This window comes from Pseudomonas sp. Irchel 3A18, from assembly GCF_900187465.1.
GTDB classification, from domain to species: Bacteria; Pseudomonadota; Gammaproteobacteria; order Pseudomonadales; family Pseudomonadaceae; genus Aquipseudomonas; species Aquipseudomonas cichorii.
On the sequence record NZ_FYDI01000010.1, the window covers coordinates 1 to 57,671 of the forward strand.

Genomic DNA, 57,671 nt, shown 5'->3' on the forward strand with positions numbered 1-57,671 from the left:
CTGATAATCTGTTGACTTCAGTCTTACACCACAAGCACCCACACGAATTGCTTGATTCAGTTGTTAAAGAGCGGTGGGTTGAGCCTTTCGTCTCAACCGAGGCGCGCATTCTACAGCACCCTCTGTACCTGTCAAGCGGTTATTTCAATAAGTTTCAAAGTTTCCTTTGCAACTTCAACCACTTGCGCTTCGATCAACCTCAGGTTACTCGTCAGCGGGAGGCGAATTCTACAGGACCCGAAGGCTGTGTCAAACGCTTTCTCACACCGCTGTCGATCCAACCATGATCGAAGCACTTCCAGCTCGACTCCAGAACCGCTAAACACTTGCAAACTATTGATTTACAAGGCTTTTTCAGTTCCGTCTGCGCCGGAAGTGGGGCGAATTATAGAGACATTAAATCGCCCGTCAACACTTAATTTCACCTTTTTATGGAACTAGCTGCCTTGCGGGTAGCAATCCGGGGGATTCGCCTGGCAATCATTGGGATTCGCAAGATAAGCAATACCGAACCAATGACTGCATATAAAGCCCACTCCTTCAGGTCAGCCCTGACAATCCACAGCATATGCAGCAAACCCAACCCCAGAATCACGTAAACCAGCCGATGCAACTTCTTCCAGCGCGCGCCCAATCGACGCTGGCTATATCGATTGGATGTCACCGCCAAGGCCAGTAACCCGAGAAAGCCAAGGCTGCCGACAATGATATAGGGCCGCTTGACCAGCTCGACACCCAACTGCCCCCAGTCCAGCCCGAGGATAAACAGCGCATACATCGTCATATGCAGGACCACATAGGCAAAACACCACAGCCCCACCTGCCTGCGAACTGCGATCCACCCTGCCCAACCTGTCATTCGCTGCAAAGGCGTCAGCGCCAGGGTAATCAGCAGCAGGATCAACGCCCCCAAACCGAACCGTTCAACCAGCACCTTTCCAGGATCAGGCCCCAACGCAAATATCCAGGCCTGATAGAACCAGAGGACAGGAGCAACGCAGGCAGCCAGAAAAACGCCAACACGCCAGAACGGATATCGCATCAATAGTCCTTCCTCAGATCCATGCCGGCATACAAGGAAGCGACCTCTTCGGCATAGCCGTTGAACATTTCGGTCTGGCGAAGGTTGGGACTGAACAACCCGCTCGGCAAGCGACGCTCGCGGGCCTGAGTCCATCGCGGGTGATCAACCGTAGGGTTCACGTTGGCATAGAAGCCATATTCATTGGCCGCGATGCTTTGCCAGGTGGTTTTCGGTTGCTCGGCGACGAGGCTGATCCGCACGATGGATTTCACGCTTTTGAAACCGTACTTCCACGGAACGACCAGTCGCAGCGGCGCACCGTTCTGGTTAGGCAATTCCCGCCCGTACATACCGACCGCAAGGATGGCCAGTGGATTCATGGCCTCATCGAGTCGCAGCCCTTCTACATAAGGCCAGTCGATCAGGGCAAAATCGGATCGTTGCCCAGGCATGGACTGAGGATCCTGCAGCGTTTCAAAACGGATGTATCTGGCCTTCGAAGTCGGCTCCACCTGCTTGAGCAATGCAGAGATAGGGAAACCGATCCAGGGAATCACCATCGACCAGGCCTCCACACAGCGAAGCCGGTAGATACGCTCTTCCAACTGGTAGGGTTTCATGAAGTCTTCCAGGGCATAGCGACCCGGCTTGGCCACCTCGCCATCAATGACCACACTCCACGGCTCGGTCTTCAATGAACCGGCATTACGAGCCGGATCACCTTTATCAGTCCCGAACTCATAGAAGTTGTTGTAGTGGGTCGCATCCTTGAAGGGCGTTATCGCCTCATCCTTGACGTTGACGGCCTGCCACCGGGTACCCGGCAGTTTTTCGGAAAACCAGGCGGGCGCCTTCCCCACCTCGACATCGGCGTATCGCGACGGGTCCTGTGCACTCACCAGACGCGGCATGGCCGTAACGGCCAGACCAGCCAGTGAGCTTGCCAACAGCGTGCGACGTGAAAGATAGATTTTCTCAGGTGTAACGTCCGACTCTCTGGAGTCGGACGTCGAAGGTAACTTGATCAGCATGATGACTCCGTAAACCTGGTGAGCTTATGCACCTACAGTCTACGAAGTATGAGGGATATCCGATCAGTCGGCGGACTTGTGGCGACGAAGATGTAACAGGTATTGAACAGGCCCCGATAGCGCATAACCGAGGAAAATCAGCAGCAAAATGCGCGGCGGATCACTGAACACTACAGCGAATACCAATACGACCACCAGAATCGCAACAAACGGGACGCGACCTCTCAGATCCAGCTCCTTGAAGCTGTTGTACTTGATATTACTGACCATCAACATGCCTGCCGCGGCGACCAGCAAGGCCACCAGAAAAGACAGTTTCGACCCCTGGATACCGAAGTCGCTGAAAGCCCAGACCGTACCGGCAACCACACCCGCCGCAGCCGGGCTGGCAAGACCGATGAAGTAGCGTTTGTCAGCCTTGCCCACCTGGGTATTGAAACGGGCCAGTCGCAATGCTGCGCCAGCGACATAGATGAAGGCGACCATCCAGCCGACCTTGCCCATATCTCCCAGTGCCCAGCCGAATGCCAGCAATGCCGGGGCAACGCCAAAGGCAACCATGTCGGACAACGAGTCGTACTCGGCGCCAAAAGCACTCTGGGTATTGGTCATGCGCGCAACACGACCATCAAGACCGTCGAGGACCATTGCGATAAAGATCGCGATGGCAGCAAAAGCAAAGTACTTGCTCGCGGCGACCGAATCACCTGCGCTCAAGGCACTCTGGGCGCTCATGGAACTGATGATGGAGTAGAAACCTGCGAACAGGTTCGCAGTGGTGAACAGGTTTGGCAGGAGATAGATCCCGCGATGACGGACCTTGCGCCCTTCGGCGTCGTGGCCTTCCTCAACATGTTCATCGATAGGTAGCAGACTTTCGGCGTCAGAGGCCTTGTTCGGCTCTTCAGGACGTTCGCTCATGGACATTACCTTGCAGCGGTTTGAAAAGGTTCGACAGGTGTCTGCGACGAACATTCGCCAGCAAACGATGCAGCTTTATACCAGACACTGGCCTCATAACGAAAAAACGCGGCCAATTGGCCGCGTCCTTTGAGAACAGAAGAACTTAGTTCTTGTTCTTGTCGACGATCTTGTTCGCCGCGATCCAAGGCATCATGGAGCGCAGTTTTTCGCCGATGACTTCGATACCGTGCGCAGCGTTGTTACGACGCTTGGCGGTCATCGATGGGTAGCCGGTAGCACCTTCGCTGATGAACATCTTCGCGTATTCACCATCCTGGATGCGCTTCAGAGCGTTGCGCATGGCCTGACGGGATTCAGCGTTGATGACTTCAGGACCAGTCACGTACTCGCCGTATTCGGCGTTGTTGGAGATCGAGTAGTTCATGTTGGCGATACCGCCTTCGTACATGAGGTCAACGATCAGTTTCAGTTCGTGCAGGCACTCGAAGTAAGCCATTTCAGGAGCGTAGCCAGCTTCAACCAGCGTTTCGAAGCCAGCCTTGACCAGTTCAACGGTACCGCCGCACAGAACGGCTTGTTCGCCGAACAGGTCGGTTTCGGTTTCGTCCTTGAACGTGGTTTCGATGATACCGGTACGGCCACCTCCAACGCCCGAAGCGTAGGACAAAGCAACGTTCTTGGCGTTGCCCGAAGCATCCTGGTAAACAGCGATCAGGTCAGGGATACCGCCGCCTTTGACGAATTCGGTACGAACGGTGTGGCCTGGTGCCTTTGGCGCGATCATGATCACGTCCAGGTCAGCGCGTGGCACGACCTGATTGTAGTGAATCGCGAAGCCGTGGGAGAAAGCCAGGGTTGCGCCCTTCTTCAGGTTAGGCTCGACTTCATTCTTGTACAGCTGAGCCTGGAATTCGTCCGGGGTCAGGATCATGACCAGGTCGGCAGCAGCAACGGCGGAAGCAACGTCAGTCACTTTCAGGCCATGAGCTTCAGCTTTGGCGACAGTAGCCGAACCTTTACGCAGGCCAACAGTGACATCAACGCCGGAGTCTTTCAGGTTGCACGCTTGAGCGTGGCCTTGAGAGCCGTAACCGATGATGGCGACTTTTTTGCCCTGGATGATCGAAAGGTCACAGTCTTTGTCGTAAAAAACTTTCATGGAATTCCCCTGTTATCTATCTAGGCCTTCAGGCCATTTGCTAATTGAGTTAATTAAATGCTCAGCACTTTGTCGCCACGGGCAATACCCGTCACGCCACTGCGTACTGTTTCCAGGATAGCGGCAGTGCCGATGGCCTGAATGAAGCTGTCCAGTTTGTCGCTTGTGCCACTCAACTGTACGGTGTAGACGCTGGCAGTCACGTCCACGATCTGCCCACGGAAAATATCCGTGGTGCGCTTGATCTCGGCACGCTGAGCGCCAGTAGCCTTGACCTTGACCAGCATCAGTTCACGCTCGATGTGAGCGCTCTCGGACAGATCGACCAGCTTGACCACTTCGACCAGCTTGTTGAGGTTCTTGGTGATCTGCTCGATCACTTCATCGTGCCCCACTGTGGTCAGCGTCAGACGCGACAGGGTCGGGTCTTCGGTTGGCGCCACAGTCAGGCTTTCGATGTTGTAGTTACGCTGCGAGAAGAGCCCGACGACACGAGACAACGCACCCGGTTCGTTTTCCAGCAATAGGGAAATGATGTGCCGCATGATTATGTACGCTCCGTCTTGCTCAACCACATATCGCGCATGGAGCCGTCCTTGATCTGCATCGGATAGACGTGCTCGGTTACATCGACCTGAATGTCGATGAATACCAGGCGATCCTTCATGGCAAAGGCCTCTTCCATTTTCGGCTTCAAATCTTTCAGATCAGTGACCCGAATGCCGACATGACCGTAGGCTTCGACCAGCTTCACGAAGTCAGGCAGCGACTCCATGTAGGAATGGGAGTGACGAGCACCGTAGCTCATGTCCTGCCACTGACGGACCATGCCAAGCACGCCGTTGTTGAGCAGGATGATCTTCACCGGCAGACCGTACTGCAGGCAGGTCGACAGCTCCTGAATGTTCATCTGGATACTGCCTTCGCCGGTCACGCAGGCGACGTCAGCATCCGGGAAGCTCATCTTGACGCCCATGGCGGCCGGGAAACCGAAGCCCATGGTGCCCAGACCACCGGAGTTGATCCAGCGATTAGGCTTGTTGAAGCGGTAGTACTGAGCCGCGAACATCTGGTGCTGACCCACGTCGGAAGAAACGTAGGCTTCGCCCTTGGTCACTTCACACAGGGTTTCGATGACCGTCTGCGGCTTGATGACACTGCCATCGCCACGGTTGTAAGGGAACAGGTCGCCACCGGCACGCCACTCATCGATTTGCTTCCACCAGGCGGCAACGGACTCCTTGTTCGGGGTCTCGCCGATGTCCTTGAGGGTCGCGACCATTTCGGTCAGCACGCTCTCTACAGGACCCACGATAGGCACGTCGGCCTTGATGGTCTTGGAGATCGAAGCCGGGTCGATATCGATGTGGATGATCTTGGCGTTCGGGCTGAACTTGCTCGCGCCATTGATGACGCGGTCATCGAAGCGTGCGCCTACAGCCAGGATCACATCGGTGTGGTGCATGGCCAGGTTCGCGGTGTAACTGCCATGCATGCCGAGCATGCCCACGAACTGGCGGTCGGTGCCCGGATAGCAGCCAAGACCCATCAGGGTATTGGTGACCGGAGCGTTGAGCTGTTTAGCCAGCTCAGTTAGCGGCTCGGAACCGTTGCCCATGACCACGCCGCCACCGGCATAGATGATCGGACGCTTGGCGGCCAGGAGCATTTCGACGGCCTTGCGGATCTGGCCCGAGTGACCGCGGACAGCCGGGCTGTAGGAGCGCAGCTTGGCTTTTTTCGGGAATACGTATTCGTATTTCTCGGCCGGGTTGGTCATGTCTTTCGGAATATCGACGACCACAGGACCCGGACGACCGGACTGCGCCAGGTAGAAGGCCTTCTTCAGGACTTCCGGGATTTCCGAAGGATGCTTGATCATGAAGCTGTGTTTCACGATCGGACGGGAGATACCGATCATGTCGGTCTCCTGGAACGCATCGGTACCCACCAGGGTGCTGGCAACCTGACCGGACAGCACCACCATTGGAATGGAGTCCATGTAGGCAGTGGCAATACCGGTGATGGCGTTGGTTGCACCCGGACCGGATGTCACCAGAACCACACCAGCCTTGCCGGTGGCGCGCGCATAACCATCAGCCATGTGAGTGGCGGCCTGTTCGTGACGAACAAGAATATGATTTACAGCCGGTTCTTTGAAGAGCGCGTCGTAGACATGCAGAAGGGCGCCACCCGGGTACCCGTAAATGTACTTAACGCCTTCGTCACGCAAAAAGCGGACGACCATTTCAGCGCCAGATAAAAGCTCCACGTTGTTCACCTCTAAAACGCCAGAATACCGTCCACTACGGAACGGGTCTTATTAGGTTTTACTGCCAAGCAGAGCATGAGCGACGGTGGTCGCCGACTACGTCAGCACTGACTGAGCAAGTATTGGGATGTCCCTGAGTGTTGCGGAACATTCCCACCCAGCGCGAGGTAACGCGTTGCGGGTGTTACAGGTCGGCGCGGGTGTGCGCCTCATGATCTACCGAGACGGTCTGCTTCTGGCAGTCCTTCTACAGCGAACTTTGAATTGTTGTGATTCGCCCCCCGCAAGTCAAGTAATCCGTGAGCTTTCTTCCAGGCAGCGGCTTATAAGGGGGACAGACCCGGACTCCAGAGCACTGTATATGGTAGCTTTGCGACGCACAGAATTTTCAAGGAAGTACCATGCGCTGGATGATCCTCGCGGCTGCACTCTCGATGGCGGTAAGTACAACCAGCCAGGCCGCACCAATCTACAAATGGGTCGATGCACAAGGGGTCACGCATTTCGATGCGCAACCGCCTGCCGGGCAGCAGGTAGAAGAAATCAATGTGCAAAAGCCACCAACCGCCCCTGCCGCATCAACGGCCAGCGAGCCGGATCCTCAACAGCAGGATATCGATGCCAAGGTCAAGAAACAGGTGAGGGCTCAGGAAGCCAGAATGGCCGACAATTGCGAAGTCTTGCGCACCAACCTTGCGCAACTGCAGAACAATCCGAGAGTGCGTGAGCAGACCGAGGGGGGAACAAAGCGCCTCACGGATGATGAACGCAAGGCGCGTGTTGCAGAAACGCAAAGGACGATTGCCGAATACTGCCGTTAAGACTGGCTGATCAGCTGGTCAAACTGCGCCAGAAGCTCCTGCAGTTTGCGTGCTTCACTCTGACGACTGGCGTAGACCATTTCGGCCATTTCCAGAATCCCCGACGAGTTGGGCAATGGAAGATCCCGCTCCAGGATGATTTTCATCCTCGGCAGGAAAACCCATTGCAGCCACTGCTCGAACTCCAGGGTATCGACGCTGAACGGCTCGGTGCTGGAAAGCGCTTCCTCACTGGGCGGCGTATCGCTCCACCAGCCCAGGACCCTCAGTTCACGCTCGATCAGCAACAGTTGCTCAGCCACTTCAGGCAGACGCTGATCCATCAGAGATTGACCCGGGCTTTTTGACGCGCCAGCGCTGCGCCAGCCGCATCACCCTGCTTTTCACGAGACTGGGCGATCAGCTCCCAGAGGCTCGCCTGCAGGCTTGCACGACCATTGGCATAGGTCAGGGCGCGACGGGCCAGTTGTTCTGCCTGGGCTGGATCACCCTGGGCCAGACGCACCTGAGCCAGACGATAAAGCACTTGCGGCTCGCGCGGTGCCACTCGCTGGGCACGCTCAAGGCTCGACGAAGCACCGTTGAGGTCACCGCTGCCTTGCTGCTGCTGAGCCGTGGTCAACAGAGCCAGTACCGGGCCATCCAGTTGCTCGTCAGCCGACAGGCCGGACGAACCGGACGGAATACCGGTCGGTGCCGACGACGCCGGCATGCTGTAGTTGCTCACCGGAGCCGAATTGACTGGCTGCTGAGCAACCGGAGGCGTGTCGATGGTGAACGAGGACTGGGATGAAGGCGCAGAGAAGCTCTGGCCGGCACCTGCGGCACCACCACTGCCCGGAACCATCACGACCACACCGGAATCCTGCGGCACAGCCTGGGCCTGCGGAGCCTGGGCAGTATTGGCTCGATAAGCTGTATTGCGCGAAGCCGAAACACGCTCGCTGTTAGAAACCCTGGAGCCCGAATCCACGACCGGGATCGAGCCACGCTGCACGCTGGAACAACCACTGAGCAACGCCAGGGTCGTTACAGCCGGAATCAACCATTTATTCACGTCACACCCTCATTGCTTAATTCAACCAACCCTTGACCCAGTCCAGCACTTCAGCGGCGGGTGCCGGGCTACCGCTACAGGAGGCACCGGGCTGAGGTTCACTGCCGCGAATATACGGCATCTGTACGGCATTCGGGCAATTGGCATCCGACCCCTGACCGGTCTGGGCATTGACCCAGGCCTGGACCACGTTATCCGGCATTGCCATGTCCAGCGGCAGCGGGTCGGCCTTGCGCATGAAACTGGTCCAGACCTGCAAGGCTCCACTGGCTCCGGTGAACGGCGTCTTGCCGTTATCGTCACGCCCCATCCACACCACTGCCAGCAGATCCTGACTGAAACCTGCAAACCAGCTGTCGCGCGAATCGTTACTGGTGCCGGTCTTGCCCGCCAGATTCAAGGTCGATGGCAAGACGCTGTAAACCGACTTGGCGGTCCCTTCACGCATCACCCGCTGCATTGCGTTCTGCACCAGATAAATGGCGCCCGGATCGAAACGCTGCTCGATCTGGAACGGATAACGCTTGAGCGGTTCACCCTCGGCAGTCAAGACGCTGCGAATACCACGCATCGGGGTATTGAAGCCGCCGCTGGCAATCGTCTGGTACATGGTGGCGATTTCCATCGGACTCAAGCCGCCAGCCCCCAGCAGCATCGAAGGATACGCTGGCCATTCGCGTGTCACGCCCAGCTTGGCGAGGGTCTTGAATACATTGGGCACGCCCAGCTCAAGACCCAGCTTGGCTGTCGATAGGTTGTAGGAATGCGCCAGCCCCTGATACAGGAAAATATTCCCGTGGGCCTTGCGATCGTAGTTCTGTGGTTTCCAGACCTGGCCGTCCGCACCCTTGACCTGAAACGGCTCGTCGGCCACCCAACTGGTCAGGGTGTACTGGCTCGGGCGCTCAAGCGCGGTGAGATAGATCGCCGGCTTGACCAGCGAGCCGATAGGCCGCACGGCATCGATGGCACGGTTGAACCCGGCGAATCCGGCCTGACGACTGCCCAGCAAGGCTTGCACTTCGCCAGTCTCGGGATTGGTCACGACCATGGCCGCTTCCACTTCGTCCGACCCTTTGCGCCCGGCCAGTCGCTTGAACGTATCGTCCATGGCCGCCTGGGACTTCATCTGCAGGATCGGATCGAAACTGGTGAAAATTCGCAGCCCTTCTTCGGTCAAGTCTTCGTCGCGATAGTCTTCACGCAACTGACGCTTGACCAGATCAAGGAAGGCCGGGAACGAGCTGTCCGCAAGGCTGCCGGTCTTGGTCACGCCCAGAGGCATCTTCTTGGCCGCCTCGACCACTTGCGCAGTAGCAACGCCCTGTTGCTCAAGCAGGTCGAGAACCAGATTGCGACGCTCCAGAGCACGCTCGGGATTGCGACGCGGGTTGTAATAGGAAGGCCCCTTGACCAGACCGACCAGCAACGCCACCTGATGAATCTTCAGCTCCGACAATGGCTGGCTGAAGAAGTACTGGCTGGCCAGACCGAAACCATGCACCGCACGCTGACCGTCCTGGCCGACGAACACCTCATTGAGGTAAGCCTCGAGAATTTCCTGCTTGCTGTAATGCAGCTCCAGCAACACCGACATCATGGCTTCGGTCAGTTTGCGCGTGAGGCTGCGCTCGTTGGTCAGGTAGAAGTTCTTGACCAACTGCTGGGTCAGCGTACTGCCGCCCTGACGCATCTGCCCTTGCGAGGTATTGACCCAGATGGCACGGGCAATGGACTTGGGTGAAACCCCAAGATGACTATAGAAGTCACGGTCTTCGACGGTCACCAGGGCATCGAGCAGATACGGCGGTGCCTGATCGAGCTTGATCAGGATCCGGTCTTCCAGGTTTTTCGGATACAGGCCGCCGATCATCAGCGGTTCGAGACGGGCTACCGCCAGTTTTGCACCGGTGCTGCCGGAGGTCAGGTCCGCAACATAGTCGCCGGAAAAACGCACGCGAACCTGCTGGGCAGGATCGGTGCCTTCGTAGAACTGGAAGCCACGAGTATTGAGGTCGACTGTATTGCCGTTGACTGCAGCCGCGCCCGGGCCGTTGGCCACGCTTTCGCGACGATAGCCCAGCGCGTCGAGTTCGATGAGAAAGTCATCGCGGCTCAGTTTCTGGCCGACGAACAATTCCAGAGGCCGGGCGTAGACCTTGGCCGGAATGGTCCAGCGCTTGCCGGAAAACTTCTCCTGGACCACCGCGTCCAGGTAAACGGCAACGCAAGCCAGCGCCACAAAACCGACGATACTGAGCTTCAGCACCCAGCCCAACCACTTGGGAAGGCCACGGGGAGCTGGTTTTTTGGAAGTACGAGAAGTGCGAGATCGAGTCATGGCCGCGGATTATACGCACTTTGCCAACGACCGACAGACACCTGCACCAGCGGTTTGCAGCCTCGCGCCGAGCGGCCATAATGGCCGCCATGAGCACTTACATTCCGAATCAACTCTTGAAGGATCGTCCGTGAGCCAGTCACTGATTGCAGCCCTGCAGAATCCCGCCCTCTTTCCCCATCCGGTGGAGAACTTCCGGGTTATCGAGACGCACATTTCATGGGTCCTGCTCACCGGCAGCTATGCCTACAAATTCAAGAAACCGGTCAATTTCGGCTTTCTGGATTTCACCACACTTGCCGCTCGTGAACACTTCTGCAATGAAGAGCTGCGTCTGAACCAGCGCCTGACCGAAGGCCTCTACCTGGAAGTCATCCCGGTCACCGGCTCCGTAGAAGCGCCGCAACTGGGCGGCAGCGGTGAAGTCATCGAGTACGCCCTCAAGATGCGCCAGTTCTCGCAGGAAGGTTTGCTCAGTTCCCTGCAAGCCAAAGGCGAACTGACAGTCGGACATATCGACGAATTGGCCAAACAGATTGCCGACGCCCACCTCAGCGTGCCGACAGTCACCACCGAAAATGAGCTGGGTTCTCCTGACAGCGTCATGGCGCCGGTCCTGCAGAACTTCGAGCAGATTCGCCCGTTCCTCAGCGAAAAAGCCGATCTGTTGCAAGTTGACTCCCTGCAAGCCTGGGCCGAGTCCAGCTTCGAGCGCCTCAAGCCGCTGCTTGCCCAGCGCAAGGCAGACGGCTTCATCCGCGAATGCCATGGCGACATTCATCTGGGCAATGCCACGGTCATCGACGGTAAAGTCGTGATCTTCGACTGCATCGAATTCAACGAGCCATTCCGCATGACCGACGTCTACGCAGACATCGGCTTCCTGGCCATGGACCTTGAAGACCGAGGCCTGAAATCCCTGTCGCGTCGCCTCATCAGCCAGTACCTGGAACAGACCGGCGACTATGCGGGCCTGGAACTGCTCAACTTCTACAAAGCCTATCGCGCTCTGGTGCGGGCCAAGGTCGCGCTGTTCAGCCAGCCTGCCGACGCCGATGAGGCCCAACGTGCCGCCACGCTGAGCAAATATCGCAGCTACGCCAACCTGGCCGAAAACTACAGCGCCATTCCATCCAGTTTCCTGGCCATTACCCATGGCGTCTCTGCCGTGGGCAAGAGCCATGTGGCGATGCGTCTGGTGGAATCGCTGGGCGCCATACGCCTGCGTTCGGATGTCGAGCGCAAGCGCCTCTTCGCAGAGAGCGCCGAGCTTTATGGTGCCGAAACCAGCAAGGCAACCTATGACCGTCTGCATGCTCTGGCAGAAACCATTCTGCGTGCTGGCTTCTCGGTGGTCATTGATGCCACTTATCTCAAGCGCGAACAACGTAATGCTGCGGCCAAAGCTGCCGAAACAACGGGTGTGCCTTTTCTGATTCTGGATTGCGAAGCGCCTCAGGCCGTCATTGCCGGCTGGCTCAAACAACGCCAGGAACAGGGCAGCGACCCTTCGGACGCCACTCTGGAGGTGATCGAGGCTCAGCAGGCCAGTCGCGAGCCACTTGAGGCGGACGAAATCCTGCGCAGCAAGCACGTTGAAACCAGCAACAGCAGTGATCTGGAAGAACTGGTCGAGAACCTTCGCCAGCGCTTGCCAGGACTGTGAAATGAACGTCGAGCCGTTGGGCAGCTAGTGCTTCACGGCTCGACAATGATGGCGATATAATGGCGCCATAATTCCAACGAACCACAGAGGCACCCATGAGCCAGCCCAAGCAGCTCGATTCGCCGCTTTACATGCTGTTGCGTAGAGATGATGTCGAAGGCTTCAATCAGGAGAAGCCCAAAACGGGCACGATCGATATGGTCGGTGGGGATTTCCGTGGCCTGGACTTGCGTGCTCTTGATCCGAGCGGCATCGATTTTACCGACGCCTACTTTCGCTCTGCCGACCTTCGCGGCCTGGACTTGCGCCATACCCCGATGGAAGGCGCAAGCATCGCGCATGCACAAATCTCTGGCGCGTTCTTCCCGCCAGAGCTATCGGCGGACGAGATCCGCATGTCGGTGACCTTCGGGACCCGCATGCGCTACCACACCCGCTAGGCAACACCTGTATCAAGCCTGCGTGCGCAATGCATGCGGGCTTTGTGTTGCGTTGATTTTTTGATGTCTTTCTTCATACCTTCTTCGCGAATGAATTCGCTCCTACCGGATTTGGTGGGGCATTGATGCGTGAAAAAAGAACTGTTGACTTAGAAATGAGAATCGTTATGATTATCACAACCGGTCGCGAGACTGGCCGATAACCTGAAAGACCTTGGTTCGGACTTTCAGGATTATCTCCTCATCAGGCTAATCACGGTTTTTGACCCGGCTTTTTGCCGGGTCTTTTTTTGCCTGTCGTTCAGGATTTCCTGAGGTCCGGCTCCAGTACGCCCAGGCACACCAGCAAATCGTCCAGCAGTGTCGAAGATCCAAGGCGCACCCTGTCGACATTGATCCAGTGCGGCCCGAAACGGGAGCGCGCCATGTCCATGAAGCCCCTTGCATCGGCAAAAGTACGGATTCCTCCGGCGACCTTGAAACCCACCTGCCCGCCCACCTCGGCAATGGACTCCAGCACGATGCGCACCGCTTGCGGCGTGGTGCTGGCCAGCCCTCGACCGGTGCTGGTCTTGAGAAAGTCGGCACCACACAGAATGGCACTGCGACAGGCATGCAGGATGATCTGAGGATCACGCAAATCACCGGTTTCGAGGGTAACCGTCAACGCGACGCGACTGCCGCACGCAGCCTTGCAGGCCGTGATCATATCCATGCCGGTCTGCTGGTCGCCGGACAGAAGAGCACGAAACGGATAGACCACATCCACCTCGTCAGCACCAGACATCACCGCTGCACGCACCTCCGCCACCACAGGCTCGATGCATGGGCCGCCATAGGGGAAGTTAGCCAACGCCACCACCCGGATACCCGGGGCCTGCAGACGATCAAGAGTCGTGCGTGCCAGACACACGAAACGTGGCGACACAGACACCGCCGCGATCGCCCCCAAAGGCGTCACCGCGCGTTGACACAGGGCGACAATCCGCTGTTCGGTGTCATCACTGCTAAAGGCGAACAGATCAAGCAGGCTCAACGCCTGGAGAGCCAGTCGCTCGTCATCTGCTGTCATTTCCTGCATGGCATCCCGCTCCGAAAAACATGAGCAGGACAATATAGGAGCGGTCCTTGCCAGACATGAGCACACCTCAGTCAGAGAAAAGGACTACACAAAGAAGAGAAAAAACCGAGCCAGTGGTATCAGGCCCCGGGTGGAGACTGATGAAGTTGAGCGCCAGAATGCTTTTCGGGAGTGGCTGCCGTATACCAGACGTAATCGGCGCTCTGCGGCTCAACCTCTTCACCCATCCGGGCCAGAAGCAGCACTACCGCAGGCTCGGTGACGCCAAGGTCAGCCAGATGCAAAGGCACTCCCACATCCTTGCGCACGTGCCAGGCATCGGCAAACAGCACACTTGGCAAGGGAGCAGCTAACAGGCTTTGGGCCATTCGCCGGTCGCGCTGTTGCTGAACCGCCAGCAGCGCAGGCAACCGATCTTCGGGCAACACGCCATAGCTATCACGAATAAGCGCCAGCAGCCGCTCATGCACGGCTGGAGCCGCAGAAAGAGAACCACTTGATTCGGGGGCCTGCCGGTAAGTCGGCATGATTTCATTGGTATCGAGATTGGCGGACATCACAGGATAAGGCTGAGCCAGCAGATAGCGCATCAGCGAGCCATACAACGACCAGTCCCAGGCCTTTTGCCAACTCAGCGCTACTGGCAAATCGGACGGGTATTTCTCCTGGACCAGATCAGACTGAACCGCAGTGACCCTGGCCTGCTGATCGGGGTTCAGCATCTCCAGTAACAGACTGCCTTGCGGACGCCGTGCAGCCAGCACCTGCATAAGCCATAACTCCAATGCATGGTGATCGGGGTTGTCGTGCTGCTCGCCAACCAGAACACGCGAAGCAACTGCCAGACGCTCGGCCAGTTGTTGCGCGCTCAGCGCCTGACCACTCTTGTTGTCACGAATCATGCGTAAGTCCAAATGCCCATGCTCACACGGGCTTTGCCAGAGGAGTAAATTTGGCAAACGAAGTGATATTTGGCAAGTATTGAGGCATACCAAGACCACAGCCAGAAAAAGACGCTTGGTGGACTTACCTTTTCAACGCGCGATGATCAGCGGATGTCCCCTCTCGGGATGGCTCTGCACCAATACTTCCAGGCCAAACACTGCCTTGAGAGCATCCGGTTGCAAGACAACCTCGGGACGATCCAGCGAATAGACTCTTCCCTTGTCGAGCAACAATAGTCGATCACAGTAACGAGCCGCCAGGTTCAGGTCATGCAGGATGACCATCACGGCCGCGCCGCGATTGGCAAAATCTCGTACCGCCTGCAACGTGGTGTGCTGATGCAAGGGATCGAGCATGGACGTCGGCTCATCAAGCAGAAGCGTGCAATTGCCTGTGCCGGGCCAGAGTTGCGCCAGCACCCGTGCCAGATGCACTCGCTGACGCTCACCACCCGACAGGGTCATGTAACTGCGTTCGGCAAGGTGCAGGGCATCGGCAGCCTGAAGCGCTTCGCGCACCACCTGCTCATCGACTTCACGGCCGGTTTCATGAGGCAAGCGTCCCATGGAGACGACTTCATCGACACGAAACGCGAAACTCAGGGTAGAGCTTTGCGGCAGCACAGCCAGCTTTCGTGCCCGCTCGGCACCCGGCCACTGCGAGAGCAGCCGCTGCTGCAACCAGACGTCTCCTTGAGAAGGTTCGAGTTCTGCGCACAGGGCTGCCAGCAGCGTACTTTTGCCGGCCCCATTGGGACCGAGCACTCCCAGCACTTCTGCGGGCAGCAATTGCAGATCGATATCCGCCAGAACACTTTGCGTGCCCCGATGAATGTGCAGATTTTCGGCTCGTAACATCAGTGACGCCCTCTCACCAGCAGATACAGGAAGAATGGCGCGCCCAACAATGCCGTGACGATGCCGATAGGCAACTCCGCAGGCGCCAGCACCAGACGGGCAAAAATGTCGGCAAACAGCAACAGGCTGGCACCCGCCAACGCCGAGGCAGGTAAAAGAACCCGGTGATCCGGCCCCACCAGCAAACGCACCAGATGCGGCACCACAAGACCGATGAAACCGATTAGCCCGGCAGCCGCCACCGCCGCTCCGACACCCAGCGCCGTGCAGAAAACCAGCTCACGCTTGAGGGCTTCAACATTGATGCCCAGATGACGTGCCTCGGACTCCCCCAACAGCAAGGCATTCAGGGCTTTGGCCCGACGAGGCAGCCAGAAGATGATCGCCACGCACACCAGCAGCAGCGGCCATAACCGGGCATAAGTAGCACCATTGAGGCTGCCCATGTTCCAGAAGGTGAGCGTACGTAGCGTGGCGTCATCCGCCAGATAGGTCAGCAGACCGATGATCGATGCCGACAACGCCGTCAGCGCAATACCGGCCAGCAGCATGGTTGCAACGCTGGTCTGGCCATCTCGCCGGCCCAGCCGGTACACCATGCTGGTCACCACCAGCCCACCGACCACCGCACAGACCGACAACAGATAAGGCGCGATAACCTGCGAGACATTTCCCCACAAGGCACCGCCCACAATCGCCAGTGCCGCCCCCAGCGCAGCACCACTGGAAACCCCGACCAACCCCGGATCGGCCAGCGGATTTCGGAACAGCCCCTGCATCGCCACCCCGGACAACGCCAGCACTGCGCCAACCGCCAGGCCCAGCAAAGTGCGCGGCACACGAATCTGGCCAAGAATCAGTTCAGCTTGCTCAAGATTCTCCCCCGCCACCGGCATCCCCAGCAGCCGCAAAGCCGCACGCAAGGTATCGGCCAGCGGCAGACTCACCGGCCCGAGGGCCAGCGACAGCCAGAATGCAGCGATGCACAGGACTGTCAGCCCGATAAACAGAGCACGCGCTGATATCAGGGCTTTCATGGCTCAGAGCGAACGGCAGCGCTCAAGGGCTTGGCAGTTGGGTAAAGCGCGTGAGACAACTTTTGCAGATTGTCGGGCAGACGTGGGCCCAGACCACCCACCAGCAGCGTCGGGTCCAGATCGAACACCCGGTCATCGCGTGCCGCAGGCGTGGCGGACAATGCAGGGTTTTCCTTGAACAGCGCCTTGCGAGCGGCATCACCACGCAGGGCGCGATCGGCCACGATCAGTACCTGTGGAGCCAGCCCGGCCATGGCCTCGACCGAAAACACCTTGTACCCGTCATGGGTCGCCAGATTGCGACCGCCCGCCTGTTGAATCAGCCAGTCGCCAGCCGTCCCCTTGCCGGCAACCATGGGCTTGCCGCCGCCATGGCCCACCAGCAGCAGGACACCCGGAGCCTCAGCACCTTTCTGCGCCTGGACGATCCACTGCTGCTGGTTATCCAGTTGTTGTTGATAACGTTCGATCAGGCGAGCGGCCTGCTCCGGAGCGCCCAACAGCCCCCCAAGGCGTTGCAGGTTGCTTTTCAGGGTTGCCATATCCGCCCCTGCCGGGAGCACTTCAACCTGTACCTTGGCCGCACGCAATTGTTCCAGCACAGGCGGAGGTCCCATCTCCTCGGTCCCGACCAGCACGTCCGGACGCAGGCTGAGAATGCCTTCGGACGACAGCTGGCGCTGATAACCGATGCTCGGCAACGACCTGAGCGACTCCGGATACTGGCTGGTGGTGTCGACGCCCACCAGCCTGGATTGGCCGCCCAGCGCAACGACCCATTCACTCAAGGCCCCCCCGGCACTCACCCAGCGTTGCGAGGCTTCGGTATCAGCAGGCTGTGCAGCTTGCGCCATGTGACTGAAGGCAATTCCGACCAGAGCCGCACATACGCTGCTATTGAAAAATCGCATGAAGATTTCCTTTCAAGAAGCCCGGACCCTGGCAGTTTTAATGAGCACCGGTGATGGGCAAAACGTTTCAACGTGGCGAGCACTCCTTGGGAGGCGCTCGCAACAAGGGGCGAAATTGTCCGCGAACATGCAGGATCGACGGATTAAGATTGCATTAAGAGGCAAGCCTCATTGCTCTCTTGCCGTCATCAACTCGAGAATCGGAGTCATTTGATAATTGTTTTCATTTAAACGTCAAGCCGGCGAGCACGCTTCATGAAACGCCTATGTGCCGCTGCCGACCTTCCCGAGGCAGAAAGTCGCGGGTTTGAAACCGAAGGGCTGAAACTGCTGGCAGTGCGTCGTCATGGGCGGGTGTTCGTCTACCGCAATCGCTGCCCCCATCGCGGCATTGCACTGGAATGGGAGCCTGACCGGTTTCTGGATGACAGCGCGAGCCTGATCCAGTGCGCCAGCCATGGCGCACTGTTTCTGGTCGAGAATGGCGAATGTGTTGCGGGACCTTGCGAAGGACAGTCGCTGACTGCAATCCCCTGCCGGGAAGACGCCAAAGGCATCTGGGTCATGCTGTCTGACGATAACGAATAGTCAGATAAGGCCCTGAACCTGCAGACGCCTGTCGATGCGAATCTCTTCAGGCGTCAGTTGCACCCCATAGGCCAGTACCTCGACACCCGCTGCTACCGCTTCGCGCAAGGCAGCGGCATAGGCCGGGTCGATCTCTTCTGCCGGACGCACCGCATCAATGCCGGTGAGGTTCACGCAATACAGCAGGACCGCACGCACACCCTCGCGAGCCAGCGCCGCCAGCTCACGCAAATGACGAGCGCCGCGCTGGGTGACCGCATCGGGAAAGGCCGCGACTGCCGACCCATCGAAGCCCAGCGTGACACTCTTGACCTCCACATAGGCATAGCCTTCGGGGTATTCGAGGCGAAAATCCACCCGGCTTTTTTCCTGCCCGTAAGCCACTTCGCGCTTGAGCGCCGTGAAACCGTTGAGCTCGCTGATGACCCCGGCGCGCAATGCTTCCTCGACCAGGGTATTGGCTCGTCCGGTATTGATGCAGGCAAAACGTCCCTGAGGTGTTTCGCTGATTTCCCAGGTCCCCGGCAGCTTGCGCTTGGGATCACTGGAGCGACTGAACCAGACGCGCCCGCCCGGCAGCATGCAATTGAACATCGAACCGGTATTGGGACAGTGAATGGTCAGCAACTCGCCGCTATCGGTTTCGATGTCGGCCAGGAAGCGTTTGTAGCGAATCAGCAGACGACCCTGCTCAAGTTCAGGAGAAAAACGCATCAGCCTTTCCAGCTCCGCAAGCCACGGGCAATCCGCTCGACCGCCTCTTCAAGCCTTGGCAGGCTTTGGGTGTAAGCAAAGCGCACATGATGCCCCGCCTGATAACGCCCGAAATCCAGACCCGGAGTGAACGCAATGTGTTCGGTCTCGAGGAAGTGCCGGCAAAAATCAAAGGCATCGCCACCAAAGGCGCTGATATCGGCATATAGATAGAAAGCCCCTTCAGGCTCCACGGCGATACCAAAACCCAGCTCGCGCAAGGCAGGCAAAAGGAAATCGCGGCGGCGTCCGAACTCGGCGCGGCGCTGCTCGAAAATCTCGATGGTCTGCGGCTCGAAACAGGCCAGCGCGGCATACTGGGCCATGCTCGGAGCACTGATGTAGAGGTTCTGCGCCAGCTTCTCCAGATCGGCAACGGCTTCGGGAGGCGCCACCAGCCACCCCAGACGCCAGCCCGTCATGCCGAAATATTTTGAAAAACTATTAAGGACGAACGCATCGTTATCGACTTCCAGCACGCTGCTCGCGTCAACGCCGTAAGTCAGGCCGTGATAGATCTCATCCACCACCAGATGGCCGTTGCGTGCCTTGAGCGTACGGGACAACGCGGCCAGCTCATCCACATGCAGAAGCGTGCCTGTGGGGTTGGCTGGAGAGGCGACCAGAGCACCGACGCTGTCCTGATTCCAGTGCTGCGCCACCGACTCGGGTGTCAGTTGATAACGCTCCTTCGGCCCGACCGGTACCAGTTGCGCAGCACCTTCCACCAGACGCAGAAAGTGCCGGTTGCACGGGTAACCCGGATCGGCCAGCAACCAGTGCTTACCGGGATCAACCAGCAGACTGCTGGCCAGCAGCAGCGCACCTGAACCACCGGGCGTGACAAGAATTCGCTCCGGGTCGATATCCAGCCCATAACGCTGGGCATAGAAACCGGCGATGGCCTGGCGCAATTCCGGCAGGCCACGGGCAGCGGTGTAGCGGGTCTTGCCGGCCGCCAGCGCCGCCTGCCCGGCCGCAACGATGGGCTCTGCCGTGGTGAAATCGGGCTCGCCGATTTCCAGGTGAATGACATCGTGGCCCGCCGCCTGTAATTCATTGGCCCGCGCCAACAGCGCCATGACATGAAAAGGTTCGATGGCGCGACTACGCTCACTGTAAGGCTGGGCCATTTTTCTTCCTTAAATGAAACACGAATCAGAAACATAACGGTCATGAGCATTCGGCGGGATTCTAACCAACCGCTTGCAGTGCAGTACTTTAAATCATGAAACGTCAGGACTTGTTGAATAGAAAATAAAAAGACGGGGACAGCCGCTACACGCCTTGATGACAGCGAGTTTGCATCACAGGCGTCCCGTTCGGGGAACAAGCGAGACGATGCTCGACAACCGGGAGTAGCGCACCACGATTTGATCTGGTAAGTTCGCCCGCTTGCAGTTGCAGGGCCGACAGGGGTCGGTGATGGAACAATCCTGCGCAATAGATTAGAAGAGTGAGAGGCGGTCCCTACATGCCCACCCCAGAAAAGCAACAGAATCATCTAATCAGTGGCTTTGAACCCTACGTGGAAAAAAAGGGTGAAGAGTACATGGGCGAGCCGATGCGCGCGCATTTCACCAAGATCCTGAACAAGTGGAAACAGGATCTGATGCAAGAGGTCGACCGCACGGTAGACCACATGAAGGACGAAGCTGCAAATTTCCCTGACCCAGCAGACCGAGCCAGCCAGGAAGAAGAATTCAGCCTGGAACTTCGTGCCCGCGATCGTGAGCGCAAGCTGATCAAGAAGATCGACAAAACGCTGCAACTGATCCTGGACGAAGAGTACGGCTGGTGTGAGTCCTGCGGTGTGGAAATCGGCCTTCGCCGTCTTGAAGCACGCCCGACTGCCGATCTTTGCATCGACTGCAAGACACTGGCAGAAATCAAGGAAAAACAGGTCGGCAAATGATCTGCTGACTGCCTTGAACAAAAAGACGCTTCGGCGTCTTTTTTGGTTTTAAGGAATAGAGGTTTTTCGCGAATGAATTCGCTCCACGCACATGACCTGTGGGAGCGAATTCATTCGCGAAAAACAGTCAGACGAAAAAGCTATTCTGGTTTGGATACTGCCATGAAAAACCCGGCCTATATCGGACGCTTTGCGCCAACCCCCAGCGGTTACCTGCACTTCGGCTCGCTGGTCGCAGCGCTCGCGTCCTATCTCGACGCCCGCGCCGCGGGTGGCAAATGGCTGATGCGCATGGAGGACCTTGACCCGCCTCGGGAGGTTGCCGGGGCGCAGGCTGCGATTCTGGAAACCCTTGAGCGTTATGGCTTTGAATGGGACGGCGAAGTCGTGCGCCAGAGCCAGCGTCACGATGCCTATGCCGAAGTCCTGAATCGCTGGTTCAGTCACGGCCTGGCCTACGCCTGCACCTGTTCGCGTAAACAACTGGAAGGTTTTCAAGGCATCTATCCCGGCTTTTGCCGCAATGCAGGACATGCCACCGAAGACGCCGCGATACGCATCCGTGTACCGGAACTGGAATACCGCTTCATCGACCGGGTACAGGGCGCCTTTCAACAGCACCTGGGGCGCGACTCCGGGGACTTTGTCATTCAGCGGCGCGACGGCCTGTATGCCTATCAACTGGCGGTAGTGATCGATGATGCCTGGCAGGGCGTTACCGATATCGTGCGCGGCGCAGACCTGCTGGACTCGACACCTCGCCAGCTCTATCTCCAGGAACTGCTGGGGCTGCCACAGCCGCGTTACCTGCATGTGCCGCTGATTACCCAGCCGGACGGCCACAAGCTCGGCAAATCCTACCGCTCTCCCCCACTGCCAGCCGATCAGGCGACGCCTTTATTGCTCAGGGCACTGCGAGCCCTCGGTCAGCCCACGACACCCGAACTCTCGTACGCCAGCGCAAGGGAAGTACTCGACTGGGGCATCGCGCACTGGGATGCCATGGCAATACCGCGCACGAGCACAATTGAAGAAGCCCGAATAGACTGAGCTAGAGCGGTCGCGTAAAACTCCTACACAAGTACACTTGCAGGTTGTACGGCATCCGTTACCATGCCGCACCTCATCACCATCAGGAACGAAGGAGACCGTATGTATATTTACCGTTTGGTCTTGCTCCTGGTGGTAGGCATCTACCTCTTCTCCCCGGCCATCATGGACTGGTGGATCGATGCGACAGGTGCCTGGTATCGCCCTTATATGCTGTGGCTGATCCTGATCGTGGTGACCTTCATTCTTCAGAGCCAGCGAGATGCCGATGAGCTTTAGCCTCACGCAGATGCTGCTGGTCAGCGCCGGGTATCTGCTGCTCCTGTTCGGCGTTGCATGGATCAGTGAGCGTGGCGTCATCCCACGCTGGATCATTCGTCACCCGCTGACCTATACCCTCTCGCTGGGCGTGTATGCCAGTGCCTGGGCGTTCTATGGTTCGGTCGGTCTGGCCTATCAGTATGGCTATGGCTTCCTGTCCAGTTACCTCGGGGTTTCCGGAGCGTTTCTGCTGGCGCCGGTGCTGCTTTATCCCATTCTCAAGATCACCCGAACCTACCAGCTTTCATCCCTGGCCGATCTGTTTGCCTTTCGCTTCAGAAGTACCTGGGCGGGTGCGCTGACCACGGTTTTCATGCTGATTGGCGTGCTGCCGTTGTTGGCGCTGCAGATTCAGGCGGTGGCCGATTCCATCAGCATCCTGACCCGTGAACCGGTGCAGGACAGAGTCGCCGTGGCGTTCTGTGCGTTGATCACACTGTTCACCATTTTCTTCGGCTCACGGCATATCGCGACCCGGGAAAAGCATGAAGGCCTGGTGTTCGCTGTTGCTTTCGAGTCCCTGATCAAACTGATCGCCCTGGGCGGTATCGGCCTTTATGCCTTGTATGGCGTATTCGACGGCCCGCAGCATCTGGAACTCTGGCTGCTGCAAAACCAGACTGCCCTGGCCTCGCTGCACACGCCTTTGCAGGAAGGTCCATGGCGCACATTGCTGCTGGTGTTTTTCGCCTCGGCCATCGTGATGCCGCACATGTATCACATGACCTTCACCGAAAACCTCAATCCGCGCGCACTGGTCAGCGCCAGCTGGGGCCTGCCGCTGTTCCTGCTGCTGATCAGCCTCGCCGTGCCTCTGATTCTGTGGGCGGGCCTCAAGCTGGGCGCTACCACCAGCCCCGAGTATTTCACCCTTGGGATCGGCATCGCCGCCAACAGCAAGCCACTGGCGCTGATGGCTTATGTGGGCGGGCTCGCGGCGTCCAGCGGGCTGATTATCGTCACCACCCTGGCGCTGTCGGGCATGGCCCTCAACCATCTGGTGCTGCCGCTTTATCAGCCACCGGCCGAGGGCAATATCTATCGCTGGCTGAAGTGGACACGTCGCGGCCTGATCGTGGCGATCATCACGGCGGGCTACTGCTTCTACCTCATGCTCGGCGCGCAACAGGATCTGGCCAACCTGGGCATCGTCGCATTCGTCGCGACCCTGCAATTCCTGCCCGGCGTGCTGTCGGTGCTGTATTGGCCGACCGCCAACCGGCGTGGTTTCATTGCAGGCCTGCTGGCCGGAACGGTGGTCTGGATCGTCGGCATGCTGTTACCGCTGATCGGCAACCTGCAGGGTTTCTATATTCCCTTGCTGAACATGATCTACGTGCTGGACGACACCAGTTGGCACATGGCGGCCATCGCCTCGCTGGCAGCCAACGTCCTGTTGTTCACCCTGATCTCGCTGTTCACCAATGCAAGTCCGGAAGAAGTCAGCGCCGCCGAGGCCTGCGCCGTCGACAATGTTCGTCGCCCGCAGCGCCGCGAACTGTATGCCGTGTCGCCCCAGGAGTTTGCCACGCAACTGGCCAAACCGCTGGGCGCCAAGGCCGCGCAGAAGGAAGTCGAGCAGGCGCTGCGCGACCTGTATCTGCCGTTCGACGAGCGTCGTCCTTATGCCCTGCGCCGCCTGCGTGACCGGATCGAAGCCAACCTGTCCGGCCTGATGGGCCCCAGCGTGGCCCAGGACATGGTGGAAACCTTTCTGCCCTATAAGTCCGGCAACGAGAAATACGTCACCGAAGACATTCACTTCATCGAGAGTCGCCTTGAGGACTACCACTCGCGCCTGACCGGCCTTGCCGCCGAACTCGATGCCTTGCGCCGCTATCACCGCCAGACCCTTCAGGAACTGCCCATGGGGGTGTGCTCGCTGGCCAAGGATCAGGAAATCCTGATGTGGAACCGGGCCATGGAAGAGCTGACCGGTATTGTCGCCCAGCGTGTCGTGGGCTCGCGACTGGAAACCATCGGCGAACCCTGGAAAGGCCTGCTGACGGGTTTCATCAATGTGCCGGATGAGCACTTGCACAAACAGAAGCTCGCCCTGGACGGCCAGACCCGCTGGCTCAACCTGCACAAGGCCGCCATCGACGAACCGCTGGCCCCCGGTAGCAGCGGTCTGGTGGTGCTGGTCGAAGACCTGACCGAAACCCAGATGCTGGAAGACAAGCTGGTCCACTCGGAACGTCTGGCCAGCATCGGTCGTCTGGCGGCCGGCGTAGCTCATGAAATCGGCAACCCCATCACCGGCATCGCCTGCCTTGCACAGAACCTGCGCGAGGAACGAGAGGAAGATGACGAGATCAAAGAAATCAGCAGTCAGATCCTCGAACAGACCAAACGTGTCTCGCGCATCGTGCAATCCTTGATGAGCTTCGCCCACGCCGGCGCTCACCAGCATAACGACGAGGCCGTCTGTCTGGCCGAGGTCGCGCAGGATGCCATTGGTCTGCTGGCGCTCAACCGGCGCAACTTTGAAGTCCATTTCTATAACCTGTGCAACCCGCAGCACAAGGTCGATGGCGACCCGCAACGGCTGGCACAGGTCCTGATCAATCTGCTCTCCAACGCCCGTGACGCCTCGCCCTCCGGCAGCGCTGTCAGGGTCAAGAGCGAAGCATCCGAACATACTGTGGATCTGATCGTCGAAGACGAAGGCAGTGGAATTCCCAAGGCAATCATGGATCGATTGTTTGAACCATTCTTCACCACCAAGGAACCGGGAGAAGGAACCGGGCTAGGTCTCGCACTGGTCTATTCCATCGTTGAAGAGCATTATGGACAAATCACCATCGACAGCCCGGCTGACCCCGAGCAGCAGCGAGGAACCCGTATCCGGATAACCTTGCCGCGCCATGTCGAAGCGACGTCCGCCGTGAACTGAGACCGTCGAGAGAACTGAATCGATGCCGCATATTTTGATCGTCGAAGACGAAACCATTATCCGCTCGGCCCTGCGCCGTCTGCTTGAGCGTAACCAGTACGAAGTCAGCGAGGCAGGTTCGGTACCCGAGGCTCAGGAGCGTTTCAACATCCCCTCGTTCGACCTGATCGTCAGCGACCTGCGACTGCCTGGCGCTCCTGGCACCGAACTGATCAAGCTCGGTGAAGGCAAGCCTGTACTGATCATGACCAGCTATGCCAGCCTGCGCTCGGCCGTGGACTCCATGAAAATGGGCGCGGTGGATTACATCGCCAAACCCTTTGACCACGATGAAATGCTGCAGGCTGTTGCGCGCATCCTGCGTGATCGTCAGACCAGCTCAAACCAGCAGGCCGAACGCAACGCGCCCGCCAAAGCCAACAGCGCCGACAAGGGCGCTGCGCAGAACGGCGAGATCGGCATCATCGGCTCCTGCCCGCCCATGCTCGATCTCTACAGCAAGATTCGTAAAGTCGCGCCCACAGATTCCAACGTTCTGGTCCAGGGCGAATCCGGGACCGGCAAGGAACTGGTCGCCCGCGCACTGCATAATCTGTCGCGTCGCGCCAAGGCACCGATGATCTCCGTGAACTGCGCAGCGATTCCCGAATCCCTGATCGAGTCCGAGCTGTTCGGCCATGAAAAAGGTGCCTTTACCGGTGCCAGCGCAGGTCGCGCAGGTCTGGTTGAAGCGGCCGATGGCGGCACTCTGTTTCTCGACGAAATCGGAGAACTGCCTCTGGAAGCACAGGCCAGGCTCCTGCGCGTCCTGCAGGAAGGCGAGATTCGTCGCGTCGGCTCCGTGCAGTCACAGAAAGTCGATGTACGCCTGATCGCCGCGACCCACCGGGACCTCAAGACCCTGGCCAAGAATGGCGAGTTTCGCGAAGACCTTTATTACCGTCTGCACGTGATCGCGCTGAAACTGCCTGCATTGCGCGAACGCGGTAACGACGTGCTCGAAATCGCCCGCGCCTTTCTGGCTCGCCAAAGCGCCAAAGCTGGCCGCAACGATCTGAAGTTTGCCCCCGACGCCGAACAGGCCATCCGTCATTACAGCTGGCCGGGTAACGTGCGGGAGCTGGAAAACGCCGTGGAACGCTCGGTGATTCTGTGCGAGAACCCGGAAATCTCTGCCGACCTGCTGGGTATAGACATCGAGCTCGACGGTCTGAACGACGACGAGTACATGGGCCTGGCGCCCCTGCCCGCCTCGGCGAACTCGACCAACAGCGAGCCCACCGAAGACCTGTCACTGGAAGACTACTTCCAGCACTTCGTCCTGGAACATCAGGATCACATGACAGAGACCGAACTGGCACGCAAACTGGGCGTCAGCCGCAAGTGCCTGTGGGAACGCCGTCAGCGACTGGGCATTCCGCGCCGCAAAGGGGTCGCCAACGAAACCTGAAAAGGCTCTGCGTCGGGGTGCGCAGGCCAGTTAACAAAACTGTTACCTTCGTACCTCCTACGTAACAAACGCCGGGTCTTACGGTAACGAAGCCCGGCTTTTTTGTACCTGCCCAAAAAACCGAAACCCCGCAAAGCCCCGGTTTCATTGGGTTTAAAAAAGTTGGCACACCTTCTGCTATATCCTTAGTACAAGAAGAACAACAAGCAGTAGACACCCATAATAAAAATAAGACGAATCGACTCACGCATAACAAGAACAAGACGGCGGAGGCGCAGCTAACTGATTCTTTTGGAGAGGAGTTGTATTTGGGGCTTGCCCCGCAACCAGGCCGAGAATAATAAAAACTACCCTTAGGTAGCGCCTGAACTGGTTGGATCGAATGATCATTGCAACGCAGCGACCAAAGCAATCCGTTTGCTCTTGACTCCCGATTGGGAGATTTCACAGGCGAAACCCTGTGGATGGGCACTCAACAAAAACAAGAAGCCCGACAAGACAATAAAAATAAAGAGCACGCACTTTGGGGGAGCTTCGGCTCCCCCAGTAGCTTCCAGAGCTTTTGAATCCCTTCCTTTGATGCCCGATGCGCAGCGTCCTACACCATCCCCCGACTAAATGCTAGAATCCCCGCCCATCGTGCGGCCATTCTCCATTTTGGCCGAATATTCCTTCAAACAGTGCATCCCATGCTGAAGAAGCTGTTCCAGTCATTCCGTTCCCCGGTGCGTAAACCGCAGCAACACACGCGCACCACGCCTGAAGTGCTCAATAGCAGCCAGCATTCGCTGCAGCGCAGCCAATTCAGCCGTCATGCGGTCAATATCGTCGAGCGCCTGCAAAACGCTGGCTACCAGGCCTATCTGGTCGGTGGTTGCGTGCGCGACCTGATGCTCAATATCGAGCCCAAGGATTTCGACGTAGCAACCAGCGCCACACCTGAACAGGTGCGTGCAGAATTCCGTAACGCCCGGATCATTGGCCGCCGCTTCAAGCTGGTCCATATCCACTTTGGCCGGGAAATCATCGAAGTTGCGACATTCCGCGCCAATCATCCTCAGGACGAGGAAGAAGAGGACAGCAACCAGTCCTCGCGCAATGAAAGCGGCCGCATCCTGCGTGACAACGTCTATGGCACGCTGGAAGAAGACGCCCAGCGCCGGGACTTCACGATCAACGCGCTCTATTACGATCCGGTCAGCGAACGCGTGCTCGATTACGCCAACGGCGTACACGACATTCGCAACCGCCTGATCCGCCTGATCGGCGACCCCGAGCAGCGTTACAAGGAAGACCCGGTGCGCATGCTGCGCGCCGTGCGTTTCGCAGCCAAGCTGGATTTCGGTATAGAAAAGCACAGCACCCTGCCGATTCGCCCGCTGGCGCCGATGCTGCGTGATATCCCGTCGGCCCGTCTGTTCGAAGAAGTGCTCAAGCTGTTCCTGTCCGGCCACGCAGAACCCACCTTTGAAATGCTGGTGGACCTGGAGCTGTTCGAGCCCCTGTTCCCGGCCAGCTCCAAGGCACTGGAATACAACCCGACCTACACCCACACCCTGATCAGCAATGCCTTGATCAACACCGACCTGCGCATCAAGCAGAACAAGCCGGTAACACCGGCGTTCCTGTTCGCAGCCCTGCTCTGGCCGGCACTGCCTGCCAAGGTGCTGCGCCTGCAAGAGCGCGGCATGCCGCCGATTGCGGCCATGCAGGAAGCAGCTCACGAACTGATCATCGAACAATGCCAGCGCATCGCGATCCCCAAGCGTTTCACCATGCCGATCCGCGAGATCTGGGACATGCAGGAACGTTTGCCACGCCGCTCCGGCAAACGCGCCGACCTGCTGCTCGACAATCCACGCTTCCGTGCCGGTTACGACTTTCTGTTGTTGCGCGAAACCGCTGGCGAGCAGACCGACGGTCTGGGTGAGTGGTGGACCGACTATCAGGACAGCAACGACAGCCAGCGCCGCGACATGATTCGTGACCTGGGTAACAAGCCCGAAGCCACCGGCACAGGCCCTCGCAAGCGTCGTCGCAGCAGCGGCGCCAAACGCAAACGGGACGCCGAGGCGTCCGGTGAGTAAGGTATCAAGCCGCGAACGTGTCTATATAGGCTTGGGCAGCAACCTCGCTGACCCGGCCGAGCAGTTGCGTCATGCTCTCGATGCACTGGCGCTACTGCCACAGAGCCATCTTGCAGGCGTTTCGTCCTTTTACGTCAGCGACTCCCTGTTGCCCGGCCAGCCCCGCTATACCAATGCCGTTGCAGCACTGGACACCGCACTGGCACCGCTGGAACTGCTCGATGCCTTGCAAGGCATAGAACTGGACCAGGGCCGCGAGCGTCATGAACGCTGGGGCCCGCGCACGCTGGACCTGGATATTCTGCTGTTCGGCGAGCGACTGATCGACGAGCCACGCCTGAAAGTGCCGCATTATCACATGCAGGCCCGCCCCTTCGTTCTCTACCCTCTGGCAGAACTCGCTCCCCGCCTGGATCTGGCTGACGGGCGTACGCTAGAGCAGTTACTGGCCGCTTGCCCATACGAGGGCCTGGAGCGTTTGTCCGCTCCGGCGTAAACCTGACGTGTCACCCGTTACTACACATCTGTAACCGATGATGAAACGGGTAACACCTGCAATTGACTTCATGCCCCCTCCTCACGAAGATAGGCCTCCCGCCGCCAACCCGTTGGTGAATGGGCGCGAAACAGGCCTTTGCGAAACACCGCGACACGACGGTGTGCCTGCTTTTCCAAGATGAATCGCCGCAGTGTGCACAGCGCCTGATGGAGACTTTTAGATGCCTGATATAACTGTTACGTCGCTGCTGGCCCTCAAGCAGAAAGGTGAGAAAATCACCATGCTGACCTGCTACGACGCGACCTTCGCCCATACCGCCAGCCAGGCGGGTGTCGAAGTGCTGCTGGTGGGTGACTCGCTGGGTATGGTCCTGCAGGGCCATGACAGCACCTTGCCGGTGACGACCGCCGAAATGGCCTATCACGTTGCCTGCGTCAAACGCGGCAATCAGGGCGCGCTGATTCTTGCCGACCTGCCGTTCATGGCCAACGCCACCCTCGAACAGACCTTCACCAACAGCACCACGCTCATGCAGGCGGGTGCGCACATGGTCAAGGTCGAAGGTGCTGCGTGGCTGGCCGAGTCGATACGGCTGCTCGCCGACCGTGGCATTCCGGTCTGCGCCCACATGGGCCTGACGCCACAATCGGTGAACGTGCTGGGTGGCTACAAGGTTCAGGGCCGTCTGGAAGCCCAGGCCCGCCAGATGCGTGCCGATGCCATTACCCTGGAACAGGCTGGCGCCGCCATGATCCTGCTGGAGTGCGTACCGAGCGAGCTGGCCGAGGAAATCACCCAGGCGGTGAAAGTCCCGGTCATCGGTATCGGCGCCGGCAGCGCCACCGACGGTCAGGTGCTGGTGCTGCATGACATGCTCGGCCTGTCCATCAGCGGTCGCGTCCCCAAGTTCGTCAAGAACTTCATGGTCGGCCAACCTGACATTCAGTCGGCCATCCAGGCCTACGTCAGCGCAGTCAAAAACGTCAGCTTCCCGGCAACTGAACACGGATTCTCGGCATGAACACAGTAAAAACCGTACTGGACCTGCGCGCCGCCGTCGCTCGCGCCCGCAGCGAAGGTAAACGGATTGCCTTGACGCCCACGATGGGCAACCTGCACAGCGGACATGCCGCACTGGTGACCCGGGCGAGCCAACGGGCGGACTTCGTGGTCGCCACCATTTTCGTCAACCCGCTGCAGTTCGGCCCCAACGAAGACCTGGCGAGCTACCCGCGCACCCTCGATGCCGACAAGGAAAAACTGCTGGAAGCCGGTTGCAACCTGCTGTTCACGCCCAGCGTGGAAGAAATGTACCCACACGGCATGGCCGATCAGACCCTGGTCAGCGTTCCGCACCTGTCCGAAGGGCTGTGCGGTGCCAGCCGGCCTGGCCATTTCGACGGCGTTGCTACCGTGGTCAGCAAGCTGTTCAACATGGTTCAGCCTGACCTGGCCGTGTTTGGCGAGAAAGACTTTCAGCAACTGGCGGTGATCCGGGCACTGGTCCGGGATCTGAACATGCCGATCCAGATCATTGGCGAGCCGACCGTTCGCGCGACCGATGGCCTGGCCTTGTCATCGCGTAACGGTTATCTGAGCGAAGAGCAACGCGCCAAAGCGCCTGCGCTGTATCGCGTCCTCAGCACCGTGGCCGACGGCATTCGCAACAACGAAGACATCAACGGCCTGATCAACATCGGCAAAAGGACGCTGGAGGCCGAAGGTTTCCGTATCGACTATCTGGAAGTGCGCGACGCCACCAGCCTGCGTCCTGCTACCGAAGAAGACCGTGATCTGGTCATTCTGGTTGCCGCCTTTCTGGGCAAGACCCGCCTGATCGACAATCTGCACCTGACCAAGGAATAACAACAAGATGCACACCGTGATGCTCAAAGCCAAACTGCACCGTGCAGAAGTCACTCACGCCGTGCTCGACTACGAAGGCTCATGCGCCATCGATGGCGAGTGGCTGGACCTGTCCGGCATTCGCGAGTACGAGCAGATCCAGATCTACAACATCGATAACGGCGAGCGTTTCACCACCTATGCCATCCGTGGTGAAGAAGGTTCGCGCATGATTTCGGTCAACGGTGCCGCCGCTCACAAGGCGAAAGTCGGCGACCGTGTGATCATCTGCGCCTATGCTCAGTACTCCGACGCCGAACTGGTCGATTTCAAGCCACGCATGCTTTATATGGCGCCGGGCAATGAACTTAGCCATACCAGCAATGCCATACCGGTACAGGTTGCCTAGGTAATCCCATACACACACAACACTCAGCTTGTGTGAAATAGTACCGGCCTCATGTAGGACAGAGCGCAGACAAACAGGCATGCGGAGGGTAGTCTCCGTTGAGTTGCCGAGCATTCAAGTTTGCGATCTGGCTTTTCAACCTCCAAGGCAGTTCAAGTTAAAGGAAACCCGCAGCGATGGCGTACTACCGCAATCCTTCTGATGTGACCGCTCTGCCCGCCTGGCAGGCGCTGAGTCAACACCGCCAAGCCATGCAGGATTTCAGCATGCGCGATGCGTTCAATGCAGATCCGCAACGCTTCAGCCAATTCACCCTCAGCAGTTGCGGCCTGTTTCTCGACTACTCGAAAAACCTGATTACAGGTGAAACCCAGGACCTGCTGGTCAACCTGGCCAATGAAGTCGGCCTGAAGGAAGCGATCCAGGCACAATACGACGGCGAGCTGGTCAACTCCTCCGAAGGTCGTCCGGCGCTGCACACCGCGCTGCGCCGCCCGGTTGGCGACAAGCTGCTGGTCAATGGCGTCAACGTGATGCCGGAAGTCCACAAGGTCCTCAACCAGATCACCGAGCTGGTCGGTCGCATTCATGACGGCCTGTGGCGCGGCTACACCGAGAAGCCCATCACCGACGTGGTGAACATCGGCATCGGTGGCTCGTTCCTCGGCCCGGAGCTGGTGTCCGAAGCCCTGTTGTCGTACGCCCACAAAGGCGTGCGCTGCCATTACCTGGCCAATATCGACGGCAGTGAATTCCACGAACTGTCGATGAAGATCCGCGCCGAAACCACGCTGTTCATCGTTTCGTCGAAATCCTTCAACACCCTGGAAACCCTGAAGAACGCCCAGGCAGCACGCGCCTGGTATCTGGCTCAAGGGGGCTCCGAGGCCGAGCTGTACCGTCACTTCATCGCGGTATCGAGCAACAACGCGGCAGCGGTTGCATTCGGTATCCGTGAAGAGAACATCTTCCCGATGTGGGACTGGGTCGGCGGTCGTTACTCGCTGTGGTCGGCCATCGGTCTGCCTATCGCGCTGGCCATCGGCATGTCCAACTTCAAGGAGCTGTTGTCGGGTGCCTACACCATGGACCAGCACTTCCAGAGCGCGCCGTTCGAGAAGAACATGCCGGTGCTGCTGGCCTTGCTGGGCGTGTGGTATGGCAACTTCTGGGGCTCCCAGAGCCACGCGATCCTGCCTTACGACCACTACCTGCGTAACATCACCAAGCACTTGCAGCAGCTGGACATGGAATCCAACGGCAAGAGCGTACGCCAGGACGGCACGCCGGTTTCCACCGATACCGGCCCGGTCATCTGGGGCGGCGTAGGCTGCAACGGTCAGCACGCTTACCACCAGTTGCTGCATCAGGGCACCCAACTGATCCCGGCTGACTTCATCGTGCCAATCGTCAGCTTCAACCCGGTTGCCGACCATCACCAGTGGCTGTACGCCAACTGCCTGTCCCAGAGTCAGGCGCTGATGCTGGGCAAGACCCGCGCCGAAGCCGAAGCCGAGTTGCGTGAAAAGGGCGTACCGGAAGAACAGGTGCAGCAGATTGCGCCGCACAAGGTCATTCCGGGCAACCGTCCGAGCAACACCCTGGTGGTGGAGCGCATCAGCCCGCGCCGTCTGGGCGCACTGGTGGCAATGTACGAACACAAGGTTTTCGTACAGAGCGTGATCTGGGGCATCAACGCCTTCGACCAATGGGGCGTCGAACTGGGCAAGGAGCTGGGCAAAGGTGTTTACCAGCGCCTGACAGGCGGTATCGAAGACCCTGCCGAAGATGCTTCGACCCAAGGCCTGATCAACTACTTCCGCGGCCGCCATCGCGGTTGATCGCCATCGCGAATGAATTCGCTCCAGCAGCGTTGGAGTGAATTCATTCGCAATCCCTCACCGGCTTCTATTCTTGTACCCACACAAGAACAAGGAAGCCGATCATGTTCGATATCCGCGCATTCCCCAAAGCCTACGCCACAAGCCTGGCCGCACAGCTGAGCCCGGCCGACTATAAACGCCTGTATCGCCAGTCTGTGGATAACCCCGAGCAATTCTGGGCCGAACAAGCCGCCACTTTTCTCGACTGGTCAGCGCCCTGGGACGAGGTCCACAGCTCAGACTTCAGCACCGGACAGGCAAGCTGGTTCAAGGGCGGCAAACTCAATGTCAGTTACAACTGCATCGACCGTCACCTGCAAGGTCGAGGCGATCAGATCGCGCTGATCTGGGAAGGCGACAACCCGACCGAATCCGCAGAAGTCACTTACAGGAAGCTGCACCACAACGTTTCCCGGCTGGCCAATGTCCTGAAGATTCGCGGCGTCCGAAAAGGCGACCGGGTGTGTATCTACATGCCGATGATTCCTGAAGCCGCCTACGCCATGCTCGCCTGCGCTCGCATCGGCGCCGTGCATTCGGTGGTGTTTGGCGGTTTTTCTCCGGATGCCCTGCGCGACCGGATCCTGGACTCGGACTGCCACACGGTCATCACCGCCGATGAAGGCATACGGGGCGGCAAATATATCCCAATGAAACATAACGTCGACAAGGCGCTGCAAAGCTGCCCGAACGTGAGCACCGTGCTGGTAGTGGAGCGAACCCAGGGAGAGATCGACTGGGTCAAGGGCCGTGATCTCTGGTATCACGAGGCGCTTCACGGCATCAGCGATGACTGCCCGCCCGAAGCCATGAATGCCGAAGACCCGCTGTTCATTCTCTACACCTCCGGCAGCACCGGCAAACCCAAGGGCGTGATGCATACCACCGGTGGTTATCTGCTGCAGGCGGCAATGACTTACAAGCATGTGTTCGATTACCGCGATGGCGAGGTTTTCTGGTGTACGGCGGACGTCGGCTGGGTCACCGGCCACAGCTACATCGTCTATGGCCCGCTTGCCAATGGCGCGACGACGCTGATGTTTGAGGGCGTGCCCAATTACCCGGATGCCTCACGCTTCTGGAAGGTCATCGACAAGCATCAGGTCAATATCTTCTACACCGCACCCACCGCCCTGCGGGCCTTGATGCGCGAAGGCCCGGCACCTCTGCAAGGTACTTCACGGGAAAGCCTGCGGCTGCTGGGCAGTGTCGGCGAACCGATCAATCCCCAAGCCTGGGAATGGTATTTTCATCAAGTGGGCAAAGAGCGCTGCCCTATCGTCGATACCTGGTGGCAGACCGAAACCGGCGGCATCATGCTCACGCCCCTGATCGGCGCCAGCCAGTTCAAACCCGGCTGCGCGACACAGCCCATGTTTGGCGTACAGCCCGTACTGCTTGATGAGCAAGGCCAGGAAATCCAGGGCCCCGGCAGCGGCCTGCTGGCCATCAAGGCCAGTTGGCCGGGACAGATCCGCAGCGTCTACGGCGACCCGCAACGCATGATCAACACCTACTTCAAACCTTGTGCAGGGTATTACTTCACCGGCGACGGAGCACGTCGCGACGAAGATGGCGATTACTGGATCACCGGCCGTGTGGACGACGTGCTCAATGTGTCAGGCCACCGGATCGGTACTGCCGAAGTCGAAAGCGCGCTGGTGCTGCACGACAAGATCGCCGAAGCCGCGGTGGTGGGTTATCCCCACGACGTGAAAGGCATGGGCATCTATGCCTTTGTCACCCTCATCAACGGCATCGAACCCAGCGATGACCTGCAAAACGAGTTGCTGGCCCATGTCAGCAAGGAGATCGGCAAATTCGCCCGGCCCGACCTGATCCAGTGGGCGCCTGCACTGCCCAAGACCCGCTCGGGCAAGATCATGCGGCGTATCCTGCGCAAGATCGCCAGCAACGAACTCGATAACCTGGGCGACACCTCGACCCTGGCAGATCCCGGGGTTGTGGATAACCTGATCGACAAACGCTTGAATCGATGAGGCAAGCGAGGCATGGTCTGCACCATGCCCGCCGCTGTAACCGAGAGCACATGGAATTCATTCGTCGTCGTATAGAAACCCAGGTCATGAGCCTGACCGGATTGTCATTGGGCCAACTGGATCTGGAGAATCCCAAGGGCGATCCCGGCCTGTTCGGCCCTCAGGCCATTTGCTGGCGAGTGCATGGAGACTTCACCAGCATGCTGATCGGTGGCATCAGCGCCTTGATGCTTCAGGCACTGCACCCACTGGCACTGGCCGGGGTCTGGGATCACTCCAGTTTTCGCGAGGACATGCTCGGCCGCTTGCGAAGAACCGGACAGTTCCTTGCAGGCACCACGTTCGGCGCCACCCATGACGCGAACTGGCTGATCGAAAAGGTCCGCACCATCCATCTGCAAGTCACGGGAACTGCACCAGACGGCCGGCCTTATGCCGCCAGCGACCCTGACTTGCTGACCTGGGTGCACGTGGCGGAAGTCAGCAGTTTTCTTGCAGCGCACCTGCGCTATCTCGACCCTGAGCTGTCACTGACCGAGCAGGACACCTACTACGCCGAAACCGCCCTCATCGCCGAACGCCTGGGCGCCCGTGATGTACCGCGCTCACGCCAACAGATTGCCGATTATCTGGACAACATTCGCGGGCATCTGCTGTGCGACGACCGCAGCCGCGAGGTGATACGCCTGCTGCTCAACGAGCCAGCCCCCAACAGGCTGGTCAAACCCTTTGGCGCCTTGATGATGCAGGCCGGGATCGACCTGCTGCCTCTCTGGGCCTGCGAAATGCTCGATGTCGAACAAGGTCCCTGGCGGCGCAGGATGATTCGCGCAGGCGTCAATGGCTGCGCGCCGATCCTGCGCTGGGCGGTGCGCAACGGCTCCATTCATCGGGCGCAACGAAGAATGGCCCCTGCATAAGATGACCACCGGGTTCCCGGTTGGAATCGGGCTTTGCATATGTGCCAACATGAGTCCATTGATCACGCCGCGCCGTCAGCCGGCCCAGCCCAATAACAATGAGGATCAGCACCATGCAAGACGTCGTTATCGTTGCCGCCACCCGGACTGCCGTCGGCAGCTTCCAGGGCTCACTGGCCAGTATTCCCGCCGTGGAGCTGGGCGCAGCCGTCATTCGCCAGCTCCTGACCCAGACCGGCGTGGATGGCGGGCAGATCGATGAAGTCATCATGGGCCAGGTCCTGACCGCAGGTGCCGGACAAAACCCGGCGCGTCAGGCCGCGATCAAGGCCGGGCTGCCGTTTGCAGTGCCCGCCATGACCCTGAACAAAGTCTGTGGCTCAGGCCTCAAGGCGCTGCACCTGGCCACCCAGGCGATTCGTTGCGGCGATGCCGAGATCATTATTGCTGGCGGCCAGGAAAACATGAGCCTCTCCAACTATGTGATGCCCGGCGCACGCACCGGTCTGCGCATGGGCCATGCCTCTCTGGTGGACACCATGATCAGCGACGGCCTGTGGGACGCCTTCAACGACTATCACATGGGCATCACCGCAGAAAACCTCGCCGACAAGTACGACATCAGCCGTCAGGCACAGGACGAATTCGCAGCCACGTCCCAGCAGCACGCCGTTGCAGCCATCGACGCCGGTCGTTTCGTGGATGAAATCACCCCGATCCTGATCCCCCAGCGCAAAGGCGATCCGCTGCGCTTCGACACCGATGAACAACCACGTGCGGGGACGACTGCCGAATCCCTGGGCAAGCTCAAGGCCGCTTTCAAGAAAGACGGTACGGTCACCGCAGGCAATGCCTCGTCCATCAACGATGGCGCAGCGGCCGTCATGCTGATGAGCGCCGCCAGGGCCGAGCAACTGGGCCTGCCGGTGCTGGCGCGTATAGCCGGCTATGCCAATGCGGGCGTAGACCCGGCCATCATGGGCATCGGCCCGGTCAGCGCGACACGTCGCTGCCTGGACAAGGCTGGCTGGTCACTGGAAGAGCTGGACCTGATAGAAGCCAACGAAGCGTTTGCCGCTCAGTCGCTGTCGGTCGCCAAGGAACTGGGCCTGAACCTGGAAAAGGTCAACGTCAACGGCGGAGCCATCGCCCTGGGCCACCCCATTGGCGCTTCGGGCTGTCGCGTGCTGGTGACGCTGCTGCATGAAATGATCAAGCGCGACGCCAAAAAGGGCCTGGCCACGCTCTGTATTGGTGGCGGTCAGGGTGTAGCGCTGGCGCTGGCACGCTGATTTATGGTGTCTGACCGATCGTTCTCAGGTTCATGGGAGCGATCGGCAATCTACCTTCGCCCTGTAACTGGTAAACTCCCGCGCCTAATTCCAGCCCAAGGCGCTCTGCATGTCTTCCTTGAATCAGGCGCTCAGCGTCGCCCTCGATAACCGTCAAAACCTGCTGGCCGAGCTGCATCAGCAAGGGACGGACTGCTATCGCCTGTTTCACGGTAGCCAGGAAGGTGCCAGCGGCCTGACCATCGACCGCTATGGCCCGCAACTGCTGGTACAAAGCTTTCATAACACGCTGGATCTGGACTCGCTGCTGGGGCTGCATGCGCTGGTCAATGCCCGGCTGGATCTGGAAACCTTGCTGGTTTATAACGACCGCTCGCAGGGTAACTCCCGCATCGACCGCCAGGACCCGATCTACAAGGCTCATGAGGCCGCGCTGCAAGACTTGATCGGCCATGAGTGGGGCCTGAACTACCGGGTACGCGGCCGTCATAACGGTCAGGACCCGCTGCTGTTTCTCGACCTGCGCAATACCCGCGGCTGGGTCAAGGCGAACAGCAAGGGCAAAAGTGTCTTGAACCTGTTTTCCTACACCTGTGGCGTCGGCCTGAGCGCTGCTGCCGGTGGCGCGAGTGAAGTCTGCAATCTGGACTTTGCCGAAAGCAACCTGGCCGTGGGCCGCGAGAACGGCGCACTCAACCCGCAATTGCCGCCGATGCAGTTCATCCAGTCGGACTACTTCCCGGCCATCCGGCAACTGGCAGGCTTGCCGATCAGCTCGCGTCGCGGGCAAAAACTTCCGGATTACGTAAAGCTTGAACAGCGCCAATATGATCTGGTGCTGCTCGATCCACCTGCCTGGGCCAAGAGCGCTTTCGGCACGGTCGATCTGCTGCGTGATTACCAGAGCCTGCTCAAACCGGCACTCTTGAGCACTGCCGAAGACGGCGTGCTGATCTGCTGCAATAACCTGGCAAAAGTCAGCATGGACGATTGGCGCGAGCAGGTTCTGCGTTGCGCCAGCAAAGCGGGCCGACCAGTGCTTGATTGCCGGGTCATGAAGCCTGCCGAAGACTTTCCGTCCCGGGACAATCAGCCTCCACTCAAGACGCTGATTCTGCAGTTCTGATATCGCCCCGTTTTAAAGGAAATTTCCTACAGCGCCAGACGGCTTGGCCTTTTGAACCCAATGGGCGTGCCATACTCCAAGGAGCTCCGAAAGAAAGAGACAACGCCCCAATGTCCAAAGGATTGAAACGTACTCTTGGCACTTTGCTGGCTGTATGTGTGCTTTACAGCCTGCTGGGCTTTTTCATTCTGCCCGGCGTTGCCTTGCGTATTGCCAACCAGCAATTGAGCAACTATTCCACCGTTCCGGCAAAGCTCGAACGCCTGGAGCTCAATCCATACACTCTGGAGCTGACGCTCTGGGGCCTGAACATCGGCGTTCCCGGCAAAGAGCAGATTGCATTCGAGAAGCTATATGCCAATCTGCAGATCGACAGCCTCTGGAGCGGTGCCCTGCATCTGCTGAAGGTGGAACTGAGCAATCCCAGAACCGAGGTGCTGTTCGACAAGACAGGCAAACTGAATCTGGCGCAATTGTTCAAGCTGCCACCCAGCGAACCTGCAACCAATGAGCCTGCCGGCAAACCCTTCCCGCTGCGTATCGATGAAATAAGACTGGCTGACGGCTATGTGCACTTTCAGGACATGCGCCCCGGCGAGCCCATCGAATTCCTTTACGACAAGTTGAACCTGGAGCTGAAAAACCTCAGCACACTCCCGGAAGACAACGCCGACATGACCATGGTCGCCATCGGCCCCGACGGCGGCCAGATCGACTGGAAGGGACGCATCAGTCTGGTGCCGATCACCTCCGAAGGCACCCTCAAGGTCACCGACAGCAAGATGAAGCTCTGGTGGCCTTATGTACGCGACGCCCTGCCACTGGCACTGAAAGACGGCATCCTGAATTTCAGCACCAGCTACACCCTCGACCTGAGCAAGGAGACCGAACTCAAGCTCAACAACGCCGCCGCCAGCATCTCACCATTCGTGCTCGATGCACCTGATGGACGGCCTCTGGTACGCCTGCAACGCCTGGAAGTCAGCGAGACTTCGGTGGATCTGGCCAGACAGCTTGTCACCGTCGGCAAGATACGCAGCAACAAGCTGGAAACCTGGGCTGCCCGTGAAGCCGATGGCCAGCTGGACTGGCAGAAACTGTTTGCCAGCCAACCGGCAAAACCATCGCCGAAAAAACCGGAAATCGATGCAAAGGCCGTAGAGCCTGCTTCCGATACCAGCTCTCAGGCTGCCGCTCGCCCGGCGTCCCCGGCCAAACCCTGGCAAGTTCTGCTCCAGGATGTGCAACTGCGCAACTATCAGGTCCACCTGTCGGATCGGGTCCCCAAGGAAGCCGTCACCCTGGATGTCGGGCCTCTGAATCTGGACATGCAGAACTTCGACAGCCTGAACAAATCGCCTTTCACCCTCAAGCTCGATACCGGGCTGGGCAAACAGGGCAAGCTGACCGCCGTCGGGGACGTCAATCTCAGCCCGATGAGTGCGCGCCTGAATGTCACGACACGAGATATCGACCTGCGTCTTGCCCAGGCTTATATCAGCCCGTTCATTCGCCTGGAAATGCGTAGCGGGATGCTCGACAGCGACCTGGCCGTTGACCTGAAAAGCACCGCCCCCCTGGCTCTGGCCGTTACGGGCAAGGCCCAGGTCAACCAGTTGCATACCCTCGACACCCTCAAGCAACGCGACTTCATGAAGTGGCAGCGTCTGGAAGTTGAAGGCCTGAATTATCAGCATGGCGACAATCTGTCGATTACCCAGGTCAATCTGGAGCAGCCTTATGCACGCTTCATGATCAATGATGATCGCAGCACCAACATCGATGACCTGCTTATTCCGCAGCCTGTAGACAAGCAGCCCGCTTCCCCATCACCCAAAACCGCCAGCAATGAAAAACCGCTGGGCATTCATATCGGCGAGGTGAACATCAAGGACGGCTCGGCCAACTTCGCGGACCTGACTCTGACACCTAACTTCATCACCGCCGTGCAGCAGCTCAATGGCCGCATCGGCACCATCGATAACCGCCAGACCAAACCGGCACCGGTGAATGTCGAGGGCAAGGTGGACCGTTATGCACCGGTCACCATCAAAGGCAGCCTCAACCCGTTCAACCCGATGGCCAGCCTCGATATCGCCACCAGCTTCAAGCGTGTCGAACTGACCACATTGACGCCCTACTCCGGGAAGTTCGCCGGGTTCCGAATCCGCAAGGGCCGTCTCAATCTCGACCTGCACTACCTGATTACCCAAGGCAAGCTGAAGGCCGAAAACAAGGTGCTCGTCGAGCAACTGCAACTGGGCGAGAAAGTCGACAGTCCCGATGCAGTGGACTTGCCGATTCGTCTGGCGGTCGCCTTGCTCAAGGACACTCAGGGCAGGATTGCCCTTGAGCTGCCGGTTGAAGGCGATCTGAACAACCCGCAATTCAGCGTCATGCCGATTGTCTGGCAAACCCTGCGCAACCTTGTGCTGCGAGCGGCACAGGCGCCTTTCAAGATGCTGGGAGGTCTGGTGAGCGGTGGAGGTTCAGAGGACCTGGGCAATATCAGTTTCGCGGCAGGTTCCAGCGAACTGAGCAGTGACGCCACAAAAGCTCTGGATACGCTTGCAGCCGCACTCAAGGAGCGCCCGACACTGCGCCTGGAGATCGAAGGCACCAGCGCGGCCAGCAGCGACGGCCCATTGATCGCCCAGCAGCGTCTGGAGCGCGAATATCAGTCCACTTACTACAAGATCATGCAACGCCGTGGCGACAAGGTCCCGGCCAGAGCCGCCTTGCTGCAAGTGCCTGATGACGAGAAAGGTCCGATGCTCGAAGGTATCTATCGCGCTCGTCTCAAGCAACAACCACCGGCAGAGTGGGCAGACCTGGGCAAGGAAGAACGCCTGAACAGGATGCGCGCTGCCGTGCTCAAGTTCTGGAGCAGCAACGAGGTCCTGTTGCGTGAGCTGGGTCAGGACCGGGCTGGCAGTATCAAGGACTATCTGGTACAGAAGGGGCAACTGGAAGACGAACGTATCTATTTCGTCGATGCGCACCTGGGCCAGGCACAAGCTGATGGCCGGGTTATCAGCCCACTTCATTTGGACAGCGAGTAAACGACTTGGCTAAATCCCCGATCACTGGCTTCATTCTGCTGGCACTCTCTGGAGCGCTGGCGGCGACAACCGTACAGGCTTCGACCTTGCGTTGCGGTAGCCAACTGATCAGCACCGGGGACAGAGTTTTCGAGGTTCAACAGAAGTGCGGCGCCCCCCTCAGCCAGGAGGTTATCGGGAGCAAGGAAACCTACAGCAGCAACTACCGAAGGTCCGAAGAAGTGAGGATTGAGGAGTGGGTTTACGGTCCCCTTAACGGCATGTACCAATACCTGCGTTTCGAGGGTGGTCGGCTGGTCCGTATCGATAGCAAGCGCGGCAATTGACTGCCTGAAATAGAACAGGCCCCAGTGCGAACACCGGGGCCTGTAATGGCCACATCCTTGTGGCCTCTCGCATGAACTTCCTGTCTGCCGACGACCTGCAAGGCCGTCGACACGACGTCAGATGCTCATTTCAAAGGGTTACTCAGCTTTCAGGCCATCGGCCGAAACAGCCTGAACGCCTTTGATTTTCTTGGTGATAGCCACAGCCGTTTTCTTCTGGGCTTCAGTCACCGCAACGGTAGAGGACAGGGAAACCACGCCTTTGTTGGTTTCAACCTTGATGTCCGAGCCTGGGATGCCTTTTTCAGTCAGCAGGTCGGCTTTGACCTTGGTGGTGATCCAGGTATCGGTAGTCGCTTCCTTGGCTTGAGTCACTTCACCGGCAGCCAGCATCATTGGAGCCTGGGTGTTGGTCTGAGCGAATGCAGCGTTAGCCATGGTCAGTGTCAGGGCGGTTGCAGTGGCAGCAGCGATAGCGAACTTCTTCATACGATAACTCCTGTTTTTCTCAGAAACTGCACCAACATCATTGGTTGCAGGGTTATTGGTTATATCGCAAGGGGTGTGCCAATCTGCAAAAAACAATAAAATCCTTTAAATACAACAAGTTATAATTTTATCCATTTTGCACGATCGTGCAGATTGCCCGTTCGACCAAAAACTCCACTTGCAAGATGCATGTTCCCATCGGGCGTTTTGAGTGGGGTTTACGCAAGCCTTTATTTACGCTCATAAAAAAAGGATCCCGAAGGATCCTTTTTTGGCGAAGCCTATCGAGCGATCAGACGCCCGACGCTTTTGCAGCGGCGACGTCCTTGATCGACAGCTTGATACGGCCGCGGTTATCCACGTCCAGTACCAGAACTTCGACTTCCTCACCTTCTTTCAGGATATCGGTCACTTTCTCTACGCGGGCATCGCTCAGCATGGAGATGTGAACCAGACCGTCCTTGCCTGGCAGGATGTTCACGAATGCGCCGAAATCGACGATACGCTCGACCTTGCCGACGTAGATCTTGCCGATTTCCGCTTCAGCGGTGATACCCAGAACGCGCTGACGAGCTGCTTCAGCCGCTTCCTTGGTTTCGCCGAAGATCTTGATCGAGCCGTCGTCTTCAATGTCAATCGAAGCCTTGGTTTCTTCGCAGATTGCACGGATGGTCGCGCCGCCTTTACCGATGACGTCACGGATCTTGTCGGTGTCGATCTTCATCGCGATCATGGTCGGAGCGTTGGCCGACAGTTCGGTACGCGACTGACCAATGATCTGGTTCATCTGGCCGAGGATGTTCAGGCGAGCTTCCAGGGCTTGGCCCAGGGCGATCTCCATGATTTCTTCGGTGATGCCTTTGATCTTGATGTCCATCTGCAGCGCGGTAACACCTTTGGAGGTACCAGCCACTTTGAAGTCCATGTCGCCCAAGTGGTCTTCGTCACCCAGGATGTCGGTCAGAACGGCGAACTTGCCACCTTCCTTGACCAGACCCATGGCGATACCGGCAACCGGCGCCTTCATCGGTACACCGGCGTCCATCAGAGCCAGGGAAGCACCGCAGACCGAAGCCATGGAGCTGGAACCGTTGGACTCGGTGATTTCCGATACGACACGGATGGTGTATGGGAACACGTCGGTTTCAGGCAGCATGGCCTGAACGCTGCGACGAGCCAGACGGCCGTGGCCGATTTCACGACGACCAGCGCCACCCATGCGGCCACACTCGCCTACCGAGAACGGAGGGAAGTTGTAGTGCAGCATGAAGGGGTCTTTCTTCTCGCCTTCGAGGGTGTCCAGCAGTTGTGCGTCACGGGCAGTACCCAGAGTCGCGACAACCAGAGCCTGGGTTTCGCCACGGGTGAACAGTGCCGAACCGTGGGTCTTTGGCAGAACGCCGACTTCGATGTTCAGAGGACGAACGGTGCGGGTATCACGGCCATCGATACGTGGCTTGCCGTTGACGATGTTCTCACGCACGGTGCGGTATTCGATTTCACCGAAAGCCGCTTTGACTTCGCCAGCAGACGGGCTGCCTTCTTCAACAGCCAGCTTGGCAACGACCTGATCACGCAGCTCGCCCAGACGGGCATAGCGGTCGGCCTTGACGGTGATGGTGTAGGCCTGGGAGATCGCGTCGCCGAACTCGGAACGGATCGCGCCCAGCAGCTCGGTGGCTTCCGGCTTTGGCTGCCAGCTCCAGAGAGGCTTGGCGGCTTCGGCGGCCAGTTCCTTGACTGCGTTGATCACGACCTGGAACTCGTCGTGGGCAAACAGAACGGCGCCCAGCATCTGGTCTTCGGTCAGTTCCTTGGCTTCGGACTCAACCATCAGAACAGCTTCGGAAGTACCGGCTACGACCATGTCCAGGCTCGAAGCCTGCAGTTGCTCGTAAGTCGGGTTCAGCAGGTAACCGGTGCTTTCGTGGAAAGCAACACGGGCAGCGCCGACAGGACCGTCGAACGGAATGCCGGAGATGGCCAGGGCAGCCGAAGTACCGATCATCGCTGCGATGTCCGGATCGGTTTTCTTGCTGGTGGAAACAACGGTGCAGACAACCTGCACTTCGTTCATGAAGCCTTCTGGAAACAACGGACGGATCGGACGGTCGATCAGACGCGAAGTCAGGGTTTCTTTCTCGGAAGGACGGCCTTCACGCTTGAAGAAACCACCAGGGATCTTGCCGGCAGCGTAGGTTTTTTCCTGGTAGTGCACGGACAGCGGGAAGAAGCCTTTGCTGGCATCGGCGTTCTTGGCACCGACCACTGTCACCAATACGCTGACGTCGTCGTCAACGGTGACCAGTACTGCGCCGGAAGCCTGACGGGCGATGCGGCCAGTCTCCAGGGTTACGGTCGATTGACCGAACTGAAATTTCTTGATTACCGGGTTCACGGTTTCCTACCTTTTCTGTGGCTCTTGGGGAACTGGTTTCTTGCGAATTCTTGGGCAGCGAGGGGAATCGGACCCTTCGGCAGTCCAGATAAAACTAGAGGCTGGAAGCCTGCCAGAACCATCGGTATACCGATGAATCGTGACAGACAACCAACCTCTCGCAACGTCGTTATTAGCGACGCAGACCCAGACGACCGATCAGGGCGCTGTAACGGCTAACGTCCTTACCTTTCAGGTAATCCAGCAGCTTGCGACGCTGGTTTACCATACGGATCAGACCACGACGCGAGTGGTGGTCCTTACCGTTGGCCTTGAAGTGGCCTTGCAGTTTGTTGATGTTGGCGGTCAGCAGTGCAACTTGCACTTCTGGCGAACCAGTGTCACCAACAGCTTGCTGGTAGTCGGTTACGATCTGAGCTTTTTCTTCAACGCTGAGTGCCATTTGGGCAATCCTTCAGTAAAGGAGCCGCTTCCGGAGAAGACGGTTCCAACAGGCCGGGGACAAACCCCGTATTAAAAAATGAGATGTGACCGTGCCTGTTGACAGCCACCCTCGTTCCAGTCCGCCTGCATGCAGACAGCCTGGTTCCGGTCATTCTGACCGAATCAGACGACGCGGCGCTATACGCCCGTCTTCGCTTACTTCACCAATACCGATGAAGCGACCTTCGTGATCCTGCACCCGGACCATGCCGAACTTCGGCGCATCCGGTGCTCTTACCGGCTGACCATGCAGCCAGTAGAAAGAACTGTGTTCCGAAAACTGCAGCAGTGGCCAATGTAGCAGACCGCTGTCCGATGGCATCAGGAAACGGTCGACCGCTTCGTTGCCACCGTCGGCGTGGACCTGCTCAAGCTCTTCCAGCGTGACCGTCTGGCTCAGGTTGAAAGGCCCGGCCTGGGTACGACGCAGCTCTGCGACATAGGCTCCACAGCCCAGTTTCTCACCGATATCCTCGACCAGGGTCCGAATATAGGTGCCTTTGCTGCAATCGACCGAAAGACGCGCAGTCTCGGACTCGCAAGCCAGCAATTCCAGGCGCGCAATAGTAACAGAACGAGGCTCACGCTCCACTACTTCACCTGCACGAGCCAGCTTGTAAAGAGGCTGGCCATCACGCTTGAGAGCCGAGTACATCGGAGGTATCTGGCTGATTTGACCGCGAAAATCCGGCAATACCGCTTCGATATCTTCACGACCAACGGTCACCGGGCGAGTCTGCAACACTTCGCCCTCGGAGTCTGCCGTGGTGGTGGTCTTGCCCAGTTGCATCAGCGTCTCGTAGGACTTGTCCGAATCGAGCAGGTACTGAGAGAACTTGGTGGCTTCACCGAAACACAACGGCAACACGCCTGTTGCCAGTGGGTCGAGGCTGCCGGTATGCCCGGCCTTTTCGGCATTGAGCAACCAGCGCACCTTTTGCAGGGCCGCATTGGAAGTAAAGCCCAGTGGCTTGTCGAGCAGGATGATTCCGCTGACATTGCGGCGTATACGCTTGACCTGAGCCACGCCTTACTCCTCGCTACCGTCCGGCTTCACGCCTTGTGGCGCGGAACCTTCCTGATGTTGTCCGTCTTCGGCCACTGCACGCTCGATCAATGCTGAGAGATGTGCGCCACGAGCCACGCTTTCGTCGTAATGGAAATGCAGCTGCGGCACGCTGCGTAGTTTCATCTCACGGGCCAACTGCATGCGCAGGAAGCCGGCGGCGGAGTTGAGCACCTTGATGCTCTGCGCGATTTCCTCGGCGCTGTCCTGGCCCATTACGGTCATGAAAATCTTGGCATGACCCACATCACGGCTGACATCGACAGCAGTGATAGTGACCAGCCCCACACGTGGGTCCTTGATTTCGCGACGGATCAACTGCGCCAGTTCGCGCTGCATCTGATCGCCGATTCGTTGGGTACGGCTATATTCTTTTGCCATGGTTTGCTACCTGTTACTGACTCGGGACCAAACCCTGACAGTCTGAAAGCGGCAAACGCCCGGCCTGACAATTGCCAGACCGGGCGTTGCGTTGAGAGCCCATGACAGCCCGTGCATTTGCATGCGTGGTTCTGCCATGGCTCCTGTAGCTCGCGATTTAGAGGCTGCGAGCAACCTGGACCTTCTCGAAGACTTCGATCTTGTCACCGACCTTGACGTCGTTGTAGCTCTTGACGCCAATACCGCATTCCATTCCGGCACGGACTTCAGAAGCATCGTCCTTGAAGCGGCGCAGGGATTCCAGCTCGCCTTCAAAGATAACGATGTCGTCACGCAGAACGCGGATTGGACGGTTACGGTGAACAACACCTTCAACGACCATACAGCCTGCGATCGCGCCGAATTTCGGCGAGCGGAACACGTCACGCACTTCGGCAATACCGAGGATGTTCTCGCGAACATCGCTGCCCAGCATACCGGTCAGTGCTTTCTTGACGTCTTCGATGATGTCGTAGATCACGTTGTAGTAACGCATATCCAGACCTTCCTGCTCGACGATCTTGCGAGCGCCGGCATCGGCACGCACGTTGAAGCCGAACAGTACAGCGTTGGAGGCCAGTGCCAGGTTGGCGTCGCTCTCGGTGATACCACCGACACCGCCACCGACGACACGCACTTGCACTTCATCGTTACCCAGGCCGCCCAGGGCGCCCTGCAGTGCTTCCAGCGAACCACGGACGTCGGATTTGAGGACGATGTTAAGCGTCTTCTTCTCTTCCTGGCCCATGTTCTCGAAGATGTTTTCCAGCTTGCCAGCATGTGCGCGAGCCAGTTTGACTTCACGGAACTTGCCTTGACGGAACAGAGCGACTTCACGGGCTTTCTTCTCGTCAGCCAGTACGCTCATCTCGTCGCCAGCATCCGGCGTGCCATCCAGACCGAGGATCTCGACCGGAATCGACGGGCCAGCTTCTTTTACAGGCTTGCCGTTTTCGTCGAGCATGGCGCGGATGCGACCGAAGTTCGAGCCGACCAGAACCATGTCGCCCTGACGCAGCGTACCGTCCTGAACCAGAACCGTGGCAACCGGGCCGCGGCCCTTGTCCAGACGGGACTCAACGACAACACCACGGCCAGGAGCCGATGGAGTGGCCTTGAGTTCCAGAACTTCAGCCTGCAGCAGGACCGCTTCGAGCAGTTCGTCGACGCCGGTACCCATTTTCGCGGAAACCGGAACGAAAGGCGTATCACCGCCCCACTCTTCGGAAGTCACGCCATGGACCGACAGTTCGCTACGGATGCGATCAAGGTCTGCGCCCGGCTTGTCGATCTTGTTCACTGCAACAACCAGCGGTACGCCAGCAGCCACGGCATGCTGAACGGCTTCGATGGTTTGCGGCATTACGCCGTCGTCTGCTGCAACAACCAGGATGACGATATCGGTTGCCTTGGCACCACGTGCACGCATTGCGGTAAACGCGGCGTGACCCGGGGTGTCGAGGAAGGTCACCATGCCGCGTTCGGTTTCAACGTGGTAGGCACCGATGTGCTGGGTGATACCACCGGCTTCGCCAGCAGCAACCTTGGCACGACGAATGTAGTCGAGCAGGGAAGTCTTACCGTGGTCAACGTGGCCCATTACGGTCACGACCGGAGCACGGGAGAAGGTTTCACCCACGAACTTCAGGGATTCGGCCAGGGAGTCTTCCAGCGCATTGTCGCTGACCAGCGTGACCTTGTGGCCCAGCTCTTCGGCGATCAACTGGGCAGTTTCCTGATCCAGTACCTGGTTGATGGTAACCGGAGTGCCCAGCTTGAACATGAACTTGATGACTTCAGCTGCCTTGACGGACATCTGCGCCGACAGTTCGCCAACAGTGATGGTCTCGCCGATGGCAACGTCACGAATAACCGGACCGGTTGGGTTCTGGAAACCGTGGGCATTGCGTTTCTTAAGCTTGGACTTGCCACGACCACCACGACGGAAACCATCGCTTTCTTCGTCGGTAGTACGAGGAGCAACGCGAACAGCCGGTGCCTTCTCTTTTACCGAAGCGCGATGCGGAGCGTTCTTGCGCTCGCCGTCGCCGCCACGAGCATTGCGGTCATCGCCACGGGTCTTGTCCGGGCGACGCTGATCGTCACGCTTGCGAACTTCGACAACAGGCGCAGCAGGTGCGGATGTTGGCGCAGGTGCCGCAGGTGCCGCAGGCGCTTCACGCACTGGCTCGGCAGCCACAGGGGCTGGCGCAGCAGCAGGTGCCGCGGTCTGTTCAGCAGCAGGCTGGCGACGCGCTTCTTCTTCGGCGCGACGCTTGGTTTCTTCTTCAGCCTTTTGACGGGCGGCATTTTCTACCGCACGGCGTTCGTCCAGCTCACGCTTGCGCTCGGCTTCGATTTCTTCCGGGCTGCGTTGCACGAAAACTTTCTTCTTGCGCACTTCAACGCTGATACTTTTGCTGCCGGCAACGCGCAGGGTGCTGGTGGTCTTGCGCTGCAAGGTAATCTTGCGCGGCTCTTCCACTTTAGCCTTGTGGCTGCTTTTCAAGTGAGTCAGCAACGATTGCTTTTCACTGTCGGACACATGTTCCTCGGCGGCGGTGTGCGGCAGACCTGCCTCACGCATCTGCTGCAGCAGGCGCTCTACCGGTGTTTTGACCTCATCGGCCAGTTGTTTCACCGTGACTTGCGTCATGCACTTCTCTCCTCAGGCCGCGCCTGTTACTCGAACCAATGGGCTCGGGCGGCCATGATCAACTTGCCGGCACGATCATCGTCAATGCCGTCGATGTCGAGCAGGTCATCTATAGACTGCTCGGCCAGGTCTTCGCGGGTAATTACGCCGCGCACCGCCAGTTCCATCGCCAAATCCTTGTCCATACCCTCAAGCGAGAGCAGGTCTTCGGCCGGATGGGCGTCTGCCAGCTTTTCCTCAGTAGCGATGGCTTTAGTCAACAAGCGATCCTTGGCACGAGCGCGAAGCTCGTTGACGGTTTCTTCGTCAAAGCCATCGATGTTGAGCATTTCTTCCAACGGTACGTAGGCAATCTCTTCCAGGCTGGTGAAGCCTTCATCGACCAGCACCTGCGCCAGATCTTCGTCGACTTCCAGCTCGTCGATGAAGTTGCGCAGAATGTCGCCAGTCTCTGCCTGCTGCTTGGCCTGGATGTCCGATTCGGTCATCACGTTCAGGGTCCAGCCAGTCAACTGACTTGCCAGACGCACGTTCTGACCGCCACGACCAATGGCCTGAGCCAGGTTGTCCGCACCAACAGCGATATCCATTGCATGGGCATCTTCATCGACGATGATTGCAGCCACTTCAGCAGGGGACATTGCGTTGATCACGAACTGTGCCGGGTTATCGTCCCAGAGCACGATATCCACACGCTCGCCACCCAACTCGCCGGATACGGCCTGAACACGCGAACCGCGCATGCCGATGCAGGCGCCTTGCGGGTCGATTCGTTTGTCCTTGGAGCGAACAGCGATTTTTGCACGCGAACCCGGGTCACGGGAGGCAGCCATCACCTCGATCAGACCTTCGGCAATTTCCGGTACTTCGATACGGAAAAGCTCGATCAGCATTTCTGGCGCAGTACGCGACAGAATCAGCTGAGGGCCGCGGTTTTCAGTGCGGATTTCTTTCAGCAAAGCCCGCAGACGCACACCTACCCGGAAAGTCTCACGGGAGATGATGTCTTCACGAGCCAGCAATGCTTCGGCATTGTTACCCAGGTCAACGATGACATTGTCACGCGTAACCTTTTTAACTGTACCGGAAATGATTTCGCCAAGACGCTCGCGATAGGCATCGACCACCTGAGCACGCTCGGCTTCACGAACCTTCTGCACAATGACTTGCTTGGCGGTCTGCGCAGCAATACGACCGAATTCGATGGACTCGATCTTCTCTTCGATCAGATCGCCAGCGACAGCACCCGGCTTTCTGGCCTGGGCCTGGTCTACAGCCAGCTCGTAGGCCGGATCGTCCAGATCTTCGTCTTCGACCACATTCCAGCGACGGAAAGTCTCGTAGTTACCGGTGTGGCGGTTGATTTCCACACGCAGCTCAACCTCATCTTCAAAACGCTTCTTGGTAGCAGTGGCAAGAGCCAGCTCCAGCGCTTCAAAAATCACTCCTGCCGGAACGCCCTTTTCATTGGACACCGACTCAACAACCAGCAGTACTTCTTTGCTCATCGTACGCCTCGCCTTTCGCAAGCCATTGGATCCGCGGGATCCGCTGTATCTGGCACGTCTCAGTCAAACGTGGGAATAATGTTGGCTTTGTCGATCAAGTCGATCGGCAACAGGTATTCGTGGTCTTCTACATGCACCACGACATCCTGCTCCTCCACCCCGCGGAGAAGGCCTTGAAAGTTGCGTCGACCATCGAAGGGCGAGCGCAGCTTTATTTTCACTTGTTCCCCAGCGTGCAAAGCAAACTGTTCAAGAGTGAACAGCGGGCGATCCATGCCAGGAGAAGACACTTCAAGCGTGTATTCAGCACTGATGGGATCTTCAACATCCAGAACACCGCTGACCTGACGACTGACTGTTTCGCAGTCCTCCACCAGAACGCCGCCTTCTTTGTCGATATAAATGCGCAGCAGTGAATGTCGGCCCTGGGAAAGAAACTCAATTCCCCAGCATTGATAGCCAAGAGCCTCGACCACCGGGGCCAACAAGGCCTGCAACTGTTCTAGCTTGCTCGACACCTGAACCCCCTCGTGCATGCTTTAGAAATAAAAAAATGGGCAAAAGCCCATCATGAAAACGCCGTTGAACATCGGCGCCTGTACTGTCCAGCTAACAAAAAGCCCCTAGAATAGGGGCTTCGCGAAACTGGTTGCGGGGGCTGGATTTGAACCAACGACCTTCGGGTTATGAGCCCGACGAGCTACCAGACTGCTCCACCCCGCGACAAAGCTGGGGCGGAAGTATACGACCGATCCCCTAAAGAATCAATCCAACATCCACCTACAAGAAAGCCCGCTAGTGCGGGCTATCTTGCTTAATTGGTACCGAGAAGGGGACTCGAACCCCTACACCCTATGGGCACAACCACCTCAAGGTTGCGTGTCTACCAATTCCACCACCTCGGCATTACAACTCTTTTTGGCGACCTCAACAAACATCGCCGAATTCTTTTTTACTTCTGCTCTGGCGCTTGAGGTACGTCAGCTGGAATAACAGCTGGCTTTTGCGCTTCGAGAACCGGAACATCATCTGCAGCCGGTTTTTGTTTCGTTTCCAAAACTGTTGGATCTGGCAAACCTGCTTGATTCAGCCCTTGAGCTTTCTCTTTAGCAAAGTAACCTAACCCCAAGCTGGTTATGAAAAAAGCTGCGGCGAGTATAGCAGTAAACTTACTGAGAAAGGTAGAGGTTCCTTGCCCTCCGAACACAGTATTTGATGCACCTGCTCCGAAAGACGCACCGGCGTCCGCACCTTTACCCTGCTGCAGCAATACCAGGACGACAACGCCCAGCGCACCCAGCAGATGAAAAACGATTACGACTGTTTCCAGCATTTTTTCAGTTTCCCGCGGCGCGACAGATCGCACCGAACTCTTCTGCATTCAGGGAAGCTCCACCAATGAGCCCCCCATCGATATCCGGCATGCTGAACAACTCGACCGCATTGGCCGCCTTCACGCTGCCGCCATAAAGAAGACGCACGCCTTGTGCGACTTCGGAATTCTCTTTCGCCAGTTGCGCGCGAATAGCTGCGTGCACTTCCTGCGCCTGTTGAGGCGAGGCTGTCAGCCCGGTACCAATGGCCCAGACCGGCTCGTAAGCGATTACCGCATCAACAAATGCACCGATGCCGAATTCGGCGATAATGCTATCGAGCTGCTGCCCGACAACTTCCAGCGTCTGACCCGCTTCGCGCTGCTCCAGGGTTTCCCCTATGCACAACACCGGTATCAGGCCGCTCGCCTGAATCGCCGCAAACTTGCGGTTGAGGACATCATCCTGCTCACCAATCAATTGGCGGCGCTCGGAGTGCCCAACCAGTACAAACCTGCAACCTGCATCAGCCAGCTGACTCGACGCTATCTCACCTGTCAGCGCACCTTGTGCTGCCTGAATCGCAGCATCCTGAGCACCAACAGCGATTGACTGACCTTTCAGCCCTTCGATCGCCTGGGCGATGTAGAGACTTGGAGGCATAACCGCGACATCAACATCGCTTGGCAGAACCTGCCCGGCAAGCCCGTCGATCAGCTCAGCGACGCTGGCGCGGGTACCGTGCATCTTCCAGTTACCAGCTACCATAGGGCGACGCATGCTACACCTCGTCGGTCAAAGTGGGCGCAGATGTTACCCAACACTTTCAACACTGGCAAGCCAAAATCAGGCGCAAACTTCAGCAACCAGTTTTGCCAGCTCATCGGCATAGTTTCTGACCTGGGTTTCGTCCTCACCCTCGACCATGACGCGCACCAATGGCTCGGTGCCAGACTTGCGCAGCAGGACGCGACCGCGACCCGCCATTTCCGCCGTAACACGGGCACAGGCCTCTTTTACCGACGGGTGATTGACCGGATCCACACCACCGCCAAAACGGACATTGACCAGAACCTGAGGACACTTGCGCAGCTTCTGACGGATTTCGCACAGGCTGACGCCACGGCGACGCAAGGCAAGCAGCACCTGCAGGGCAGCAATGATTGCGTCGCCCGTGGTAGTGTGCTGGAAGCAGACGATGTGGCCGGAGTTCTCACCGCCGATCTGCCAGTCACGCTCCAGCAGTTCGGCGATCACATAGCGGTCACCGACATTGGCACGCACAAACGGAATATTCAGCTCGGCCAGCGCCAATTCCAGACCCAGGTTGCTCATCAGGGTACCAACCACGCCGCCCTGCAGACGACCACGCTCCTGCAGATCACTGGCAATGATGTACAGCAGCTCGTCACCATCGACGACCACACCCGTATGATCGACCATCAGGACCCGGTCACCATCACCGTCAAAGGCAATGCCCAGATCAGCCTTTTCGGCCACCACGGCAGCCTGCAGCGCTTCCATGTGAGTGGAACCGCAATCCTTGTTGATATTGAGCCCGTCAGGTTGCGCCGACAGCACGACGACCTGAGCCCCCAACTCACGGAAAACACTCGGAGCCACTTTATAGGTAGCACCGTGGGCGCAGTCGATCACCACTTTCAGACCAGCGAAACTGGTACTGGTCGGCACGCTACTCTTGCAGAATTCGATGTAACGACCGGCCGCATCGTTGATGCGGGAAACCTTGCCGAGCTTTTCGGATTCAGCGACGGTCATCGGCGTATCCAGCAGCTCTTCGATCATCTGCTCGATCTCGTCAGGCAGCTTGGTGCCCTTGCCCGAGAAGAACTTGATGCCATTGTCGTAATGCGGATTGTGAGAAGCACTGATCACGATACCCGCTTCGGCATGAAAGGTGCGGGTCAGGTACGCGATAGCCGGTGTCGGCATCGGACCAAGCAGCATGACATCGGCACCGGCAGCCGAAATACCGGCCTCCAGCGCAGACTCGAACATGTAGCCGGAAATACGGGTGTCCTTGCCGACCAGAATCCGGCAGGCACCCATGCGACGAAATGCCATGCCGGCAGCCCAGCCGAGCTTGAGCATGAATTCAGGCGTGATTGGAAACTGCCCTACCCGACCACGAATGCCGTCAGTTCCGAAATACTTTCTTGTAGTCATAAATGCTGCTCCACAGTTTCTTACTCAGCCGATTCGACAGCTGCAATCATGCGCACCACATCAGCCGTTTCGGCGACATCGTGCACACGTAGAATTCGAGCCCCTTTGGCCATCGCCAGAGCAGCCAAAGCCAGACCGCCGTAAAGGCGCTCCCCGACGGGACGACCCAGCACGGTACCGATCATGCTTTTGCGCGACACCCCGACCAGCAACGGACGCCCCAGGGCATGCAGGACCTCCATGTGTTTGAACAGGCTCAGGTTGTGATCCAGCGTCTTTGCAAAACCGAAACCGGGATCAAGGATGATCCGCTCACGATCGATACCTGCCGCCGCACACTGAGTCATTCGCTCCTGCAGAAAGGCACTGACCTCACCCACCAGATCGGTGTAACGCGGGTCATCCTGCATATTGCCCGGCTCGCCAAGCATGTGCATCAGGCACACGGGCAAACCTGTCCGAGCGGCAGCCTCCAGAGCGCCGGGACGACCCAGCGAGCGCACATCGTTGATGAGCCCCGCCCCGAGACGAGCCGTTTCGAGCATTACCTCAGGCGTAGAGGTATCAACCGAGACAATGACGTCGAGTTCGCGGCCGATAGCTTCTACTACCGGCGCGACCCGTTCAAGCTCCTCGGCAGGAGAAACAGGAGGCGCACCAGGACGAGTTGACTCGCCACCGACATCGATCAGGGTTGCACCAGCCAGCACCATGGCCTCGGCATGACGCAAGGCAGCATCGAGCTGACTGTAACGACCGCCATCCGAGAATGAGTCTGGAGTTGCGTTGAGAATGCCCATCACGTGCGTACGGGCCAAATCAAGAACCCGGTTGCCGCAAGGCAACCGGGTCGGGTACAGCGTAGAAGTCATGTCAGACCTTAATGTTCAGCAGCAGGACCGCCGATCGGAGCTTCCGGGCGGGCATCCGGTACAGGCGTGCCTTTGGTACCCGAACCGCCTTCCCAGTCCCGCGGCTCACGCGGAGGTCGGCCTGCCATGATGTCATCGATCTGATCCGAATCGATGGTCTCATATTTCATGAGTGCATCAGCCATCGCATCCAGCTTGTCACGGTTGTCAGTGAGAAGCTGTTTGGCGGTGTTATAGCTGTGATCGATGATGCTGCGCACTTCCAGATCGATCAGCTTGGCAGTGTCGCCAGAGAAGTTCGAGTTCTGGCTGCCGCCACGACCCAGGTAACCTGAATCTTCATCTTCGGAATACATCAACGGACCGAGCTTTTCCGACAACCCCCACTTGGTCACCATGTTCCGGGCAATCTGACTTGCACGCATGATGTCGTTGGAAGCGCCAGTGGTCACACCGTCGAAGCCCAGCGTCATTTCTTCAGCGATACGACCGCCGTAAAGGGAGCAGATCTGGCTGACCAGGGCACGCTTGGACAGGCTGTAACGATCTTCTTCTGGCAGGAACATGGTCACACCCAGCGCACGACCGCGCGGAATGATCGACACCTTGTAGACCGGATCATGCTCAGGCACCAGACGACCAACGATAGCGTGACCCGCTTCGTGGTAGGCAGTGTTCTGTTTTTCCTTCTCGGACATGACCATGCTCTTGCGCTCGGCGCCCATCATGATCTTGTCTTTGGCCAGCTCGAACTCTTTCATTTCAACGATGCGCTTGCCGGCACGGGCTGCGAACAGGGAAGCCTCGTTGACCAGGTTGGCAAGGTCAGCACCCGAGAAACCCGGCGTACCACGAGCGATGACCCCAGGATTCACATCCTCGCCCATCGGCACTTTACGCATGTGAACCTTGAGAATCTGCTCGCGACCACGAATGTCCGGCAAACCTACAACCACCTGGCGGTCGAAACGACCTGGACGCAGCAAGGCCGGATCCAGTACGTCAGGACGGTTGGTGGCCGCGATGACAATGATGCCATCGTTCATTTCAAAGCCGTCCATCTCGACCAGCAACTGGTTGAGGGTTTGCTCGCGCTCGTCATGACCGCCACCCATGCCGGCGCCACGATGGCGACCCACAGCATCGATTTCGTCGATGAAGATGATGCACGGTGCGTGCTTCTTGGCTTGTTCAAACATGTCACGGACACGGCTTGCACCAACACCCACGAACATTTCGACAAAGTCGGAACCGGAAATGGTGAAGAACGGCACTTTCGCTTCGCCGGCAATCGCCTTGGCAAGCAAGGTCTTACCGGTACCCGGAGGACCGACCATCAGCACGCCGCGAGGAATACGACCGCCCAGACGCTGGAACTTGCCCGGATCGCGCAGGAACTCGACGAGCTCGCCCACTTCTTCCTTGGCCTCATCACAACCCGCCACATCGGCCAGGGTCGTCTTCACCTGATCTTCGGAAAGCAGGCGCGCCTTGCTCTTGCCGAAGCTCATCGGGCCGCCCTTGCCGCCCGCGCCACCTTGCATCTGGCGCATGAAGAACATGAACACGGCAATGATGACCAGAATCGGGAAGCTGGCTACCAGCAACTGGGTCCAGATGCTCTGCTGCTCAGGCTGTTTGCCTTCGACCACTACATTGTTATCGACCAGATCACCAATCAGACCGTTGTCTGCAATGGCCGGGCGGATGGTCTTGAAGGTGTCGCCATCACTGCGCTTGCCTGTAATGACAGCGCCGTCCACGGAAACCTTCTCGACCTTGCCATCCTTGACCTGCTGGATGAACTCGGAGTAGTTGAGGGTCTGCGGCTCGTTCGGGCTGGAGAAGTTGTTCATCACCGTCACAAGGACTGCCGCGATGATCAACCACAGGATCAAATTCTTTGCCATATCGTTCAATTAGCTACCCTCTGAAGCAAGCTCCACGCAGGAAGCGTGCCTCGCATGATATTCACCGGCCTAACTTACTACAGAACCTACAGATGTGGCAGGCACCGTCTGTAACCCTTTGTGAAACTTTGACTACATGATGGTCATACATGCGCCATCCGCATAGCCATTTGAAAAAACCTATCGACCGCCCTCAAAGACGCTCATCACTGGCAGCGCCTTCGACTGCGCGGAAACCGCGAGCCAGCAGATATTGCTCACGGGACCTGTCGCGCGACGACAATGGCTTGCGCATCTGCACCTTGTCGAACAGCTTGCGAATATCCTTGTGGTACACATCAAAGCCTTCACCCTGGAAGACCTTGATCAGAAAATCGCCAC

Annotated in this window: 51 protein-coding genes, 2 tRNA genes and 1 pseudogene (1 of these 54 running past the window's edge); 22 read left to right on the top strand and 32 right to left on the bottom strand. The window is 58.2% G+C overall.

The window, feature by feature from the left end; all coding sequences use genetic code 11:
* Window positions 1-287: pseudogene (locus CKW23_RS26805) on the top strand (hypothetical protein); the annotation flags it as partial.
* Window positions 288-421: 134 nt separating this feature from the next.
* Here CKW23_RS26805 and msrQ read toward each other — a convergent pair.
* From msrQ to CKW23_RS18615, 6 genes are all read right to left on the bottom strand, one after another.
* Window positions 422-1,042 carry a protein-methionine-sulfoxide reductase heme-binding subunit MsrQ gene (gene msrQ, locus CKW23_RS18590; RefSeq protein WP_025258542.1) on the bottom strand — a complete coding sequence of 207 codons (621 nt, stop codon included), beginning with the start codon at window positions 1,040-1,042 and terminating at the stop codon, window positions 422-424.
* On the bottom strand, window positions 1,042-2,055 hold the full coding sequence (msrP, locus tag CKW23_RS18595; protein ID WP_025258541.1) for a protein-methionine-sulfoxide reductase catalytic subunit MsrP: 1,014 nt from the start codon (window positions 2,053-2,055) through the stop codon (window positions 1,042-1,044). The genes msrQ and msrP overlap by 1 nt, the downstream gene beginning before the upstream one ends.
* A gap of 63 nt (window positions 2,056-2,118) precedes the next feature.
* Entirely contained in the window at window positions 2,119-2,976 is an 858-nt protein-coding gene (gene pssA, locus CKW23_RS18600) for a CDP-diacylglycerol--serine O-phosphatidyltransferase (RefSeq protein ID WP_025258540.1), read from the bottom strand.
* A 145-nt stretch (window positions 2,977-3,121) separates the two neighbouring features.
* Complete coding sequence (ilvC, locus tag CKW23_RS18605; RefSeq protein ID WP_025258539.1) at window positions 3,122-4,138, bottom strand: ketol-acid reductoisomerase; 1,017 nt, start codon at window positions 4,136-4,138, stop codon at window positions 3,122-3,124.
* 53 nt (window positions 4,139-4,191) lie between these two features.
* Window positions 4,192-4,683, bottom strand: a complete 492-nt coding sequence (gene ilvN / locus CKW23_RS18610; protein WP_025258538.1) for an acetolactate synthase small subunit — start codon at window positions 4,681-4,683, stop codon at window positions 4,192-4,194.
* A 2-nt stretch (window positions 4,684-4,685) separates the two neighbouring features.
* Entirely contained in the window at window positions 4,686-6,410 is a 1,725-nt protein-coding gene (locus tag CKW23_RS18615) for an acetolactate synthase 3 large subunit (RefSeq protein ID WP_025258537.1), read from the bottom strand.
* A gap of 401 nt (window positions 6,411-6,811) precedes the next feature.
* Here CKW23_RS18615 and CKW23_RS18620 point away from each other — a divergent pair, with 401 nt between their 5' ends.
* Window positions 6,812-7,231, top strand: a complete 420-nt coding sequence (locus tag CKW23_RS18620; protein WP_025258536.1) for a DUF4124 domain-containing protein — start codon at window positions 6,812-6,814, stop codon at window positions 7,229-7,231.
* On the opposite strand, the gene CKW23_RS18625 is transcribed toward CKW23_RS18620, so the two are convergent.
* The 3 genes from CKW23_RS18625 to mrcB are packed head-to-tail and all read right to left on the bottom strand — an operon-like array spanning window position 7,228 to window position 10,629.
* Complete coding sequence (locus CKW23_RS18625; protein WP_025258535.1) at window positions 7,228-7,554, bottom strand: YqcC family protein; 327 nt, start codon at window positions 7,552-7,554, stop codon at window positions 7,228-7,230. The two genes, CKW23_RS18620 and CKW23_RS18625, sit on opposite strands and share 4 nt — an antisense overlap.
* Window positions 7,554-8,288, bottom strand: coding sequence for a M48 family metallopeptidase (locus tag CKW23_RS18630; protein ID WP_051427714.1), 735 nt, complete (start codon window positions 8,286-8,288; stop codon window positions 7,554-7,556). Before CKW23_RS18630 ends, CKW23_RS18625 begins: the two co-directional genes overlap by 1 nt.
* 16 nt (window positions 8,289-8,304) lie before the next feature.
* Window positions 8,305-10,629 (bottom strand): penicillin-binding protein 1B, encoded by a 2,325-nt coding sequence (gene mrcB / locus CKW23_RS18635; RefSeq protein ID WP_095068108.1) that lies wholly within the window; start codon window positions 10,627-10,629, stop codon window positions 8,305-8,307.
* A 130-nt stretch (window positions 10,630-10,759) separates the two neighbouring features.
* Here mrcB and CKW23_RS18640 point away from each other — a divergent pair, with 130 nt between their 5' ends.
* Window positions 10,760-12,295 (top strand): bifunctional aminoglycoside phosphotransferase/ATP-binding protein, encoded by a 1,536-nt coding sequence (locus tag CKW23_RS18640; protein WP_095068109.1) that lies wholly within the window; start codon window positions 10,760-10,762, stop codon window positions 12,293-12,295.
* A gap of 95 nt (window positions 12,296-12,390) precedes the next feature.
* Window positions 12,391-12,735, top strand: coding sequence for a pentapeptide repeat-containing protein (locus CKW23_RS18645; protein WP_095068110.1), 345 nt, complete (start codon window positions 12,391-12,393; stop codon window positions 12,733-12,735).
* A gap of 301 nt (window positions 12,736-13,036) precedes the next feature.
* Here CKW23_RS18645 and deoC read toward each other — a convergent pair whose 3' ends face one another.
* The 5 genes from deoC to CKW23_RS18670 all read right to left on the bottom strand — a co-directional run bounded on the left by deoC (window position 13,037) and on the right by CKW23_RS18670 (window position 17,509).
* On the bottom strand, window positions 13,037-13,816 hold the full coding sequence (deoC, locus tag CKW23_RS18650) for a deoxyribose-phosphate aldolase (RefSeq protein ID WP_025258531.1): 780 nt from the start codon (window positions 13,814-13,816) through the stop codon (window positions 13,037-13,039).
* Between the two features lie 119 nt (window positions 13,817-13,935).
* Entirely contained in the window at window positions 13,936-14,718 is a 783-nt protein-coding gene (locus CKW23_RS18655) for a ChaN family lipoprotein (protein WP_025258530.1), read from the bottom strand.
* A 132-nt stretch (window positions 14,719-14,850) separates the two neighbouring features.
* Complete coding sequence (locus CKW23_RS18660) at window positions 14,851-15,618, bottom strand: heme ABC transporter ATP-binding protein (RefSeq protein WP_025258529.1); 768 nt, start codon at window positions 15,616-15,618, stop codon at window positions 14,851-14,853.
* Window positions 15,618-16,601: an iron ABC transporter permease gene (locus CKW23_RS18665; protein WP_162883705.1), complete on the bottom strand. Its 984-nt coding sequence runs from the start codon at window positions 16,599-16,601 to the stop codon at window positions 15,618-15,620. Before CKW23_RS18665 ends, CKW23_RS18660 begins: the two co-directional genes overlap by 1 nt.
* A 50-nt stretch (window positions 16,602-16,651) precedes the next feature.
* The gene (locus CKW23_RS18670; RefSeq protein ID WP_371856580.1) at window positions 16,652-17,509 is read right to left on the bottom strand and encodes a hemin ABC transporter substrate-binding protein; all 858 of its coding nucleotides are present in this window, start codon (window positions 17,507-17,509) and stop codon (window positions 16,652-16,654) included.
* 312 nt (window positions 17,510-17,821) lie between these two features.
* Between CKW23_RS18670 and CKW23_RS18680 the strand changes: the two genes are divergently transcribed.
* Entirely contained in the window at window positions 17,822-18,154 is a 333-nt protein-coding gene (locus tag CKW23_RS18680; RefSeq protein WP_025258525.1) for a Rieske (2Fe-2S) protein, read from the top strand.
* On the opposite strand, the gene sfsA is transcribed toward CKW23_RS18680, so the two are convergent.
* Window positions 18,155-18,868 (bottom strand): DNA/RNA nuclease SfsA, encoded by a 714-nt coding sequence (gene sfsA / locus CKW23_RS18685; protein ID WP_025258524.1) that lies wholly within the window; start codon window positions 18,866-18,868, stop codon window positions 18,155-18,157. It lies immediately after the preceding gene.
* Window positions 18,868-20,040, bottom strand: coding sequence for a pyridoxal phosphate-dependent aminotransferase (locus CKW23_RS18690; RefSeq protein ID WP_025258523.1), 1,173 nt, complete (start codon window positions 20,038-20,040; stop codon window positions 18,868-18,870). Before CKW23_RS18690 ends, sfsA begins: the two co-directional genes overlap by 1 nt.
* 341 nt (window positions 20,041-20,381) lie before the next feature.
* Between CKW23_RS18690 and dksA the strand changes: the two genes are divergently transcribed.
* The 17 genes from dksA to CKW23_RS18775 all read left to right on the top strand — a co-directional run bounded on the left by dksA (window position 20,382) and on the right by CKW23_RS18775 (window position 41,988).
* Window positions 20,382-20,822, top strand: a complete 441-nt coding sequence (gene dksA, locus CKW23_RS18695) for an RNA polymerase-binding protein DksA (protein ID WP_025258522.1) — start codon at window positions 20,382-20,384, stop codon at window positions 20,820-20,822.
* Between the two features lie 162 nt (window positions 20,823-20,984).
* Window positions 20,985-21,872, top strand: a complete 888-nt coding sequence (gene gluQRS, locus CKW23_RS18700; RefSeq protein WP_095068112.1) for a tRNA glutamyl-Q(34) synthetase GluQRS — start codon at window positions 20,985-20,987, stop codon at window positions 21,870-21,872.
* Window positions 21,873-21,974: 102 nt separating this feature from the next.
* On the top strand, window positions 21,975-22,151 hold the full coding sequence (locus CKW23_RS18705) for a hypothetical protein (protein WP_002552060.1): 177 nt from the start codon (window positions 21,975-21,977) through the stop codon (window positions 22,149-22,151).
* Window positions 22,135-25,089: a sensor histidine kinase gene (locus CKW23_RS18710; RefSeq protein ID WP_025258520.1), complete on the top strand. Its 2,955-nt coding sequence runs from the start codon at window positions 22,135-22,137 to the stop codon at window positions 25,087-25,089. Before CKW23_RS18705 ends, CKW23_RS18710 begins: the two co-directional genes overlap by 17 nt.
* Before the next feature lie 22 nt (window positions 25,090-25,111).
* Complete coding sequence (locus CKW23_RS18715; protein WP_025258519.1) at window positions 25,112-26,539, top strand: sigma-54 dependent transcriptional regulator; 1,428 nt, start codon at window positions 25,112-25,114, stop codon at window positions 26,537-26,539.
* Between the two features lie 689 nt (window positions 26,540-27,228).
* Window positions 27,229-28,626, top strand: coding sequence for a polynucleotide adenylyltransferase PcnB (locus CKW23_RS18720; RefSeq protein WP_025258518.1), 1,398 nt, complete (start codon window positions 27,229-27,231; stop codon window positions 28,624-28,626).
* The gene (folK, locus tag CKW23_RS18725) at window positions 28,619-29,122 is read left to right on the top strand and encodes a 2-amino-4-hydroxy-6-hydroxymethyldihydropteridine diphosphokinase (RefSeq protein WP_025258517.1); all 504 of its coding nucleotides are present in this window, start codon (window positions 28,619-28,621) and stop codon (window positions 29,120-29,122) included. The genes CKW23_RS18720 and folK overlap by 8 nt, the downstream gene beginning before the upstream one ends.
* A gap of 223 nt (window positions 29,123-29,345) precedes the next feature.
* A complete protein-coding gene (panB, locus tag CKW23_RS18730; RefSeq protein ID WP_025258516.1) occupies window positions 29,346-30,146 on the top strand; it encodes a 3-methyl-2-oxobutanoate hydroxymethyltransferase in 801 nt (266 codons plus the stop codon).
* Window positions 30,143-30,991, top strand: a complete 849-nt coding sequence (gene panC / locus CKW23_RS18735; protein ID WP_025258515.1) for a pantoate--beta-alanine ligase — start codon at window positions 30,143-30,145, stop codon at window positions 30,989-30,991. Before panB ends, panC begins: the two co-directional genes overlap by 4 nt.
* 7 nt (window positions 30,992-30,998) lie before the next feature.
* Entirely contained in the window at window positions 30,999-31,379 is a 381-nt protein-coding gene (panD, locus tag CKW23_RS18740) for an aspartate 1-decarboxylase (RefSeq protein ID WP_025258514.1), read from the top strand.
* A gap of 176 nt (window positions 31,380-31,555) precedes the next feature.
* Complete coding sequence (pgi, locus tag CKW23_RS18745) at window positions 31,556-33,220, top strand: glucose-6-phosphate isomerase (RefSeq protein WP_025258513.1); 1,665 nt, start codon at window positions 31,556-31,558, stop codon at window positions 33,218-33,220.
* Between the two features lie 104 nt (window positions 33,221-33,324).
* Window positions 33,325-35,262: an acetate--CoA ligase gene (gene acs, locus CKW23_RS18750; protein WP_095068113.1), complete on the top strand. Its 1,938-nt coding sequence runs from the start codon at window positions 33,325-33,327 to the stop codon at window positions 35,260-35,262.
* Window positions 35,263-35,312: 50 nt separating this feature from the next.
* The gene (locus CKW23_RS18755; RefSeq protein WP_025258511.1) at window positions 35,313-36,182 is read left to right on the top strand and encodes an oxygenase MpaB family protein; all 870 of its coding nucleotides are present in this window, start codon (window positions 35,313-35,315) and stop codon (window positions 36,180-36,182) included.
* A 113-nt stretch (window positions 36,183-36,295) separates the two neighbouring features.
* Complete coding sequence (locus CKW23_RS18760; RefSeq protein ID WP_025258510.1) at window positions 36,296-37,474, top strand: acetyl-CoA C-acetyltransferase; 1,179 nt, start codon at window positions 36,296-36,298, stop codon at window positions 37,472-37,474.
* Window positions 37,475-37,583: 109 nt separating this feature from the next.
* On the top strand, window positions 37,584-38,600 hold the full coding sequence (locus CKW23_RS18765) for a class I SAM-dependent rRNA methyltransferase (RefSeq protein ID WP_025258509.1): 1,017 nt from the start codon (window positions 37,584-37,586) through the stop codon (window positions 38,598-38,600).
* 110 nt (window positions 38,601-38,710) lie between these two features.
* Window positions 38,711-41,662 carry a DUF748 domain-containing protein gene (locus tag CKW23_RS18770; protein WP_025258508.1) on the top strand — a complete coding sequence of 984 codons (2,952 nt, stop codon included), beginning with the start codon at window positions 38,711-38,713 and terminating at the stop codon, window positions 41,660-41,662.
* 20 nt (window positions 41,663-41,682) lie between these two features.
* Window positions 41,683-41,988, top strand: a complete 306-nt coding sequence (locus tag CKW23_RS18775) for a DUF2845 domain-containing protein (protein WP_371856581.1) — start codon at window positions 41,683-41,685, stop codon at window positions 41,986-41,988.
* A 138-nt stretch (window positions 41,989-42,126) separates the two neighbouring features.
* Here CKW23_RS18775 and CKW23_RS18780 read toward each other — a convergent pair whose 3' ends face one another.
* From CKW23_RS18780 to rlmE, 16 genes are all read right to left on the bottom strand, one after another.
* On the bottom strand, window positions 42,127-42,477 hold the full coding sequence (locus CKW23_RS18780; protein WP_025258506.1) for a BON domain-containing protein: 351 nt from the start codon (window positions 42,475-42,477) through the stop codon (window positions 42,127-42,129).
* Window positions 42,478-42,769: 292 nt separating this feature from the next.
* Window positions 42,770-44,875, bottom strand: coding sequence for a polyribonucleotide nucleotidyltransferase (pnp, locus tag CKW23_RS18785; RefSeq protein WP_025258505.1), 2,106 nt, complete (start codon window positions 44,873-44,875; stop codon window positions 42,770-42,772).
* Between the two features lie 172 nt (window positions 44,876-45,047).
* Window positions 45,048-45,317 (bottom strand): 30S ribosomal protein S15, encoded by a 270-nt coding sequence (gene rpsO / locus CKW23_RS18790; protein WP_002555121.1) that lies wholly within the window; start codon window positions 45,315-45,317, stop codon window positions 45,048-45,050.
* A 150-nt stretch (window positions 45,318-45,467) separates the two neighbouring features.
* On the bottom strand, window positions 45,468-46,385 hold the full coding sequence (truB, locus tag CKW23_RS18795; RefSeq protein WP_025258504.1) for a tRNA pseudouridine(55) synthase TruB: 918 nt from the start codon (window positions 46,383-46,385) through the stop codon (window positions 45,468-45,470).
* Window positions 46,386-46,388: 3 nt separating this feature from the next.
* A complete protein-coding gene (gene rbfA, locus CKW23_RS18800) occupies window positions 46,389-46,805 on the bottom strand; it encodes a 30S ribosome-binding factor RbfA (RefSeq protein ID WP_025258503.1) in 417 nt (138 codons plus the stop codon).
* Between the two features lie 157 nt (window positions 46,806-46,962).
* Complete coding sequence (infB, locus tag CKW23_RS18805; RefSeq protein ID WP_025258502.1) at window positions 46,963-49,500, bottom strand: translation initiation factor IF-2; 2,538 nt, start codon at window positions 49,498-49,500, stop codon at window positions 46,963-46,965.
* A gap of 26 nt (window positions 49,501-49,526) precedes the next feature.
* On the bottom strand, window positions 49,527-51,008 hold the full coding sequence (gene nusA / locus CKW23_RS18810; protein ID WP_025258501.1) for a transcription termination factor NusA: 1,482 nt from the start codon (window positions 51,006-51,008) through the stop codon (window positions 49,527-49,529).
* 59 nt (window positions 51,009-51,067) lie between these two features.
* Window positions 51,068-51,526, bottom strand: a complete 459-nt coding sequence (rimP, locus tag CKW23_RS18815) for a ribosome maturation factor RimP (RefSeq protein ID WP_025258500.1) — start codon at window positions 51,524-51,526, stop codon at window positions 51,068-51,070.
* Between the two features lie 128 nt (window positions 51,527-51,654).
* Window positions 51,655-51,731, bottom strand: a tRNA-Met gene (locus tag CKW23_RS18820).
* A gap of 96 nt (window positions 51,732-51,827) precedes the next feature.
* A tRNA-Leu gene (locus tag CKW23_RS18825) sits at window positions 51,828-51,913 on the bottom strand.
* Between the two features lie 47 nt (window positions 51,914-51,960).
* On the bottom strand, window positions 51,961-52,341 hold the full coding sequence (gene secG, locus CKW23_RS18830; protein WP_025258499.1) for a preprotein translocase subunit SecG: 381 nt from the start codon (window positions 52,339-52,341) through the stop codon (window positions 51,961-51,963).
* 4 nt (window positions 52,342-52,345) lie between these two features.
* Window positions 52,346-53,101, bottom strand: coding sequence for a triose-phosphate isomerase (gene tpiA / locus CKW23_RS18835; protein WP_025258498.1), 756 nt, complete (start codon window positions 53,099-53,101; stop codon window positions 52,346-52,348).
* A 66-nt stretch (window positions 53,102-53,167) separates the two neighbouring features.
* Complete coding sequence (glmM, locus tag CKW23_RS18840) at window positions 53,168-54,508, bottom strand: phosphoglucosamine mutase (protein ID WP_025258497.1); 1,341 nt, start codon at window positions 54,506-54,508, stop codon at window positions 53,168-53,170.
* Between the two features lie 20 nt (window positions 54,509-54,528).
* Window positions 54,529-55,380, bottom strand: a complete 852-nt coding sequence (gene folP, locus CKW23_RS18845; RefSeq protein WP_025258496.1) for a dihydropteroate synthase — start codon at window positions 55,378-55,380, stop codon at window positions 54,529-54,531.
* Window positions 55,381-55,388: 8 nt separating this feature from the next.
* Window positions 55,389-57,290, bottom strand: coding sequence for an ATP-dependent zinc metalloprotease FtsH (ftsH, locus tag CKW23_RS18850; protein WP_025258495.1), 1,902 nt, complete (start codon window positions 57,288-57,290; stop codon window positions 55,389-55,391).
* Window positions 57,291-57,483: 193 nt separating this feature from the next.
* Window positions 57,484-57,671, bottom strand: the 3' portion of a protein-coding gene (rlmE, locus tag CKW23_RS18855; RefSeq protein WP_025258494.1) for a 23S rRNA (uridine(2552)-2'-O)-methyltransferase RlmE. It continues 463 nt past the right edge of the window; 188 of the gene's 651 nt are visible here — the last part of the coding sequence; its start codon lies beyond the right edge, outside the window; it ends in the stop codon at window positions 57,484-57,486.

Coding starts and splice junctions, on each gene's coding strand:
- msrQ (WP_025258542.1), bottom strand. CDS start 1,042: ATGCGATATCCGTTCTGGCGTGTTGGCGTTTTTCTGGCTGCCTGCGTT.
- msrP (WP_025258541.1), bottom strand. CDS start 2,055: ATGCTGATCAAGTTACCTTCGACGTCCGACTCCAGAGAGTCGGACGTT.
- pssA (WP_025258540.1), bottom strand. CDS start 2,976: ATGAGCGAACGTCCTGAAGAGCCGAACAAGGCCTCTGACGCCGAAAGT.
- ilvC (WP_025258539.1), bottom strand. CDS start 4,138: ATGAAAGTTTTTTACGACAAAGACTGTGACCTTTCGATCATCCAGGGC.
- ilvN (WP_025258538.1), bottom strand. CDS start 4,683: ATGCGGCACATCATTTCCCTATTGCTGGAAAACGAACCGGGTGCGTTG.
- CKW23_RS18620 (WP_025258536.1), top strand. CDS start 6,812: ATGCGCTGGATGATCCTCGCGGCTGCACTCTCGATGGCGGTAAGTACA.
- CKW23_RS18625 (WP_025258535.1), bottom strand. CDS start 7,554: ATGGATCAGCGTCTGCCTGAAGTGGCTGAGCAACTGTTGCTGATCGAG.
- mrcB (WP_095068108.1), bottom strand. CDS start 10,629: ATGACTCGATCTCGCACTTCTCGTACTTCCAAAAAACCAGCTCCCCGT.
- CKW23_RS18645 (WP_095068110.1), top strand. CDS start 12,391: ATGAGCCAGCCCAAGCAGCTCGATTCGCCGCTTTACATGCTGTTGCGT.
- deoC (WP_025258531.1), bottom strand. CDS start 13,816: ATGCAGGAAATGACAGCAGATGACGAGCGACTGGCTCTCCAGGCGTTG.
- CKW23_RS18655 (WP_025258530.1), bottom strand. CDS start 14,718: ATGATTCGTGACAACAAGAGTGGTCAGGCGCTGAGCGCGCAACAACTG.
- CKW23_RS18660 (WP_025258529.1), bottom strand. CDS start 15,618: ATGTTACGAGCCGAAAATCTGCACATTCATCGGGGCACGCAAAGTGTT.
- CKW23_RS18670 (WP_371856580.1), bottom strand. CDS start 17,509: ATGGCGCAAGCTGCACAGCCTGCTGATACCGAAGCCTCGCAACGCTGG.
- CKW23_RS18680 (WP_025258525.1), top strand. CDS start 17,822: ATGAAACGCCTATGTGCCGCTGCCGACCTTCCCGAGGCAGAAAGTCGC.
- sfsA (WP_025258524.1), bottom strand. CDS start 18,868: ATGCGTTTTTCTCCTGAACTTGAGCAGGGTCGTCTGCTGATTCGCTAC.
- CKW23_RS18690 (WP_025258523.1), bottom strand. CDS start 20,040: ATGGCCCAGCCTTACAGTGAGCGTAGTCGCGCCATCGAACCTTTTCAT.
- dksA (WP_025258522.1), top strand. CDS start 20,382: ATGCCCACCCCAGAAAAGCAACAGAATCATCTAATCAGTGGCTTTGAA.
- gluQRS (WP_095068112.1), top strand. CDS start 20,985: ATGAAAAACCCGGCCTATATCGGACGCTTTGCGCCAACCCCCAGCGGT.
- CKW23_RS18705 (WP_002552060.1), top strand. CDS start 21,975: ATGTATATTTACCGTTTGGTCTTGCTCCTGGTGGTAGGCATCTACCTC.
- CKW23_RS18710 (WP_025258520.1), top strand. CDS start 22,135: ATGCCGATGAGCTTTAGCCTCACGCAGATGCTGCTGGTCAGCGCCGGG.
- CKW23_RS18715 (WP_025258519.1), top strand. CDS start 25,112: ATGCCGCATATTTTGATCGTCGAAGACGAAACCATTATCCGCTCGGCC.
- CKW23_RS18720 (WP_025258518.1), top strand. CDS start 27,229: ATGCTGAAGAAGCTGTTCCAGTCATTCCGTTCCCCGGTGCGTAAACCG.
- panB (WP_025258516.1), top strand. CDS start 29,346: ATGCCTGATATAACTGTTACGTCGCTGCTGGCCCTCAAGCAGAAAGGT.
- panC (WP_025258515.1), top strand. CDS start 30,143: ATGAACACAGTAAAAACCGTACTGGACCTGCGCGCCGCCGTCGCTCGC.
- panD (WP_025258514.1), top strand. CDS start 30,999: ATGCACACCGTGATGCTCAAAGCCAAACTGCACCGTGCAGAAGTCACT.
- pgi (WP_025258513.1), top strand. CDS start 31,556: ATGGCGTACTACCGCAATCCTTCTGATGTGACCGCTCTGCCCGCCTGG.
- acs (WP_095068113.1), top strand. CDS start 33,325: ATGTTCGATATCCGCGCATTCCCCAAAGCCTACGCCACAAGCCTGGCC.
- CKW23_RS18755 (WP_025258511.1), top strand. CDS start 35,313: ATGGAATTCATTCGTCGTCGTATAGAAACCCAGGTCATGAGCCTGACC.
- CKW23_RS18760 (WP_025258510.1), top strand. CDS start 36,296: ATGCAAGACGTCGTTATCGTTGCCGCCACCCGGACTGCCGTCGGCAGC.
- CKW23_RS18765 (WP_025258509.1), top strand. CDS start 37,584: ATGTCTTCCTTGAATCAGGCGCTCAGCGTCGCCCTCGATAACCGTCAA.
- CKW23_RS18770 (WP_025258508.1), top strand. CDS start 38,711: ATGTCCAAAGGATTGAAACGTACTCTTGGCACTTTGCTGGCTGTATGT.
- CKW23_RS18780 (WP_025258506.1), bottom strand. CDS start 42,477: ATGAAGAAGTTCGCTATCGCTGCTGCCACTGCAACCGCCCTGACACTG.
- rpsO (WP_002555121.1), bottom strand. CDS start 45,317: ATGGCACTCAGCGTTGAAGAAAAAGCTCAGATCGTAACCGACTACCAG.
- rbfA (WP_025258503.1), bottom strand. CDS start 46,805: ATGGCAAAAGAATATAGCCGTACCCAACGAATCGGCGATCAGATGCAG.
- infB (WP_025258502.1), bottom strand. CDS start 49,500: ATGACGCAAGTCACGGTGAAACAACTGGCCGATGAGGTCAAAACACCG.
- nusA (WP_025258501.1), bottom strand. CDS start 51,008: ATGAGCAAAGAAGTACTGCTGGTTGTTGAGTCGGTGTCCAATGAAAAG.
- secG (WP_025258499.1), bottom strand. CDS start 52,341: ATGCTGGAAACAGTCGTAATCGTTTTTCATCTGCTGGGTGCGCTGGGC.
- tpiA (WP_025258498.1), bottom strand. CDS start 53,101: ATGCGTCGCCCTATGGTAGCTGGTAACTGGAAGATGCACGGTACCCGC.
- glmM (WP_025258497.1), bottom strand. CDS start 54,508: ATGACTACAAGAAAGTATTTCGGAACTGACGGCATTCGTGGTCGGGTA.
- folP (WP_025258496.1), bottom strand. CDS start 55,380: ATGACTTCTACGCTGTACCCGACCCGGTTGCCTTGCGGCAACCGGGTT.
- ftsH (WP_025258495.1), bottom strand. CDS start 57,290: ATGGCAAAGAATTTGATCCTGTGGTTGATCATCGCGGCAGTCCTTGTG.